Source organism: Streptomyces sp. NPDC029164 (assembly GCF_055563995.1).
Genome location: NZ_JBVHWW010000035.1, coordinates 1 through 55,507, shown reverse-complemented (window position 1 = coordinate 55,507; position 55,507 = coordinate 1). Strand labels below are relative to the sequence as shown.

The following is a 55,507-nucleotide window of genomic DNA, read 5'->3' as shown; positions in this document are numbered from 1 at the left end:
TCACTTCCCGAACAGTTCAAGGTAGGCGTGGCCCAGTACGGGGTACAGGGCCCCGACCATCAGCACGATCCAGATGCCCACGACGGTCCAGAGCATCTGCTTCTGGTAGCGGGGGCCCTTGGACCAGAAGTCCACGGCGATGACACGGAGACCGTTGAGCGCGTGGAACAGGATGGCGGCGACGAGGCCGTACTCCAGCAGCGCGACGATCGGAGTCTTGTAGGTAGCCACCACGTCGTCGTACGCCTCGGGGGAGACGCGGACGAGTGCGGTGTCGAGGACGTGTACGAACAGGAAGAAGAAAATGAGGACGCCGGTGACTCGATGAGCCACCCAGGACCACATTCCTTCCCGGCCGCGGTACAACGTTCCAGCCGGCACGGAAAACCCTCCGGAAGCGGGGCGGGGGCCAGCCGGCTTCTTTGTCGGTCGGGCCCGGCCGGGTACGGTCCTCCGGCCCCGGACATCGTAGCGACGCTTTGTCGGTTCCCTTGCGCGGGGGCCATCGGTGTGATCAAACAGGCACGTACGGACTATCCCACAGGGGCGAATAGCCCGATTTCCGTGGCAGTCGGCCCATCCGCCGAGGTCAGCCAGCGTGTCAGATCCCAGAGCCGGTCCTGGGCGACGCGGCGCAGCTCGTCCGCGGAGATCGAGCGCTCCTCGTCCACCTCGTGCGTCATCCTGCGGCGGATCGCGCCCAGCAGCTGGTCCGCCTGCTCCTCCGGCGGGTGGCCGGCGAGGCAGATCACGAAGGCGTGGCCGAACTTCCGTTCGTACTCCGCGTGCGCCGCGTCGAGGGCCAGCAGGGCGGCGTACGGTGCTCCGTGGCCCAGCTCCGCCGAGCACTCCGCGGCCAGCGCCTCGGTCAGGTCGGCCTGCGAAAGGTCGTACGAGGCCTCGTCCGCGGCGGCGAGCAGGGCGTCCGGGTCCGGGTAGGGGCGGTGGGTGGCCATCCGGTGCGCCCAGCGCCGGCTCCCGCAGCACTGCAGCAGGACGGCGTGGGCGGCCTCGGGGGACAGGGCGTTGAACCGCGCCAGTCCGGAGCCGTGGGAAGGATCGGGGCAGCCGCGGGCCTGTGCCGGAAGGTGGCTGGACAGCGGGGGGCTCCTCGGGGCGCGGCGCGGGTGTACCGCCACGCTAGCGACGGGAGGCAGGGTGTGTCGTACCCATCTGGGGATTTCACCCGGAAGTGAGCCGAAAGGATGACGTGAGCGCCACAGCCGGGCCCGGGAAGTCGTCCGGGAGGGGGAGGGCGACCGAGGCCGCCACCCCCCACAGGAGAGGCCCCGGCCGCCATCCGTCACGGGCTCGTGCGACAAGCCCGTATCCCTGTCAGCGCCCCGAGTGCGTTTTGTGTCACACCTCGCTCCGCACAGGGTTGGTTGCACGTTGTATCGCTCGTGGACGGGAGGTACTTGAAAGCCGTAACGTGCTGATTTGCGCCACAGGTACAGGACAGTGAACGGGTTGGGGACTTTGCTGGGGGACGACGCGGAGCTGACCGCCGCGGTGCTCGCGGCACAGGACGGCGACGAGAACGCGTTCCGTGCTGTGTACCGCGCCGTGCACCCACGCCTGCTCGGTTACGTACGCACGCTCGTCGGAGACGGCGACGCGGAGGACGTGACCTCCGAGGCCTGGCTGCAGATCGCCCGCGACCTCGACTCCTTCACCGGCGACGCCGACCGCTTCCGCGGCTGGGCCGCCCGCATCGCCCGCAACCGGGCCCTCGACCACATCCGCATGCGCGGCCGCCGTCCCGCCATAGGCGGCGACGACACCGAGCTGACCGCGTGGGCCGCCGACTGCGACACCGCGGGCGCGGCGATGGAGTCCCTCTCCACCGGCCGGACCATGGCGCTCATCGCCCGGCTCCCGCAGGACCAGGCCGAGGCCGTCGTCCTGCGGGTGGTGGTCGGGCTCGACGCCAAGAGCGCGGCCGAGACCCTCGGCAAGCGCCCCGGCGCCGTACGCACCGCGGCGCACCGGGGTCTGAAGAAGCTGGCCGAGCTGCTCGGCGAAGGGGGCGCGGACGGAGGCTTCGGGCCGGACCCGGACACCGGCGCGGAGCCGGGCGCGGCGGTCGGCCATAATGCCGGTGGCCAGCCGTGGGACGGCGGGGGCGGGAGGGATCTCGACGCCGTGCCCGCGCAACGTGGCCGAGGTGGGGGCTTCGTAGAACAAACCGGTGTGACGCATTCACGTTGGCGGACGCAGAAGGACATGTGATGGCCGACGAGCGCAACAGGTGGCTGGACCAGGCCGCGGCGGACAGACTGCTGCGCGGCGAACCGGCGGAACCTGTGGGGCGGGCCGGCGCCGAGCCGCGTGCCCGCATCGAGGCCGCGCGACTGCGCGCCGCGCTGGACGCCCTGGAAGCCCTGGGCGCGGGCGGCGAGCTGCCGCGCGCGGGCACGGAACTGCCCGGCGAGGCCGCGGCCGTGGCCGCCTTCCGCACGGCGCGTGCCGCGGGCCGCTCCGCGGACCCGTCGGACCGCACCGCGGCGGCCGGATCCGGCGAGCCCGTGGTCGATCTCGGCCGTCTCGTCCCCTCCTTCGCCCCCGCGCCCCGGCGCGCCCGGACGGTGAGTTTCGGCCTGGCGGCCGCTCTGGCGAGCGTCGCCGTCGGCGGCCTCGCCGCGGCGGCGGGCGCCGGGCTGCTGGACCGCGACCGGCACGACACGGCGGGCCCCGGACCGGCGATGTCCGTCAGCGCCGGTGAGAACGCGGAGCCGGGCATCGGCAGCGGAGCCCCGACGCTCACCCCGAAGCTGCTGCCCACCCCGCTGCCGAACGGCTCGAATTCGACGGTCACCCCGGGGCCCACGCAGTCCCCGGGCCCGGACGGACGCACGGTGCCCGGCACCGGCACCGGCGCGGACACCTCGTCGGGCCTCTCGGGCACCGGCGGCGCGGGCAAGGACCCCGAGAGCGGCCGGAGCACCGCGGGCGGCACGGGCGACAACGACCCGGACCGGGACACCTTCGGCAACGGGGACACCGGCAAGGACCGTGAGGGGCGCGAGCGGGAGACCCTGCTCAAGGCGCTGGACCTCTGCCAGGACTACCGGTCGGGACGTCTCGACGACGACCGTCGGGAGCGGCTGTCCCGTCTGGCCGACGGGCTCACCCGGATACCCGACTACTGCAAGTCGGTGCTGGACGGGGACTCCGGCGGCAAGCGCCGCGACACCCCGCTGGGGGACGGGACGCTCGAGGCCCCGACCCTGGCCCCGGCGCTTCCGCGGGGTTCGACGGGCCTGCGCACCGGTCTCTGACACGTGTGCTGACCCGCCTGTAACACTTTTCGAACCGGCGACGCAGTACATATCGAGCCGACTGGTCATCGGCCGCGCATGAGCCGGGGTTCCCCCCGTACCCCTGGGCTCTGCGCAACCGGCGCGGGCGGGGCACGTTCCCCCGGCCCTGCCCGCGCCCTTTACCCCGACCCCGGCGGCCGGCCCACGGCCTCCCAACGACAAGGCCTTCGACCGGATCCCGGTCGAAGGCCTTCTGTGTGGGCGTGTGGGGCCGCGCGCATCACCAGTAGACGACGACCTTGTCGCCCACGTTCACCTGGCCGAAGAGGGACGACAGCTTGCCCTTGTCGCGGACGTTCACGCAGCCGTGCGAGGCGCCGTTGTAGCCGCGGGCCGCGAAGTCGGCCGAGTAGTGCACGGCCTGGCCGCCGCTGAAGAACATCGAGTACGGCATGGCCGTGTGGTAGAGGGTGGACGTCCACTCCTTCTCCTTGCGGTCCACCTTGAAGACGCCCTCACGGGTCGGGGTGTTCTCCGAACCGAAGCGCACGTCCATGGTCGACATGACCTTGCCGTCGATCATCCAGGCGAGGGTGCGGCTCTCCTTGCTGATGCACATGACCCGGCCCTCCATGCAGCGCGGGTCCGGCGCGTCGACCTCGTTGACGGTCGGCGGGCGCAGCTCGTCGGCGGTGGGCTTCTTGCTGGCGCTCTGGATCTTCTTCCAGGTGGCCTCGTCGACCGAACCGGTGGCGGTCAGACCGTTCTTCGACTGGAAGGACTTGACCGCGGCCGTGGTCTTCGAGCCGTAGAAACCGGTGGGTGCCACCGACATCAGCTTGAGCTGCCGCAGGCGTGCCTGGAGCTCGCGCACCTGGTCGGTGTCGTCGCCGTTGGCCATGACCTGCTTCACCGTGGGCGAAGGAGAGGCGGACGGGGAGGCCGACGCGGAAGCCGACGGCGACGGCGAGGCCTCGCCGGGCTTGTTGTCGGTGGTCGGAGAGGCTTCGGGAGTGGCGCCCGCCGTGGGCGAGGACGGAGCCGAGGGAGTGGAGCCGGCGGACTCCGACTTCTGCGGCCCGCAGGCGGTCGCGGTGAGCGCGACGGCGGCGGCCACCCCGATCGTGCGGATTATCAATCTCTGGCGCTGCATTGCAGTCCCCCGGTTTCTACGTCGTGTATCTAGGTGATGCCTGGCGCGCGCGGAGAGTTGCACTGGGCCACGGGATGTTGCGCCATTGTGACCAGCAGCCGTCCGCGGCCTTACGAAGCGATGTGCGGGCAAGGTTTTATCAGCCTCGGGCCCGGTAGCTCTACGGAGGTCTTCGTCACATGGCACACACCGAGAGCGGAATCCCGATCGAACCCGTCTACGGGCCCGGCGACCTGACGGGGTGGGACCCCGCGGCCGCTCTGGGCGAACCAGGCGATTTCCCCTACACCAGGGGGATTTATCCGAACATGTACACCGGGCGTCCGTGGACGATGCGGCAGTACGCCGGTTTCGGCACGGCCGCCGAGTCCAACGCCCGCTACCGGCAGCTCATCGCGGGCGGCGGCACCGGACTGTCCGTCGCCTTCGACCTGCCGACCCAGATGGGGCACGACTCCGACGCCCCGCTCGCGCACGGCGAGGTCGGCAAGGTCGGCGTCGCCGTCGACTCGCTCGACGACATGCGGACGCTGTTCGACGGGATCCCGCTCGACCGCGTCTCCACCTCGATGACCATCAACGCGCCGGCCGCGCTGCTCCTGCTGCTCTACCAACTGGTCGCGGAGGAACAGGGCATTACGGGCGCGCGGCTGACGGGCACGGTCCAGAACGACGTCCTGAAGGAGTACATCGCGCGGGGCACGTACATCTTCCCGCCCGAGCCCTCGCTCCGGCTGACGGCCGACACCTTCCGATACTGCCGGGCCGAGATCCCCAAGTGGAACACCATCTCCATCTCCGGCTACCACATGGCCGAAGCGGGGGCCTCGCCCGCGCAGGAGGTGGCCTTCACCCTCGCCGACGGCATCGCCTACGTCCGTACGGCCCTGGCCGCCGGCATGGCGGTCGACGAGTTCGCGCCCCGGCTCTCCTTCTTCTTCGTCTCCCGCACCACCCTCCTGGAGGAGGTCGCGAAGTTCCGCGCGGCCCGGCGGATCTGGGCCCGCGTCATGCGAGAGGAGTTCGGGGCGCGGGATCCGAAGTCGCTGATGCTGCGCTTCCACACCCAGACGGCCGGGGTCCAGCTGACCGCGCAGCAGCCCGAACTGAACCTCGTACGGGTGGCCGTGCAGGCGCTGGCCGCCGTCCTCGGCGGCACCCAGTCCCTGCACACCAACTCCTTCGACGAGGCCATCGCGCTGCCGACCGAGAAGTCCGCCCGCCTGGCGCTGCGCACCCAGCAGGTCCTCGCGTACGAGACGGACGTGCCGCACACCGTGGACCCCTTCGCCGGGTCGTACGCCGTGGAGCGGATGACGGACGAGCTGGAGGCGGCCGCGCTCGCGCTGATGCGGCGCGTCGAGGACCAGGGCGGAGCGGTGGCCGCGATCGAGAACGGCTTCCAGAAGGGGGAGATCGAGCGCAACGCCTACCGCATCGCGCAGGAGACCGAGGGCGGGGAGCGGGTGGTGGTCGGCGTCAACCGTTTCGCGCTGGAACGGGAGGAGCCGTACGAGCCGCTGCGCGTGGACCCGGCCATCGAGGCGCGGCAGTGCGCGGCCCTGGCGCGGCTGCGGGCGGAGCGCGACGCGGCGGCGGTGACGGCGGCGCTCGGGGCCCTGCGGGAGGCGGCCGCGGGAACGGAGAACGTGCTGTACCCGATGAAGGAGGCGCTGCGGGCGCGGGCCACGGTGGGGGAGGTGTGCGGGGCGCTGAGGGAGGTGTGGGGGACGTACGAGCCGACGGATTCCACATGGTGACCGTGCGCGTGGAAAGAGGCCACTGGACTGTCAGGTGTGTCCTCATGCGACACTCCTGCACATGCTGGGTGTCACCGATCTGCCGACGTACCTCGCCGGCCTCGTACTGATCATTCTTCTGCCGGGTCCGAACTCGCTGTACGTGCTCTCCGTCGCCGCCCGGCGCGGGGTGCGCACCGGATACAAGGCCGCCGCCGGAGTGTTCACCGGCGACGCCGTGCTGATGCTGCTGACCGCCGTGGGCGCCGGGGCGCTGCTGCGGGCGAGCCCCGTCGTGTTCACCGTGGTGAAGTTCCTCGGCGCCGGGTACCTGGCCTGGCTGGCCGTGGGGATGATGCGCGGCGCCTGGGCGCTGTGGCGCACGCGCCGGGAGCGGGACGAGGCCCGGGCCGCCGCCCCCGCCGAGGCGGGCGAGGCCGAGCGGCCCTACCGGCGGGCGCTGCTGATCAGCCTCCTCAACCCGAAGGCCATCCTCTTCCTGATGTCCTTCTTCGTGCAGTTCGTGGACCCGTCCTACGCCTACCCGGCGCTGTCGTTCCTGGTCCTCGGCGGCCTGCTGCAGACCGGCAGCCTCGTGTACCTGACGCTGCTGATCTTCGGCGGTACCCGGCTCTCGGAGGCCTTCCGTCGGCGCAAGAGGCTGTCGGCCGGGGCCACCTCGGCGGCCGGCGTGCTCTTCCTCGGCTTCGCGGCCAAGCTCGCCGTCAGCTGAGGGCGCGGCGCACCCAGCCGAGCCGCCGCACGGCCCGGCGCACCGCGCGGCTGCGCGGCAGGAACGAGAGCTGCGCCGGGATGCCACCCGGCAGGCCCAGGGAGGTCAGCCGGCGCCGGGTGAAGTACCGCCACGTGCGCGTGTCCAGGTGCTGGGCCAGGTAGGCCTCGGCCGCCGGCCGCCGCGCGGCCAGGATCTGCGGCTGCATGGTGAACCCGACGGCGGTCAGCAGCGCCGCCGGCTCCGCCCGGACCTGCTCGGGGGTCGGGGGCGTCCAGGTGCGCACGGCCTCCGCGTCGGCGAGGTCCGGGAGCAGGGCGTCCACCAGGGCCAGCGGGACCCGGTTGCTGTTCGGGTACGGCGTCAGGCTGGCCAGGACCCCTTCCGTGCCGGTCCGGGCCACCGGGAGCCCGTACAGCGTGGCCGCGGTCAGCAGGCCGGTGGAGAAACAGCCGACGACCAGCGCCGGACGCAGCCGCTGGTAGAGGGTCTCGGCCAGCACCGGCGCGGCGATCACGGTCAGCCGGGCGCCGAGCCGCTCGGCCTCCTCCTCGGCCCGGCGGGAGTACGCGGCCGGGGCGCCGGGGTGCGGTTTGAACACCAGCTCGCGGTGGCCCAGGGCGTGCGCGCCCCGGACCATCGACACGTGGAGCTCCTCCTCCTCGGCCAGGGTCATCAGGTCGAGCGCCGAGAGGTACTGGCCCAGGAGCAGCGCCGGGGGCTCCGCCCCGGGCGTCTCGGCGGCGCCCGCGGTGGACCCTGCGGCCCCGGGGGCCCCGGCCGCTTCGGTAGCCTCGGCCGCGTCGGTGGCCTCGGCGAGCTCGGCGAGAACCTTGAGGAAGGACTCCGTCGGCACCAGCTCCTCCCGCGCCCCGAACTCCGTCAGCAGCAGCGGCCTCAGCCCCGGCACCAGGTCCAGGTGGAGCACCCGCCGCACCCGCATCCCGAGCTGCGGGTCGAGCCGGAAGCGGGTGGGTCCGTAGCTCATCAGCCCGTCGGCGTAGACGTCGACCGCCGCGCCCGGGAAGAGCCGGCACAGGGTCTGGGCCGGCGGCACCTGCAGGGACTCCACGACCAGTTCGACACGGTCCTCGCCGAGGCCCCACAGGGAGCGCAGCTGCCGCTCCCAGATCGGGACGTCCTCCGCGCGCGGGGCCCAGGTGCTCGGGTGCTGCGGCTCGATGACCCGGTTCCAGTCGAGCACCTCGTCGAAGCGGGTGCGCAGGGCGGCGAAGCCCGGCATGTCCGCGACCCCGGGGGTGACCTCGGCGGTGACGGCGTGGTTGCTGGTCAGCAGGATCCGGCGGCCGGCGGGCGGGAACGCGCCCGCGTCGATGCCCGCCGCGAGCGTGGCCGCGCCGTAGAGGGTGGAGGCCAGGAAGATCTGGGTGGGCATCAGGCGGCCGCTCCCGACGGGGTGCGGCGGCTGCCGCGCACGCGCCGCAGCAGGGTGGAGCGTTCGATGTCCATCGAGTCCAGGACCTGGTCCAATACCTCCTGGGGCATGCGGCCGAGCGCGGCCGCGCTCATCGAACGGAGTTTCTTGGCCACGGCCGGTTCGAACCTTTCGATGGATCCGAAATGGTGCGCGATAATCGCGCAATACGTTCGGACGGCTTTCGGGAGCAGTAGACCGGATTCCCGGTCCGCGGCGACATCCGCAAGCACTTGATCAAATGCCCGGATGAAATCGAGCTGCCGTTCGTCCCCGATCTGGGTCAGGGACGTGGAAACCCCGCGCCGGTAGAAGATCCCGGGCAGGCCCACCGCGGCGAAGGACTCCGCCTCCCGGTGCAGCCGCCAGATCCACGGCCGGTCCTCGGCCGTCCGCAGCCCGTCGGTGAAGTGCAGGGTCCCGCGCTCCAGCAGCCGTCGGTGGTACATGCCGGCCCAGGCGTACGGGTAGTCCACCGAGGTGGCCCGGTCGGCGGGCAGGATCGCGGTGCGCGGATCGGCGACGACCGACTGCGGGCCGTAGGGGACGCGCTGCACGCTCCGCGTCCTGCCCGTGCACCGCACATGGTCGGTGCGGACGAAATCGCAGTTCAGCGTCTCTATGGCGGCCAGTGTGCGGGCCAGGTGGCCGGGGGCCAGCCAGTCGTCCCCGTCCAGGAAGGTGAGGTACTCGCCGCTGGCCGCGTCCAGGCCGGTGTTCCGCGCGGTGGCCAGACCGCCGTTCCGCTCGTGTCTGAGGTGCACCGCCCCGGGCAGCTCGCGCGCCGCCCGCTCCAGCAGGCCGGGCGTCCCGTCCGTCGAGCAGTCGTCGACGAGCAGGAACTCGAAATCCTCCCGGGCGTTGAGTTCGAGACTCTTGAGGGCATCCGGTGCGTATGTCTGCACGTTGTAGAACGGCACGACAACAGAGAGCTTGGGCACCCGCGAGACATTAGGGCGCCGCCTGTCATTCACTGTGGCCCGGATGCGGATTCCACGTGAACGGCGCGGGGCGGGCGAGTTAACCCGTGCGCTTTCGCATTTCGTCGACGCGTTGTTAACCCGCTGTTGTGCGTTCGTTGGGCCGATCACCGAAATTGCGGAATAGCTTCTGCCGCGTGCCAGAACGCAAACGCGTCGCCGTACTCGCCGATTCCGATACGCGATGGAAATGGGGCGCACTCACCGCCCGCCGTCTCGTCCCCGACCACCAGCTCACCGGATACCTGCTGCGCGGCCGCGCCACACCCACCGCGCGCCAGCTCGGTGAGGTGGGGGTGCGGGCCGAGAGGCTGTCCGAGGTGACCTGCGCGGAGTTCCTCGCCGAGATCGAGCGGGAGCACTACGACGTGGTCGTCCTCGCCCTCGTCGGCGGAGCCGTCCAGGCCGTCCTGCACGGGGCCCGCGCCCTGTGGCCGAAGCCGGCGAAGCGGCCCGTCTTCGTCACCGGATACGTGGGCGTCGTGTACGAGAAGCTCGCCGACGGGCTGCTGCTGCGGCACGGGGCCGACCTCGTCCTCGCCAACTCCCGCCACGATGCGGAGCGTTTCCGCGCCGTGTACGAGGGGGTCGGCGCGGACGCCGGAGCCGTCACCGAGACCGCGCTGCCCTTCCTCGGCGGGGCGCCGTACGAGCCGGCCGGGAGCAGGGCCCACACCGTGGTCTTCGCCGTCCAGCCCTCCGTGCCCGACAGTCGCGCCGACCGCGCCTACCTGCTGGAACGGGCCGCCGCGCACGCACGGCTGCACCCCGACCGGGAAGTGCTGATCAAGCTGCGCAGCAAGCCCGGGGAGCACACCACGCACCTGGAGGAGCAGCCGTACCAGCGGCTCGCGGAGAAGATCCCCGGCGGCCTGCCCGCCAACTGCCGCCTGGTCTACGGGAACATGGGCGAGGTGCTGGACGGCACCGACCTGCTGGTCACCGTCTCCTCCACCGCCGCCCTGGAATCCCTGCACCGTTCCATCCCGACGGCGATCCTCACCGACCTCGGCATCCGCGAGGCCCTCGGCAACCACCACTTCCTGGGCTCCGGCTGCCTGGCCTCCTGGGACCAGCTCGACTCCGGGCTCCTCCCGGAAGGGGACCCGCTCTGGCTCGCCTCCCAGGGCGTACGCCCCCCGGAGCCGGGCACGACCACGCCGACCACGCCCGCGCCGACCACGTCCGCGCCGGGCACGTCCGCGCCGGGCACGTCCGCGCCGGGCACGTCCGCGCCGGGCACGTCCGCGCCGGGCACGTCCGCGCCGGGCACGTCCGCGCCGGGTGCAACCGCGCCGCGTTTCTCCGCCGAGCCCGCCGCAGGCGTACCGCACGATGCGTACGCCCTCGCCCGGGCGAAGGCCGCCGGGCTGGTGGCCGCGACCCGGTTGCCCGCCCTCGCGCCGTACTACACGCTCACCACCGCCCCCCGGTACCTGCCCGGGATCCTCGCCCGGCACCACCTCGCCCCCGACGGCACCCCGCTGCCCGGCGCGGTGCGCCCGACCGCGGGGGAGTCCCGGCTGCGCCGCCGGCTGCGCGCCCACCTGCGCGAGGCCGCCCGCGGCGCCTACCGGCACGGCGTGCAGCGCGTCGCCCCGGTGATCCGCAGGCTGGGGGAGCTGTGAGCCCCCGCGTCCTCGCCGTGATCCCGGCACGCGGCGGCTCCAAGGGAGTCCCGGGCAAGAACCTCGCCGAGGTCGCCGGCATCCCGCTCGTCGCCCGCGCCGTCCGCGCCTGCCGCTCCGCCCCGACCGTCACCGACGTGGTGGTCTCCACGGACTCCGACGCGATCGCCGCGGCCGCCCGCGCCGCCGGTGCCGACGTGATCGTCCGCCCGACCGCGATCTCCGGCGACACCGCGAGCAGCGAGGCCGCCCTCCTGCACGCGCTCGCCGCCTTCGAGGAACTGCACTCCGTCAGCGTGGACGTGGTCCTCCTCGTCCAGTGCACGAGCCCGTTCCTGACCACCTCCGACGTCGAGTCGGTGGCCGTGGCCGTCGCCTCCGGGGCGGCCGACTCGGCCCTGACGGTGGCCCCCTTCCACGGTTTCCTCTGGCGGTCCGGGGCCGACGGCTCCGGCGCCGGGGTCAACCACGACCAGGCGTACCGGCCCCGGCGCCAGGACCGGCCGCAGGACCTGCTGGAGACCGGCGCCGCCTACGCGATGGACGCCGACGGCTTCCGCGCCGCCCGCCACCGCTTCTTCGGCCGCACCCTGCCCGTCGCCACCGACCCCTCCCGGGTCCTGGAGATCGACGACCCGCACGACCTGGAACGCGCCCGCCTGCTCGCACCCCTGCTCGACCCGCACCCCGCACCGCATCCGCACCCCGAGCCACACCTCGACCCGCAGCCCACACCCCGCACACCCCGCACACCCCCGCACCGAAGGACGCCCCCTGCCATGACCTCCACCCCGGACCCCCGCCTCCGCACCTTCGGAGCGCGCACCGCGGGCCCCGGCCGCCCCGTCTACGTCGTCGGCGAGATCGGCATCAACCACAACGGCGACCTCGGCAACGCCTTCGCCCTCATCGACGCCGCCGCCGAAGCCGGCTGCGACGCCGTGAAGTTCCAGAAGCGCACCCCGGAGATCTGCACCCCGCGCGACCAGTGGGACATCGAACGCGACACCCCCTGGGGCCGGATGACCTACATCGACTACCGCCACAAGGTCGAGTTCGGCGAGGACGAGTACCGCGCCATCGACGAGCACTGCGCCAAGCGCGGCATCGACTGGTTCGCCTCCCCGTGGGACACCGAGGCCGTCGCCTTCCTGGAGAAGTTCGACGTCCCCGCCCACAAGGTGGCCTCCGCCTCCCTCACCGACGACGAGCTGCTGCGCGCCCTGCGCGCCACCGGCCGCACCGTCGTGCTGTCCACCGGGATGTCCACCCCGCAGCAGATCCGCCACGCGGTGGAGGTGCTCGGCAGCGCCAACATCCTTCTCTGTCACGCCACTTCCACCTACCCGGCCAAGGCCGAGGAGCTCAACCTGCGGGTCATCGACACCCTGCGGGACGAGTACCCCAACGTCCCGATCGGCTACTCCGGCCACGAGACGGGCCTGCAGACCACCCTCGCCGCCGTCGCCCTTGGCGCCACCTTCGTCGAGCGGCACATCACCCTCGACCGCGCGATGTGGGGCTCCGACCAGGCAGCCTCCGTCGAGCCCGGCGGCCTGACCCGCCTGGTCCGCGACATCCGCACCATCGAGACCGCCCTCGGCGACGGGGTCAAGCGGGTCTACGAGTCCGAGCTCGGCCCCATGAAGAAGCTCCGCCGCTTCCAGGGCGAGCCGGCAACCGTCTGATCCGGTCCTGCGCGTACGAGTTCCGCCCCCCGACAAGGAGTACGTGGTGACCCCCTCCGCCTCCACCCTGGCGTTCGTCGAGAGCCCGGTCCAACTCCTCAACGTGCTGGAGTGGGCGTACGCGCGCAGCGCCCCGGAGGGCCCAGGCCCGCAGCAGCCGCAGCTGGACGGGGTCCCGCGCCAGCGCGGACCCCGCTCCGGCGGGGCGGAACCCGGCCCGGACCGGGCCCGGGCGCAGGGGGACGGCGGGGCCGTACCGGCCGCCGCACCCGCTCCGGCGGGCACGGGGTCACCCCTGAGGATCGTCGTCCTGCCGCCCACCGACCCCATGTCCCGGGGCCAGCTGCGCCGGATGGCCGCGCTCGCGCGGGACGAGGGGTACGAGGTGTGCTGGCAGGAGGCGCGCGGCAGCCGGTTCGCGCCGCTGAAGGCGCTCGCCGCGCTGGCGCGCGACGTCCGCGCGGCGCGCACGGTCGTCATCGGCGACCCCTTCTCGCGCTACGTGCAGCTGCTGCTCACCCTCGTGCGCGCCGAAGAGCTCGTCGTGGTCGACGACGGCACCGCCACCATGGAGTTCGTCGCCCAGACCGCCCGCGGCGAACGCCTCGTACGCTGGCACCGGGTCGGCGGCGGGGGACTGCCCGGCCGGGTCCGCGAGCTGGCGTACGCACCCGTCTCCGCGACCGCGCGCCGCCGCTTCACCCCCGCCCGGGGCCGCGGCCACCGCGTCGAGGTGTTCAGCTCGATGCCCGTCACCGCCCACGGCTCCATGACCCTGCGGGTCAACGACTTCGCCTGGACCCGGGCCCGCTTCGGCCCGCCCCGCCTGACCAAGGGCACCGACCTCGTCGGCACCTCCCTGGTGGAGACCGGTGTGGTGGACCCGGCCCGCTACCTGGAGGCGGTGCGCGCCCTCACCCTGGAGCACGGCGCCACCCGCTACTTCGCGCACCGCCGCGAGTCCCCGGAGAAGCTGCGCGCGCTGAGCCAGGCGACCGGGCTGGAGATCGTGCGCCCGGACCTGCCGCTGGAGCTGATCGCGCGGCGCGGTCCCGTCGGCCGGACGATCGTCAGCTTTCCGTCCACCGTCGTCCACACACTGCCGTACGCCCTGACCGGTACCGGTGTGACCGTCGCCGTATGCGATGTGGACCCCGCCTGGCTCACCGGCTCCGCGTCCGCGCGCGCCCGCAGCTTCCTGGCCGGGGTCACCGACACCGCCCGTGATGTGCGCAGACTCCCCGCCCAGGCGGCTCCTACGGCCGGATGAGCGCGCGAGTTTACCCCCAGGGGGACCCTGTCATGCGCCAGAGGCCGTGTTTCTTTCCCCTAACGGCATGAACTTTTGTGGATCCCCGGCCAGTTGGCCCGTCCGTGCGCCTACCCTTCAACGGGTGAACCAGTTGATGTCCCGCGAGTCCCAGACCGCCCAGCCCGCCGCGTCCGACCGGCCCGAGCTGCCCGGCACACTTCCGGACCACCTGCGTACCGAACTGATCGCCTTCCGCCGGGACTTGCACATGCACCCGGAGCTCGGACACCAGGAATTCCGCACCACCGCGGCGATCAAGGCCCGGCTGGAGAAAGCCGGCCTGCGACCACGGGTGCTGAAGTCCGGCACGGGCCTGATCTGTGACGTCGGCACCTGGGACGGGGGCCGGCCGATGCTGGCCCTGCGCGCGGACATCGACGCCCTGCCCATCCCGGATGCCAAGACGCACGTCTCGTACCGCTCGACCTTCCCGGACCGCGCCCACGCCTGCGGCCACGACGTGCACACCGCCGTCGTCCTCGGCGCCGGTCTGGTGCTCGCCGAGCTCGACCGGCAGGGGCTGCTGCCCCGCCCCGTACGGCTGCTCTTCCAGCCCGCCGAGGAGGTGCTGCCGGGCGGGGCCACCGACGCCATCGACTCCGGGGTGCTCGACGGCGTGGGCCGGATCGTCGCCGTGCACTGCGACCCCCGGGTCGACGCGGGGCGGATCGGGCTGCGGGCCGGCCCCATCACCTCGGCCTGCGACCGGCTGGAGGTCACCCTCTCCGGCTCCGGCGGACACACCGCGCGGCCGCACCTGACCACCGACCTGGTGACGGCCGCCGCCCGGGTCGCCCTCGACACCCCGGCCCTGCTGGCCCGCCGGATGGACGCCCGCTCGGGGATGTCGGTCACCTGGGGCCGGATCGAGGCGGGGCACGCCTGCAACGTCATCCCGATGCACGCCGAGCTGTCCGGAACCGTTCGGTGCCTGGACCTGAACGCCTGGCACGAGGCGCCCGACATGCTCTACGCGGCGATCGACGAGATCGCGACGATGCACGGGGCCAAGTTCGAGATCAACCACGTGCGCGGGGTGCCGCCGGTGGTCAACGATCCGGTGATCACCGAACTGCTGCGCGAGGCGATGACGGCCCGCTGCGGTACCGAGTCGGTCGAGGACACCGAGCAGAGCCTGGGCGGGGAGGACTTCTCCTGGTACCTGGAGCATGTCCCGGGTGCCATGGCCCGCCTGGGGGTCCGCGCTCCGGGGGACACCGCCAAGCGTGATCTGCACCGCGGTGACTTCGACGTGGACGAGGACGCGATCGCGGTCGGCGTGGAGTTCTTCACGGCCGCCGCCCTGCTCGACGGGCGTCGCGCCGTCTCCGCCCGGTAACGGCGGGGGCGAAGCTCCTTACAACATCGACGTTTCTCCTGTCGGGCGTGTCCGGCCCTTGGTACACAAGGGCTGGGCGCGTGAGGAGTCACCAATCGGTCACTGTCCGGTTCACGACGATCCGATAACGACTCATGAACGGGCCTTTAACTGACATCTACGCGCGTTACGATCGCCGCGAAACCAGCGCCGGTCGTGGCGCTTCGGTCAGGTTTTGAAGGAGCCTCCCCTTGCGCCGGATCACCAGGATCGCCACCGTGGGCATCGCGTCCGCGGCGCTGGCCCTCTCGGCCACCGCCTGTGGCGGTAAGAAGTCCTCTGACACCTCCTCCTCTCCCTCGGAGTCGGGTCAGAAGTCCGCTGCCATCGCGTACGACATCGGTGGCCGCGGCGACCAGTCGTTCAACGACGCCGCCTACGCCGGCCTGAAGAAGGCCGAAACCGACCTCAAGATCAAGGGCGCCGAGGCGGAGCCCACCGACGGCGAGGGCGAGGCCGACAAGGTCCAGCGCCTCACCGAGCTTGCCCGCAAGGGCAACAACCCGGTCATCGGCGTCGGTTTCGCCTACGCCCCGGCCATCAAGAAGGTCGCGCCGAAGTTCCCGGACACCACGTTCGCGATCATCGACGACACCTCGGTGACCGGCGCGAACATCGCCAACCTCGTCTTCAACGAGGAGCAGGGCTCCTACCTGGCCGGCGTCGCCGCCGCCAAGGTGTCGAAGACCGGCACGGTCGGCTTCATCGGCGGTGTCGAGGTTCCGCTGATCAAGAAGTTCGAGGCGGGCTTCACCCAGGGCGTCAAGGACACCAACCCGAACGCCAAGGTGCTCTCGCAGTACCTGACCCAGCCGCCGAACTTCGACGGTTTCGCCAAGCCCGACCTCGGCAAGGCCGCCGCGCAGGGTCAGATCGACGCGGGCGCGGACGTCGTCTACGCCGCCGCCGGTCTCGCGGGTTCCGGTGCCATCGAGGCCGCTTCGGCCAAGGGCAAGTGGGCCATCGGCGTCGACTCCGACCAGTACAACCAGGCCGGTCTGGCGAAGTACAAGGACTCCATCCTGACCTCGGTCACGAAGGACGTCGAGGACTCCGTCTTCAACGTGATCAAGTCGGTCCAGGACGGCAAGCCGACCACCGGTGAGATCCGCTACGGCCTGGACAAGGACGGCGTCGGCCTGGCCGACTCCAACCCGAAGTACAAGGCGATGACCGACGTCACCGCCGCGGTGGAGAAGGCCAAGGCCGACATCATCGCCAAGAAGATCGAGGTCAAGACCGCCCCGTAAGGCCGTCTTCGACAGGTAGTCCTGGTCTCCGGGGTCCGGGAAGCGGTCTCGATCGCTCCCGGGCCCCGAGCCACGTTCTGTGATCACTATTCTGTGACCAAGTGGCCCCGTGGCCGCGAGTTTTCACTTCCGACAGTGCTACGCGCGTAGAAGCATCGTGGACGCGATACTTTCACTCCCCGCCCTGTCCCCCCCTGCCTTCCGCTCCTTCCGCGCCAAGGAGAGTGCGTCATCAACGCGTCCAGCCCGCCCCCCGCCGTAGAACTGCACGGCATCACCAAGCGCTTCCCCGGCGTCGTCGCCAACAAGGACATCGCGATCACCGTCCGCAAGGGCACGGTCCATGCCCTGATCGGCGAGAACGGCGCCGGCAAGTCGACCCTGATGAAGATCCTCTACGGCATGCAGAAGCCGGACGAGGGGACCATCGCCATCGACGGGGAGCAGGTCTCCTTCAGCACCCCCGGCGACGCCATCGCCCTCGGCATCGGCATGGTGCACCAGCACTTCATGCTCGCCGACAACCTCACCGTCCTGGAGAACGTGGTTCTCGGCGGCGAGAAGCTCTACGGCATCGGCGCCAAGGCCCGTAAGAAGATCAGGGAGATCTCGGACGCGTACGGCCTCGGCGTGCGCCCCGACGCCCTGGTCGAGGACCTCGGTGTCGCCGACCGCCAGCGCGTGGAGATCCTCAAGGTCCTCTACCGCGGCGCACAGATCCTCATCCTCGACGAGCCGACCGCAGTGCTCGTGCCGCAGGAGGTGGACGCCCTCTTCGACAACCTGCGCGAGCTCAAGGCCGAAGGCCTGACCGTCATCTTCATCTCGCACAAGCTGGGCGAGGTGCTGAAGGTCGCCGACGACATCACCGTCATCCGGCGCGGCACCACGGTCGGCACCGCCGACCCGAAGACCGCCACCACCAAGCAGCTCGCCGAGCTGATGGTCGGTGCGGAACTGCCCTCGCCGGAGACCCGCGAGTCGACCGTGACGGACGTCCCGATGCTGAAGGTGGCGGGCCTGTCCCTCGCCGCGAGCGACGCCGTCGTCGCCGAGCCGGAGGTCATGGCACCCGCGGTCCCCACGGACTCCGCGATCCTGGAGCACGTCGCGGTCGGCCGCCTCCTGCTGGACGACATCAGCTTCACCATCCACAAGGGCGAGATCCTCGGCATCGCCGGTGTCGAGGGCAACGGCCAGACCGAGCTGATCGAAGCCCTGATGGGCATGGCCTCCGCCGACGCGGGCGTGATCACGCTGGACGGCAAGGACATCACCAAGACCTCGGTGCGCAAGCGCCGCGAGGGCGGCATCGGCTACATCCCCGAGGACCGGCACCGGCACGGCCTGCTGCTGGAGTCCCCGCTGTGGGAGAACCGCATCCTCGGCCACGTCACCGAGGCGCCCAACTCCAGGAAGGGCATCCTCGACCCGAAGACGGCCCGCAAGGACACCGAGCGGATCGTGCGCGAGTACGACGTCCGCACGCCCGGCATCGAGGTCACCGCGGCCTCGCTCTCCGGCGGCAACCAGCAGAAGCTGATCGTCGGCCGCGAGATGAGCCACAACCCGAAGTTCCTCATCGCCGCCCACCCCACCCGCGGTGTGGACGTCGGTGCGCAGGCGCAGATCTGGGACGCGATCCGCGAGGCCCGCCGCGAGGGTCTGGCCGTCCTGCTCATCTCCGCGGACCTGGACGAGCTCATCGGCCTGTCCGACACCCTGCGGGTGATCTACCGCGGCCGCCTGGTCGCGGACGCCGACCCCGCGACCGTCACCCCGGAGGAGCTCGGCACCGCCATGACGGGCGCCGCCTCCGGGCACCTGGAAGCCACCGACAACCACTCCGCCGCTGCCGACGGTGACACGACGGAGGACGAGGCCCGATGAAGAAATTCGACAAGGACCGGCTGCTCCTCGGCTTTGCCGGGCCCGTGCTGGCCCTGGTCAGCGCCTTCCTGCTGACCATGATCGTGCTGGCGGCGACGGGCATCGACCCGATCGAGCCGCTGCGCCTCATGGTGGAGAACGCCGGCTACGAGGACGTCCAGGTCCTCATCGTGAACCAGGCCGGTACGTACTACCTGGCGGCCCTGGCCGTGGCCATCGGCTTCCGGATGAACCTCTTCAACATCGGCGTCGACGGCCAGTACCGCCTCGCGGCGATGCTCTCCGCCGTGGTCGGTGCGGCCGTGGCCCTGCCGGGCCCGCTGCACCTGCTGCTGATCGTCCTCGTGGCGATGCTCGTCGGTGCCTTCTGGTCCGGTATCGCCGGTGTCCTCAAGGCCAAGCGGGGGGTGAGCGAGGTCGTCTCCACGATCATGCTGAACGCCATCGCGACCAGCCTGATCGCCTGGCTGATGCTGACGAAGAACCTCGGCGTCCAGATCGCGGGCTCCAACGACCTGACGACCGGCGACATCGCCGAGTCGGGCTGGTTCCCGGCCGTGTCCCTCGGCGACGGCATGGAGCTCTACGGCTTCACCTTCGTGGCCTTCGCCCTCGGCATCGTCTACTGGTTCGCGCTCAACCGGACCCGCTTCGGCTTCGACCTGCGCGCCACCGGTGCCAGCGAGTCCGCCGCCCAGGCCTCCGGCGTCGACGCCAAGAAGATGATCATCACCTCGATGCTCATCTCCGGTGCGGTCGCGGGTCTCGCCGGCATGCCGCAGCTGCTGGGCGAGACGCACACCTACAACCTGGCCTTCCCGGTCGGCGTCGGCTTCACCGGCATCACCATCGCGCTGCTCGGCCGCAACAGCCCGGTCGGCATGCTCTTCGCCGCGTTCCTGATGGCCTTCATCGACAAGGCCTCGGCCTCGCTCGACCAGGCCGGGTACGCGAAGGAGATCGGCACGATCATGAAGGGCCTGATCGTGATCGCGGTCGTCGTCTCGTACGAACTCGTCGGCCGCTACGGCATCCGGCGCCAGCAGCAGAAGGTCGGCGAGGAGCTCGCCGCCGGGCACGCCATCAAGACCGACAAGGAGGTCGCGGCGTGAGCACCAGCACTGTCTCCGCGACGGCTGCCGCCCCGAAGAAGTCCGGCGGTCGCAAGAAGCTCACCCTGCCCTGGATCATGCTGATCATCGCGGGCGGCCTCGCGCTGGTCTCGCTGGTCCGCCTGATCAGCGGCGCGAACGACCTGACCTCCGTCGGCCAGGTCTCCGGCGCCCTCTCGCTCGCCGTGCCGATCGGCCTCGCCGGCCTCGGCGGCCTGTGGGCCGAGCGCGCGGGCGTCGTCAACATCGGCCTTGAGGGCATGATGATCCTCGGCACTTGGTTCGGTGCCTGGGCCGGCTACCAGTGGGGCCCGTGGACCGGCGTGATGGCCGGCATCATCGGCGGCGCCATCGGCGGCCTGCTGCACGCGATCATCACGATCACCTTCAACGTCAACCACATCGTCTCCGGTGTGGCCGTCAACATCCTGGCGCTGGGCTTCACCCAGTACCTGTCGAACTTCACGTTCGCGGACGCGCCGGGCGGCTCCTCCAAGCAGTCGCCGCAGGTCGAACCGATCTACAAGATCACCATTCCAGGGCTGTCCGACTGGATGTCCGATCTCCAGGCCAAGCACTGGTTCTTCGTCTCGGACCTCGCCGGCGTCATCGGCGGCCTGGTCACCGAGCTGTCGCTGCTGACCGTCGTCGCCCTGCTGCTGATCCCGGCCACCTGGTGGGTGCTGTGGCGGACCACCTTCGGCCTGCGGCTGCGCTCCTGCGGTGAGAACCCGATCGCCGCCGAGTCGCTGGGCGTCAACGTCTACAAGTACAAGTACATCGCCGTGATCGTCTCGGGCGGCCTGGCCGGCCTCGGCGGCGCGTTCCTGTCGATCGTCGCCAGCCCGATCTACCAGGAGGGCCAGACCGGCGGCCGCGGTTACATCGGTCTCGCCGCGATGATCTTCGGTAACTGGATGCCGGGTGGCATGGCGCTGGGCGCGGGCCTGTTCGGCTTCATCGACAGCCTCAAGCTGCGCGGTGGCGCCACGAACGTCCACGCGATGCTGCTGCTGATCGCGATCGTGCTCGTGCTCGTCTGCGCCTGGCAGCTCTACAAGAAGAAGTACCTGCAGGCCGGCATCTCGGCGGCCTTCGCCGCGCTGCTGTTCGTCTGGTACGCGATGACCGACTCGGTGCCGAGCCAGTTCGTGGACGCGGCCCCGTACGTGACCACGCTGCTGGTGCTCGCGCTGTCCGCGCAGCGCCTGCGGATGCCGAAGGCGGACGGCATGCCGTACCGCAAGGGCCAGGGCAAGTGACCCCGGCCCACGCCGTGGACTGGGAAGCCCTGCGGACGGCCGCCCGGGACGCGATGTCCCGGGCGTACGCCCCGTACTCGGGCTTCCCGGTCGGGGCCGCCGCCCTCGTCGACGACGGCCGCACCATCGTCGGCTGCAACGTGGAGAACGCGAGCTACGGACTCAGCCTGTGCGCCGAGTGCGGCCTGGTGTCCTCACTCCAGGCCACGGGCGGTGGCCGCCTCACGCACTTCACGTGCGTCGACGGCCGGGGCGAGATCCTCGTGCCGTGCGGCCGCTGCCGCCAGCTGCTCTTCGAATTCGGCGGACCGGACCTGCTGGTGGAGACCCCGAAGGGGATCCTTCCGCTGGCGGAGATGCTGCCCCAGGCCTTCGGGCCCGATCACCTGAGATAGCCGTGCCGACGGCCCTTCGCCCCTTCCGGGCGGAGGGCCGTCGTACTTCCGCAAACACCTCTCTCTATGCGCGTAGAAGGAAGCACCACATGGACGTCATCTCCGTCATCCGGACCAAGCGGGACCGCGGTGAGCTGAGCCCCGAGCAGATCGACTGGGTCATCGACGCGTACACGCGCGGTGTCGTCGCCGACGAGCAGATGTCGGCGCTGGCGATGGCCATCCTGCTGAACGGCATGAACCGCACCGAGATCGCCCGCTGGACCGCGGCGATGATCGCCTCCGGCGAGCGGATGAACTTCGACTCCCTCTCCCGCCCCACCGCCGACAAGCACTCCACCGGCGGCGTGGGCGACAAGATCACCCTGCCCCTGGCCCCGCTCGTCGCCGCCTGCGGCGCGGCCGTCCCGCAGCTCTCCGGCCGCGGTCTCGGCCACACCGGCGGCACCCTCGACAAGCTGGAGTCCATCCCCGGCTGGCGCGCGCTGCTGTCCAACGAGGAGATGCTGCACGTCCTCGACACCACGGGCGCCGTCATCTGCGCGGCCGGCGACGGCCTGGCCCCGGCGGACAAGAAGCTCTACGCGCTGCGCGACGTCACCGGCACTGTCGAGGCCATCCCGCTGATCGCCTCCTCGATCATGTCCAAGAAGATCGCCGAGGGCACCGGCTCGCTCGTCCTGGACGTGAAGGTCGGCACCGGCGCCTTCATGAAGAACCTCGCGGACGCGCAGGAGCTGGCCCACACGATGGTCGGCCTGGGCACGGACAGCGGCGTCAAGACCGTCGCCCTGCTCACCGACATGTCCACCCCGCTCGGTCTGACCGCCGGCAATGCCCTCGAAGTCCGCGAGTCGGTCGAGGTCCTGGCCGGCGGCGGCCCCGCCGACGTGGTCGAGCTGACCATCGCCCTGGCCAAGGAGATGCTGGAGGCGGCGGGCATCAAGGACGCCGACCCGGCGAAGGCCCTCGCCGACGGCTCCGCGATGGACCACTGGCGCCGGATGATCGCGGCCCAGGGCGGCGACCCGGACGCGACCCTGCCGGTGGCCCGTGAGCAGCACGTGGTCACCGCCCCGGCCTCGGGCGTCCTGACCCGCCTGGACGCGTACGGGGTCGGCGTCGCCGCCTGGCGCCTCGGCGCCGGCCGCGCCCGCAAGGAGGACCCGGTGCAGGCCGGCGCGGGCGTCGAGCTGCACGCGAAGCCGGGCGACACCGTCACCGCCGGCCAGCCGCTGATGACCCTGCACACGGACACCCCGGAGAAGTTCGCGTACGCCCTGTCCGCGCTGGAGGGCACGTACGACGTCTCCCCGGCCGGCACGGTCTTCTCCGCCACGCCGATCATCCTGGACCGCATCGCCTGACCTGTACTCACTCGTGCGGCTGAACGGGATCGGTGGACGCCCACCGGTCCCGTTCGTCATGCTGGGATCGGTGACGAACCGATTGAGGAGCACACCATGAGCGCACTCACCGTCCAGCAGGAGCCGGCAAACGGCGACGGCTGGGAGGGCCTCGTCCGTTTCTGGGAGGAGACGGACGCGCCGGAGGGCTGCAAGGTGGAGATCATCGAGGGGATCGTCACCGTGGCACCACCGCCCGTCAACCACCACAACTACATCGCTGAACTGGTTCAGGAACGCTTGTACGAGGCCAAGCCTGACGACTGCGGGGTGTACCAGACCCTCAATGTGGCCGTCCCGTCCCGTGAGGGGCTTTTCATTCCGGACGTGGCGGTCGTGCCCCGCGATGTGGTGCAGTGCGAGGGCAACTACGTTCCCGCGTCCGCTGCCGAACTCGTCGTCGAGGTCACCTCGAAGGCGAACGCCAACCACGACCGCGTCACAAAGCTCAAGGCCTATGCCGTCGCAGGCGTGCCCCTGTACCTGCTCATCGACGCGCACGTCTCCGGCGCCCCCACGATCCATCTGTACGGCGAGCCCCAGAACGGCATGTACCGGGTGTTGTGGGTGGGTAAGTTCGGCGAGACGGTCACCCTTCCCGCGCCCTTCGAACTCGCGCTCGACACCTCCGCCTTCCCCACCCCCTGATCTGGGAACCGCGGCCGGGCGTCCAGACTCCGCACTTTGCCGTCGCCCCCGATGAGTTCGGGCGGGCCGGGCAGTCATCCCCTTGTGGAGATCAGACGAATCGTGCTGCCCGTACCCGGCCCGACCCGGCGGGATGCCGCGCGGCTGTGCGCGCGCCTGGCCCGGTTGTACGAGGGCGGAGCGACGGCGGTGGAGTGCGATGTCGGGGCCGTCACCGCGCCGGACCTGGCCGCCGTGGAGGTGTTGGCCCGGTTGCGGCTGACCGCCCGAGGCCACGGCGGGGGTTTCACCGTGACCGGCGCCGGCCCGGCCCTACGCGCCCTGCTGGACCTCGTAGGACTCGTCGAGCTGCTCGGGGAGGCCGAAGAGCGGGAACCAGCGGGCGGTGTCCAGGAAGGCGTTGAGCCCGACGATCCTGCCGTCTGAGATCTCCAGCACCTGGAGCGCCCACGGGGTGTGGCCCTTCCCGTCGGCCGCCGGCCGGTACTGCCCGAAGGCGGGCAGGCCGTTCGCCGTCGTCGGGACCAGCCGCGAGCCCTTGCAGCCGATGCCCTGGTTCAGGTGCCAGGCCGCGATGTCCTCGTGGCCGCGCAGCCACAGGTCGAACGGCGGCATCGACAGTACCGCGTCCTCGTGCAGCAGCGTGGTGAGCCGCGTGATGTCGTACGCCTCGAAGGCGGACAGGTACCGCTCCAGCAGCTTCGCCTGGGCCGGGTCGAGCGGGTCCGCCGGATCGCTGTCGCGGATGCCCTGCGCGGCCAGGGTGGCCCGGGCCCGCTGCAGGGCGCTGTTCACGGAGGCCACCGTGGTCTCCAGCAGCCGGGCGACCTCGTCGGCCTTCCAGGCCAGCACCTCGCGCAGGATCAGCACCGCCCGCTGCTTCGCCGGCAGGTGCTGCAGCGCCGCGACGAAGGCCAGCCGTACGGACTCCTTGGCGAGGGCCATCTCGGCCGGATCGGCGGTCTGCGGCAGGACCCGGCCGTCCGGGACCGGCTCCAGCCAGGTCACCTCGGGCCGCTCGTTGAGCACGGCGGAGGCCTGGTGCTGCGGGGCGGTCAGGTCCATGGGGCGGGCCCGCTTGTTCCCCGCGTTCAGCAGGTCCAGGCAGACGTTGGTGGCGATCCGGTACAGCCACGACCGCAGCGAGGAGCGGCCCTCGAACTTCTCGTAGGACCGCCAGGCGCGGACGTACGTGTCCTGCACGGCGTCCTCGGCGTCGAAGGAGGAGCCGAGCATCCGGTAGCAGTAGCCGGTGAGCTCGACCCGGTACCGGTCCATCGCCGCGTCGAGGTCCGTACTGATGGCGAGGTCGCTCATGTCCGTTCATCCCCCTGCTGGTTCGGCTACTCCGAACCTATCGGAGGCCTCTGACAACGGCAGCCGGAAACGCTCGGCCGCCGCCGACGACACAGTTCTCTTGATGTCAAGTATCTTGACGTCAAGATTGAAGTGCGGCAGGCTTCCGCATGTATCTCGACGTCGAGATACATGGACGGCGGATGCGGGGGACCGGGATGCGGCGGGGCGGGGAGATCCGGAAGGCACGGCGGGGGGAGGCCGGGCTGCTGGCGCAGTTGCGCCGGCCGCCGGGCGGCCGGGACGCGCGGATCATGCTGCTCGCCCAGCTGCTGGACCGCGCGGGCACGGGCGTGTGGGCCGCGTCCTCCGTCCTCTACTTCACCTTCGTCGTCGGCCTCGACGCCGGACGGCTCGGCCTGCTGCTGGGCGCGGCCGGAGTGGCGGGCATCGCCGGCTCGCCGCTGGCCGGCCACCTCGCCGACCGATTCCCGCTCCGCGCCCTGCTGATCGGCTGCCACCTGATCCGCCTCGCGACCCTCTGCGCGCTGCTGGTCGTCACCGACTTCACGGTGCTGCTGCCCGTCTTCGCCGTCACGCACCTGGGGGACCGCGGGGCCAAGACGCTGGAGATGCTCTTCGCCACCCGGGTCGCGGGCGAGCGGCGCGCCACCTACCAGGCGCTGTCGCGCAGTTCGGCCAACGCCGGCTACGCCCTCGGCGCCGGCCTCGCCGCCATCGGCCTCGCCGTCGGCACCCGGGGTGCCTACCACGTGCTGATCCTGGCCAACGCGCTGTCGTTCCTCGTGGCCGCGCTCCTCGTGTGGCGCACCCGCGAGCCGCGCGGCCGCGGACTCGTGGCCGCGCCCGCCGGCGGCGCCGCGCCGGACAAGGCCGCCGACGCGACCGCGTCCGGGCCCGCGCCGAGCGCCTGGCGGGACCGCGGCTACCTGCGGTTCGTCCTGCTCGACATCCCGATGAACCTGGACGACTCGATCCTCGGCGTCGGCCTGCCCCTGTGGCTGGTGGGCCACACCACGGCGCCGCACGCCCTGATCCCCGCCTTCCTGGTCGTCAACACCGTGCTCGTCGTCGTCCTGCAACTGCGCGTCTCGGCGCGGTTCAAGGGCGCCCACGCCGCGACGCGCGCGGTCGCCCTGTACGGGGTGACGACGCTCGCGTGCTGCGTCCTGCCGGCCGCGGCGGCCGGCGGGGGGATGTGGACCGCCTCGGCGGCCCTGCTCGCCGCGGCGGTGCTGGCCACCGCGGCGGAGCTGATGCGCTCGGTGAGCTCCTGGGAGCTGGCGGTCTCCCTGGCGCCCCCGCAGGCGCGGGCCTCGTACCTCGGCGTGGCCGGCATGGCCCAGTCCGTCCAGAAGTCCGCCGGACCGCTGCTGCTCACCGGCGCGGTGATGACGGCGGGCCCCGCGGGATGGCTGGTCCTCGGGGTGGCCGTGGCGGGCCTGTCCCTCCTGCAACGGCGGTCCGGCCTGCGGCGGTTGGAGGAGCTGCGGGCGGCGGCCGAGCGCGCCGCGGCGGAGCCCGCCCCGGTGCGGTGAGGGCTCAGGTGCCGGGCTTGCGGCCGTACACGTAGACGTCCTCGCCCTTCCCCAGCAGGTTCCAGTACGCCTTGGCGTCGGCGAGCCGCATGTTCACGCAGCCACCCGAACCGGGCGGGTTCCACATGCTCTTGGTCGTCGAGTGGAAGGCGATGCCGCCGTCGAAGAACTGCGCGTACGGCATCGAGACGTTGTAGAGCGTCGACCAGTGGTCGACGCTGCGGTAATAGATCTTCTTCGGGCCGGTCCGGGTCTCCGTGCCGTCCTTGCCGGTACGGACCGGGACGGGCCCGTACTTCAGCGCCGCGCCGTCCTGGACCCAGCTCAGCTGCCGCGTCAGGTCGACGCAGGCGATCCGCCCCCGGTTCACCGGGCAGTCGCCCGCCCTGTTCGGGGTGCTCCCCGCCGCCCGCTGGGCCAGCATCGTGCTCATCGTCTGCCAGGTCAGCGGTCCGGCGTACCCCTGGGTCGGGGTGATCCCGTGGGCCGCCTGGAACGACCTGACCGCCGTGCAGTCCGCCGCGGACTGCTTCCCGTCGACGGGCCGTCCCAGGAACTGCTCCACCTGCCGCTGGTACGGCCCGGTCGTGAGATTGCAGGAGGCGGCCGCCCGCGCCGTCCCGCCTCCCGCGACCACCAGCGGCAGCGCCAGTGCCACCGCCCCGCCCAGTACCGCCGCCCGCCGCTTCACGCGCACGCGTGTCGTCAGCGTCCCCATCCGGTCCTCCCCAGTTCGCACAGCTTCCGTTCACCGTGTTGAATGCCCGGAAAACATGCGGGGGTTGCCCCGTGCGAGAGCGTAGATTTCGTCAGCGCGCGGCCATGGCCGACGCCGGCACGCGGCGCTGCGCGCGGGCCGCGTGCGACCCGTACAGGGTGATGGACACGACGCCCAGCACCGCCAGCAGCGCGATCCCGACCGTGGCCGCCCACCCGGCACCGTGATAGGCGAGGGCGCCCAGGGTGCCGCCGGCGCTGGAGCCGAGGTAGTACGCCGACTGGTAGAGCGCGGAGGCCTGCGCCCGGCCCGTCTTCGCCGTCCGGCTCACCGCGGCCGAGGCCACCGCGTGCCCGGCGAAGAAGCCCGCCGTGATCAGGACCAGCCCGACCAGGACCGCCGCCAGCGACTCGGCCAGCGACAGCAGCAGCCCCAGCGCCGTGGTCGTCACGGCCAGGTACAGCGCGCCGCGCCGCCCCGCACGCGCCACCAGCTTGCCGGCGGCGGCCGAGGAGACCGTACCCACCAGGTAGATCAGGAAGATCGACCCGATCACGCCCTGCCCGAGCGAGAACGGCTCGTCCACCAGGCGGTAGCCGATGACCGTGTAGACCGCCCCGAACACCGTCATGAACAGCGCGCCGATCCCGTACAGCCGCAGCAGCAGCGGATCCCGCAGGTGACCGACGACGGTACGGCCCACCGCGCGCGGGTTCAGCGACGCCGGGCGGAAGAACCGCGCCCGGGGCAGCAGCACCAGGAACGCCACCGCGCAGACCAGCGACATCAGCGCGACCGCTCCCAGCCCCGCCCGCCAGCCCCACAGCTGCGCCGCCCAGCCGGTGACGAGACGACCGCTCATCCCACCGATGGAGTTCCCGGCCACGAACAGACCGATCGCGCCCACCAGGGCCTTCGGCCTGACCTCCTCCGCCAGGTAGGCCATCGCGGAGGCCGGGATCCCGGCGATCGCCGCGCCCTGGACGGCGCGCAGCACCACCAGCCACTCCAGGCTCGGCGCGAACGGCACCAGCAGGCCCACGCCCACGGCCACCACCATCGACCAGGTCATCATCCGGGTGCGGCCGAACCGCTCCGACAGCGCGCTCAGCGGCAGGACGAACAGCGCGAGCGCGCCGGTGGCCGCGGACACCGTCCAGCTGGCCTGACCCGCGGTCACCCCGAAGCCGGCGGAGATCGCGGGCAACAGCGCCTGAGTGGAGTAGAGGAGGGCGAACGTCGCCAGACCGGCGGCGAAGAGCGCGAGGCTCATCCGGCGGTAGCCGGGGCGGCCGGGAGCACGGGGCTCGGGGGCGCGGAGCTCGGGAGCGCTGAGCTCGGGGGCGTCGGGCTGCGGAAACGACGGGGTGGAGGCACCCGGGATGACGGGTGCCCCGGTATGAACGGGAGGCATGGATCGAAGGTAGGCCGGTGTTTTTGATGCGTCCAATGCACAGAATCGCGATAATCGATCCACTCCTGCATCACCACAGCTCAGGGCGGCGTCTGTCTATGAACCGTTACGAAGAAGACATGGCAGTGACACGTCTGCTGGCCCCTCGCCTGGCTTACTTCGCCGCCGTCGCCCGGCACGAGCACGTCACCCGCGCCGCGCACGAACTGGGCGTACCGCAGTCCACCCTGTCGCGGGCCATGGTCCGCCTCGAACAGGACCTGGGCGTCACGCTGTTCGCCCGCAAGGGCCGCAACGTCGCCCTCACCACGGCGGGCCGCACCTTCCTGGCCTCCGCCGAACAGGCCCTCGACGGCATCGCCCGCGCCGCCGAATCCGTCCAGCAGGACGCCGACCCGGCCCTGGGCAAGGTCGCCTTCGGCTTCCTCCACACCCTCGGCTCCGAGACCGTACCCGGCCTGATCCGGGCCTTCCGGGCCGACCACCCGCGCGTGCGCTTCTCCCTCGTCCAGAACTACGGCGAGGCCATGCTGGAGAAGCTCCGGGCCGGCGAACTCGACCTCTGCCTCACCTCCCCCCTGCCCGACGCCCCCGACCTCGTCGCCCGACGCCTCGACGAACAGCGGCTGCGCCTGGTCGTCCCCGAGGACCACCGACTCGCCGTCCGCAAGCGCATCCGCCTCGCCGAGGCCGCGGAGGAAACCTTCGTCACCCTCGAACCCGGCTACGGCCTGCGCCGCATCACCGACGACCTGTGCGCCGAGGCCGGCTTCACCCCGCGCGTCGCCTTCGAGGGCGAGGAGGCCGAGACCCTGCGCGGCCTGGTCGCCGCCGGCCTCGGCGTGGCCCTCCTGCCGCCCCCCGCCGTGGCCCGCCCCGGAGTGGTCGAACTGACCGTCACCGCCCCGCGCGCCGTCCGCGAGATCGGCCTCGCCTGGCTGGACGGCCACCCCGACACCCCGCCCGTGGCCGAGTTCAAGCGCTTCCTGCTATCCCGCCGGGGCCGCCTGATCCCCGAACTGGAGCCGCCCGCCGCGTGACGGGCCCCGCCCGCGCCAACGAGGAGTTGGGCCTGCCCGGCACCCCCACCGCATCCTCGGCTGGGCCCGCCGGCTGAACACGCCGGCCCCCACCGCCTCCGGCGGCACCGACCCGGGCCTCACCGCCTCCGGCCACGCGCTGCCGGTGGCCCCGGACCCCCGGAGCGCCGAGGCCGTACGGGCCCTCGTACGCGCCGTGCTCGACCTCGCCCGCCACCGCGACGGCCCCTCGCACACCGGCGTCGTCCTCACTCCGTCCGGCCCCCGCCTCCTCGGGTCCCGCCCGCCCGGGCCCCGAGGAGTTCGCCGGGCTGCTCCGGCTCGCCCACGGCATCGACGTGCTCGGCCTCGCGCTCGCCGTGCCGGGCGTGGCCCGCGTACAGCTGGAGATCCCGCCGGGCGCTCTGGTCCGCCGCGCCCCGACGGGCGCGCGCCACCACGCGTACGTCCTCGCCGCCGCCCCGACGGCGGACGCGCCGGCCCGCACCCTCGACCGGGCCGCCGGCCTGCTCCGTGCCGCGGACCGGCGGGTCCGTCAGCCGGACGGCTTCGCGTAGTCGGCGAAGCCGGTCCAGTCCAGGGTCACGCAGGGCTCGTCGCCCAGGACCCAGGCGTTGTGTCCGGGGGGCACCCGCATGTAGTCCCCGGGGCCGAATTCGGTGCTCTCCCCGTCGTCCATGACGACCTTCATGCGGCCGCTCACCACGTACCCGGTGTGATCGGCCCGGCAGCTGTCCGTACCGGCCAGCGGCTTGACGTGCTCCGACCACTTCCAGCCGGGCTCGAAGACGGCCCGTCCGATGCCTGTGCCGCCCGTCTCGAGCAGGTCCAGCCTGCCCTTGCCGTCGACGAACGGCCGTGTCTCGTCCGCATTGTCGAAGTTCCTGGACACCAGGCCGGCCATCGTCATCGCCTCCGTCGGAGATGTGCCCGAGTCCTCGTTTCCACTCTACGCGCGGGCGCCCGCGCCGGCCCGGCACCCGCCGTCCCCTGCCACGGCGCCCGCGCGGGACGCCGCGCCGTCACCTGCGCAGCGACCTGCCGAAGCCGGAGGCGAGCGGCATCCGCAGGCCCAGCGGCGGCGGCGCCGCCAGCGCGTCCGTCACCGGCCGCGAGTAGCGTCCCGAGAACACCGCGCCCAGGACGAAGTCCACCGCCAGCGCCACCACTTCGGCCTGGTGCTCGCGCAGCCCGTGCCCGTCCGAATGCACCTCGAAGCGGCAGGTCGAACGATTCGCCTTCTTCGCCCGCGCCGCCAGCCGGAAGGAGGCCTCCGGGTCGCTGCGCGCGTCGTTGGTGCCGTGCACGATCAACACCTGCCGCCCCGACAGCTGTTTCACCGGTTCAGGGGAGTCCGGGGCGACCGCCTCGCCTAACAAAGGGGCCATCGCCAGCACCGAGTTGACGGCGCCGTGCCCCCCGGCGCGCAGCGCGGCCGCGCCCCCCGCGCCGTAGCCGGCCAGGCACACCGGCACGTCCCCGTACCGCCGCACCACCTCGTCCGCCGCCCACCCCGCCTGCTCCTCCCGCGGGGACTCCCCGCCGTGGATGACGGTGTGCGTGACCAGCCCCTCCGCCCCGCCCGCCCGGGCCAGCGCCCGCGCGAGCGGACGTACTGGACCGGGGGAGAATCTGGACGCTCCGGGAAGCAGGAGCACCACCCCGTTGACCGGGCTTTCCGTCGTACCCGAGCCGGCTCTCGCGCCGGCCGCCCGCCCCAGACGGGCCCCGCGCGCCGGCGGCGCATGCTGTGCCATGGCGGAACAGTCTCAGACCCCGAGGTGTACGCCATCCGTCCGCGCGGTCTCTGTTACATATCGACGGTCGCCGTCGGCACCCCGCTCTACGCGCGTAGGAGTTAGAGTGCGCAGATGACGAGCGAGACCCCCAACCTGCCGACCCCGGATCAGATCCGCCGCTCCCCGAAGGTGCTCCTGCACGATCACCTCGACGGTGGACTGCGCCCCGGGACCATCATCGAGCTGGCCCGCGAGGTCGGCTACGAGAACCTCCCCGAGACCGACGCCGACAAGCTCGGCATCTGGTTCCGCGAAGCCGCCGACTCCGGCTCCCTCCCGCGCTACCTGGAGACCTTCGCGCACACGTGCGCGGTCATGCAGACGAAGGCGGCCCTCTTCCGGGTCGCCGCCGAGTGCGCCGAGGACCTGGCCGAGGACGGCGTCGTGTACGCCGAGATCCGCTACGCCCCCGAGCAGCACCTGGAAGCCGGCCTGACCCTCGAAGAGGTCGTCGAGGCCGTGAACGACGGCTTCCGCGAGGGCGAGCGCCGCGCGAAGGCCAACGGCCACCGCATCCGCATCGGCGCCCTGCTGACCGCGATGCGCCACGCCGCCCGTGCGCTGGAGATCGCCGAGCTGGCCAACCGCTACCGCGACAACGGCGTCGTCGGCTTCGACATCGCCGGCGCCGAGGCCGGGTTCCCTCCCACCCGCCACCTCGACGCCTTCGAGTACCTCAAGCGCGAGAACAACCACTTCACCATCCACGCGGGCGAGGCCTTCGGGCTGCCGTCGATCTGGCAGGCCCTGCAGTGGTGCGGCGCCGACCGCCTCGGTCACGGCGTGAAGATCATCGACGACATCGAGGTCGCCGCCGACGGTTCCGTGACCCTGGGCCGCCTGGCCTCGTACGTCCGGGACAAGCGCATTCCCCTGGAGATGTGCCCGACCTCGAACCTGCAGACGGCCGCGGCCGCCTCGTACGCCGAGCACCCGATCGGCCTGCTGCGGAAGCTGCACTTCAGGCTCACGGTCAACACCGACAACCGGCTGATGAGCGGCACCAGCATGAGCCGCGAGTTCGAGCACCTGGTGGACACCTTCGGTTACACGCTGGACGACATGCAGTGGTTCACCGTCAATGCGATGAAGTCCGCGTTCATTCCTTTCGATGAACGACTGGCCATGATCAACGAGGTCATCAAGCCCGGCTACGCGGAGCTGAAGTCGGAGTGGCTGTTCCAGCAGACCGCTTCCACCAGCGGTTCTGTCTCGGCTTAGGCCACGGCATGACGTACTGAAAGCGCCCGGGAGAGGCAATTCCCGGGCGCTTTCTCGTATTTAATGATGTTTGCGGGCGGGTGTTTGGAGTGGCTAGTTTGCGGAGCCGCTCAATTCCCCGTCGCAAGGAATACCTCTCATGAAGCAGTCAGCTGCCAAGACCCTCGGTGTCGCCGCTCTCGGTGCCGCCTTCGCCGCCGTCGCCGCCGGTACCGCTTCCGCCGCAGTTCCCGCCGTCGGCCTCACCGACGCCCTGGGCACCGTCACCGGCGCCGCTCAGGGGCTCACGAGCCAGCAGCAGGTGAAGCCCGAGGGGGGTCAGCAGTCGAGCGACCCGGCCGCCGCGCTCGCCCCGGTGACCGGTCTGCTCGGCGGTCTGCCGACCAGCAACCTCGGCGGCTGATTCCGTACGGAATTCGTACGCGGGAACGCGTGGCGCACACCCCTTCGAGCGGGTGGGCGCCACGTCGTGCCGTGTGCCACGATCACCGCCAACTGCCCGCCGACGTAAGCGGTATGAGGTCTTTGGTCATGCGCAAGAAGGCACGAGCGACGATGGTCGCGCTGGTCCCCGCCCTGCTCGTCGCGGCCGTGGGGTGCAGCAGCGGAAGCCCCGCCACGGACAAGGACCGGGACCCCAAGGGCTCCGCCGGACAGGCCTCCGGCGCGCCCGGCGCCCCGGCGGCGTCCGCCGGGGCGACGGGATCACCGGGAGCCGCCAAGGTGAAGACCGGCGGCACCAAGCTGGACCGCTCCGCGCTGGAACAGGGCGACCTGCCCGGCTATCAGATCTCCGCCCAGGGCAAGAACCCCAACGCCCCGGACGGTCAGCCACAGGCCGACCGCAAGGCCTGCCAGCCGCTGGCCGACATCATGGGCGACAAGCCCGACCCGGCCGCGCGCCAGACCCTCAACCGCGGCATCGGCTCCCAGAAGCAGCTCGGGCTCGCCGTGTCCGCCTCCGTCAGCTCCTACGCCGAGAGCGACGCCAAGGCGCTGATCGCCCGGCTCAAGGCCGCCGTGGCCGCCTGCGGCAAGGGCTTCACCGCCACCGTCGAGAAGCAGACCGGCAGCTACCGCGAGGTGCGGGCCGTCGACTACCGCACGAGCGGCGACGAGAGCGTCAGCTGGACCACGACCGCCGCCGGTGAGGGCGTCTCGGCGCAGGTCCACCTGGTCGTCGCACGCGAGGGCGACACGATCGTGCGGCTGATGGCCCTCAACGTGGCGGGCGCCGACAAGAAGGGCCAGGTGCCGCAGGAAGTGACCGACAAGCAGATGGAAAAGGTCCGCAAGGCCGGCTGACCCGGCAGACCCGGCACGCCGCCCGGCGCCCCCCGATCGCGGCCGCCGGTCACCAGGCGGTGGAGGCGGACTTCTCGTTCGGCAGCAGCAGCCACAGCGCGATGTAGACGAGGAACTGCGGACCGGGCAGCAGGCACGACACGGCGAATATGGCGCGCATCGTGTTCGCGGAAATTCCGAAACGCCTGGCCAGTCCGGCGCAGACTCCACCGATCCAGCGGCCGTCACGGGGGCGGACAAGGGCGCTCATGGGGTTCTCCTTCGTCGGGATCGCGGTTCTGAAAGACCGGCACGGCCTCGCGATGACTCAATATTCCCGCTGGACCGCCGACAGAACGTCGGTCCAGGGGCCGAGCCCGACCCTGGAAATCTTCGGGGTGGTCCCCTGATAAACAGGGTGTGAACGGGTGTGTGAACGCCGCAGCCGGGCCCGCAGCGCCGGTACGACGGCCACGTGCGCGAGCAGCACACCCACGGTGTTCAGCAGCACCGAGTCCACGTCGACGACCTGGCCCGGCACGGCGGTCTGGAGCATCTCGATGCTCAGCGAGACCAGCGCGCCCGCGGCCGCGGTCCGGGCCGGCGAGGACCACGCGGACAGCGTCGACAGCGCGAGCCTTCCGTTGACCAGCGGCAGCAGCACCCCCAGCGGGGCCAGCAGGGCCAGACCCTCACCGATCCGCCGCGCGGCCTCCAGAGGCCCGTAGGCGAGGTCCGCCCGGATCCCCTCCAGGGGAGTCAGATTGGCGGCCGCGGCCCAGGGCACATCGAGCGGCCGAAGGGTCAGCCAGCCGACGACCAGGAGATGGGCGACGAGCAGGACCCCGGCCAGGAGTCGGAGACGGAGAGGGATCGCGGTGGCGGTGGCGGCGCTGCCGCCGGCCTCAAGACGCTGCACACCTGCGAGGACGCACCACCCGGTAGAGCCGGTTCCGCCCTGACGGGGGGTGTGGCCGGGAGCACCCGGGCCCCCCCCGGGCAGGTCAGCGGACGGCGATGAGGACGATCAGCGCCAGCGCGCCGACCACGGCGGGCGCGATGATCTCGTACGACCATCGCACGCGCACGCCGCCCTGGGCACCGGCCCGCTCGGCGCCGCGTTCGGCCATCCGCTGCAGCTCGTCCACGATCCGGTCCGCACCGGCCCGCATCGGCTCGGCCGGCATCCGGGGCTTCTCGCCGGGGCCGCGCTGCTCGCGGTCCCGGAGCCCCTCGTAGCGCAGCCGCTGCCGGTTCGCCTTCTTCCGCTCGCGCAGCGAGACGGGCACGGACCACAGCTGGTACTTCGATCCCTCGGCCAGCACCTCCGCCGAGTAGCCGGAGCGCACCGCGTCCACGGCCGCCCAGGGCAGCTCGATGATCCGGAAGGGGTTGCGCACGCGCATCCGGTCGTCGTTGGCGAACACGGCCGGGCGGATCGTGAACGCGACGATCAGCGGTACGGCGCACAGCGCCACCGCCAGCGCGATCCACGGGGTGTTCCCCGAGCCGCGCAGTACGGCGTCACCGCAGAGCCACGCCGTCAGCGCGAGCAGCAGGACCCCCGAGACGACGCCCATGGAGGAGCGGTAGACCCGGTCTTTGTAGACCGGCTCATCGGTCGGCTGCTGCTGGCTGCTCATGGGGTCGATTCTGCCCCACGCCATCTCAGCCCACGAGATCGGCGTACAGGATGATGTTGTCGGGGCGGTGGCCGTCGGTGATCTCGCCGCCGCAGGTGATGACGCGCAGCTCGGGGCGCGTGGTGTCCCCGTACACCTTGGCCGTCGGGAACGCCTTCTTGGCCACCTGCTCCAGCTCGCGGACGCGGAAGACGGCGGTGCTGCCGTCCGCCCGCGAGACCGTGATCTCCTCGCCGACGCGCACGCGCGCCACGTCCTTCAGCACGGCCGGGCCGCGCGCGGTGTCGAAGTGGCCGATCAGGACGGCCGGTCCGGTCTCGCCGGGGGTGACGCCCTTGGTGTACCAGCCGATCTTGTCGCCGTCGGCCACGGAGGGCACTTCCACGGTGCCGTCGGCGGCCAGACCCAGCCCCAGCAGCGGGGAGGCGTCCACGCCGGCCGCGGGGATCCGTACGCGTACGGGCCTGGAGGCGGGCAGCGGGGCGGCCGCCACCGGGGCCGGGGGAGCGGCGGTGGGCGAGACCGAGGGCGGGGCGGCGGAGGGGGTGGCGGACGCGGCGGTCGCTCCGGGCGCGGGTGCGGCGGCGGTGGCCGCGCCGCAGCCGGTCAGGGCGGCGGCGAGGAGGACGGCGGCGAGCAGCGGGCGGACGCGGTGGGCCATGGAGGACTCCGGAGACGGCTTTCGGCGGGCCACCGGAAGGGTGGCCCGCCGGAGGAGGGCAGGAGAGCGGGGGATGAGGGCGCGTCAGCCCCGGGTGGAGTGGCGGCGGCGCAGGACCACGCTGGCGCCCAGGGCGCCGAAGGCGGCGATCAGGGCGGCGCCGGCCGTCATGGTGGCGGTGTTCCCGGTGCCGGCGGTGTCCGCGGCGGCCTCGACCGGGAGCTCGGCGCCCGCGGCGACCGGGCCCTTCGGGACCACCGACGTCTGGCCCGCGGTCTGCGGCTTCACCGGAGCGGGGGTGGAGGGGGGCGCGGGGGTGCCGGGCTTCGTCACCGGCTTGTCCTCGGTGAACTTGTAGCTCGGCTTGCAGCCCTTGGGGAACGCGGGGAACGAGGCGCGGCCGACCGTGTCGTTGCCGCCCTGCGTCTTCCACTCGAAGACGGGCTTGGCGCCGCTCGGATTCACGATCCGGGCGATGATGCCCGCGGACTCGGGCAGCGAGGGGTGGGTGCGGTCCAGCCGGCCGAAGCCGCGGCCGCCGCCGGCCTCCAGGACCACCTTCGGGCCCAGCTCGGAGACGTACAGCTCGGCGGTCATGCCCGCGCCGATGTCCTGCCCGACCGGACCGACCCGGCAGTCCGTGCTCGCCTCGCCCGCGGGCAGCGGGTAGGACTTGGCGCTCCCGTCCGCGGCGGTGACGACGAGCACGGGCTTGGCGCCGGCGGCCTTGGTGAGTTCGAGGTCCAGGCCCTTGGCCTTGTCGTGGGGCTGGGTCCGGTCCAGCTTCGTCACCACGCGGACCATGTAGGTGTCGCCGGGCTTCCAGTCGGGGCCGACCTCGCGGATCCAGGCCTCGGGGCCCTCCTCCTTGTTGCGCAGCACCGCGACCAGGCCCTCGCCGATGTAGACGGGCTCGCCCTCGTAGCGGCTGTTGTCCGACGCCGAGACCGACTGCGAGGCCGTGGCGGGCGCGGCGAACGCGGCGCCGGCGGTCGGGACGAGCATCGCGCCGGCGAGGGCGACGGTGACTATCGAGGTGCGGAGGGCGGTACGCATAACGACTCCTGAAGCGTGGGTGAGGAGAGCGGAGGAGAGTCGCATGCCGCGTTGCGTCTGTTTCGGCTGGTTCACCGGGTCAGGTGTGGCGGGCTGCTGAAGAGAAATTTATGGATCTTGTTCGGGCGGACGATCCGCCTCCTGTCATGGCCGTGTAACGAGCAAAGCGCGTCGGAACGGAGATGTCGATTCCGTAGCGGATCCGCCGGAAACGGATGAGGGGGGTGACAGGTCGCTACGCGCGTAGATATGCTCATGTGGTGACCATGCCCACCACCCTCACCGCATTCGCTGACGTGACGACGTCCGACAGTGCGCTGCGCCGCTTCCTGCACGGGCTGCCCGGCGTCGACACTGTCGGCCTGGAGGCCCGCGCGGCCTCCCTCGGCACCCGTTCGATCAAGACGACGGCCAAGGCGTACGCCATCGACCTGGCCATCTCGATGATCGACCTGACGACGCTCGAAGGCGCGGACACCCCGGGCAAGGTCCGGGCGCTCTCCGCCAAGGCCGTCAATCCCGATCCGACCGACCGTACGACGCCCATGACCGCCGCGGTCTGCGTCTACCCCGACATGGTGGCCACCGCCAAGGCCGCGCTGAACGGAGCCGACGTCAAGGTCGCCTCCGTCGCCACCGCCTTCCCGGCCGGCCGCGCCGCGCTGCCCGTCAAGCTCGCGGACACCCGTGACGCCGTCGCCGCCGGCGCCGACGAGATCGACATGGTCATCGACCGTGGCGCCTTCCTCGCCGGCCGCTACCTGGAGACGTACGAGCTGATCAAGGCCATCAAGGAGGCCTGCGTCCGCCCCGACGGCACCGCGGCCCGCCTCAAGGTCATCTTCGAGACCGGCGAGCTGTCGACCTACGACAACATCCGCCGCGCCTCCTGGATCGGCATGCTCGCGGGCGCCGACTTCATCAAGACGTCGACGGGCAAGGTGGGCGTCAACGCCACCCCCGCGAACACCCTGCTCATGCTCGAAGCCGTCCGCGACTTCCGGGAGCAGACTGGAATCCAGATCGGCGTGAAGCCGGCCGGCGGCATCCGCACCACCAAGGACGCGATCAAGTTCCTGGTCCTGGTCAACGAGACCGTGGGCGAGGACTGGCTGAGCAACCACTGGTTCCGCTTCGGCGCCTCCAGCCTGCTCAACGACCTGTTGATGCAGCGCCAGAAGCTGAGCACCGGCCGTTACTCCGGTCCCGACTACGTGACGGTGGACTGATCACCATGGCATCTGTATTCGAGTACGCACCGGCTCCCGAGTCCCGCTCGGTCGTCGACATCGCCCCCTCCTACGGGCTCTTCATCGACGGCGAGTTCACCGACGCCGCCGACGGCAAGGTCTTCAAGACCGTCTCGCCGTCGTCCGAGGAGGTCCTCGCCGAGGTCGCCCAGGCCGGCGCCGCCGACGTCGACCGTGCCGTGAAGGCCGCCCGCAAGGCCTTCGAGAAGTGGTCCGCGCTGCCCGGCTCCGAGCGCGCCAAGTACCTCTTCCGCATCGCCCGGATCATCCAGGAGCGCAGCCGCGAGCTCGCCGTCCTGGAGACCCTGGACAACGGCAAGCCGATCAAGGAGACCCGCGACGCGGACCTCCCGCTGGTCGCCGCGCACTTCTTCTACTACGCGGGCTGGGCCGACAAGCTCGACCACGCGGGGTACGGCGCCAACCCGCGCCCGCTGGGCGTGGCCGGCCAGGTCATCCCGTGGAACTTCCCGCTGCTGATGCTCGCGTGGAAGATCGCCCCGGCGCTCGCCACCGGCAACACGGTCGTGCTGAAACCCGCGGAGACGACCCCCCTCTCGGCGCTGTTCTTCGCGGACATCTGCCGCCAGGCGGGCCTGCCCAAGGGCGTCGTGAACATCCTCACCGGGTACGGCGACGCGGGCGCGGCCCTCGTCGAGCACCCGGACGTCAACAAGGTCGCCTTCACCGGCTCGACCGCCGTGGGCAAGAAGATCGCCCGCCACGTCGCCGGCACCGACAAGAAGGTCACCCTGGAGCTGGGCGGCAAGGGCGCCAACATCGTCTTCGACGACGCCCCCATCGACCAGGCCGTCGAGGGCATCGTCAACGGCATCTTCTTCAACCAGGGACAGGTCTGCTGCGCGGGCTCGCGCCTGCTGGTCCAGGAGTCGATCCACGACGAGCTGCTGGACTCCCTCAAGCGCCGCCTCTCCACGCTGCGCCTGGGCGACCCGCTCGACAAGAACACCGACATCGGCGCGATCAACTCCGCCGAGCAGCTCGCCCGGATCACCGCGCTCGCGGAGACCGGCGAGGCCGAGGGCGCCGAGCGCTGGTCCCCGGCGTGCGAGCTGCCGTCCGCCGGCTACTGGTTCGCCCCGACGCTCTTCACGAACGTCACCCAGGCGCACACCGTCGCCCGCGACGAGATCTTCGGACCGGTGCTGTCCGTGCTGACCTTCCGCACGCCCGACGAGGCCGTCGCGAAGGCCAACAACAGCCAGTACGGCCTGTCCGCCGGCATCTGGACGGAGAAGGGCAGCCGCATCCTCGCGGTCGCGAACAAGCTCCGCGCGGGCGTCGTCTGGGCCAACACGTTCAACAAGTTCGACCCGACCTCGCCCTTCGGCGGCTACAAGGAGTCGGGCTTCGGCCGCGAGGGCGGCCGCCACGGCCTGGAGGGCTACCTCGATGTCTGAGTCGTCGTCGGCGCGTCTGAGCGTCTTCAAGACCTACAAGCTGTACGTCGGGGGCAAGTTCCCCCGCTCCGAGAGCGGCCGGGTGTACGAGGTGAGCGACTCCAAGGGCAACTGGCTGGCCAACGCTCCGCTGTCCTCGCGCAAGGACGCGCGTGACGCGGTCGTCGCGGCCCGCAAGGCCTTCGGCGGCTGGTCGGGCGCGACCGCGTACAACCGCGGCCAGATCCTCTACCGCGTCGCCGAGATGCTGGAGGGCCGCCGGGAGCAGTTCGTCCGCGAGGTCGGCGAGGCCGAGGGCCTGTCCAAGCCGAAGGCCGGCGCCGTCGTCGACGCGGCCATCGACCGCTGGGTCTGGTACGCGGGCTGGACCGACAAGATCGGCCAGATCGTGGGCGGGGCCAACCCGGTCGCGGGCCCGTTCTTCAACCTGTCCACCCCGGAGCCGACGGGCGTCGTCACCGTGATCGCCCCCCAGGACTCGTCCTTCCTGGGCCTGATCTCGGTGATCGCCCCGGTCATCGCGACGGGCAACACGGCGGTCGTGATCACCTCCGAGAAGTCCCCGCTGCCGGCCCTCTCCCTGGGCGAGGTGCTCGCCACCTCCGACCTGCCCGGCGGCGTCGTCAACATCCTGTCCGGCAAGGCCGCCGAGATGGGCCCGCACCTGGCGTCCCACCAGGACGTCAACGCGATCGACCTGGCGGGCGCGGACTCCGCGCTGGCCAAGGAGCTGGAGATCGCGGCCGCGGACAACCTCAAGCGCGTCCTGCGTCCACAGCCTGTGGACGACTGGAGCGCCGACCCGGGCACGTCGCGCATGACGGCGTTCCTGGAGACCAAGACGGTCTGGCACCCGACGGGGTCGCTGGGCTCGGGCGGCTCGTCCTACTAGGACCGGAGCCCGTACGAGACCGGCCCCGGCAGCGTTCCCCCGCGCTGCCGGGGCCTTCCCGTACCCGCTGTCCCTACTTCTTGGGGAGCACCGGCCCGAGCAGCGAGGAGACCGCGGCGGTGGGCAACTCGCCGACCGACGGCCCCTGGGTCAGCACGCCGGTGACCATGCCGGTGCCGACGGAGGGGAAGTCCGCGACCTTCGTGGCCACGCCGTTGTCCAGCGGGTCCACACCGGTGTGGGCGAGCGGGTTCACCTTGAGGTTCGCGATGGGATCGGTGACCCCGGCCAGAGCCGCCGGTACGTCGAGCTCACTGGCCTGGGCACCCCCCGCGGCCATCGCGAGCGCGGCGCCCGCCATCGAGACCGTCAGGCCCGCGGAACGGAGCCGGCTGCTTGCGGAGGAGGCTGCTGCGTGGCGTGCCATGGGATTCCCACCCTGTGCTCGTCTGTAGTGCGCCGTAGTCGTACGCGCACGCAGCGTAGTGGAGGTGTGATCCTCGATACCAACCGGTCACCGGAGGCATCCCCTGGGCGGGGGAATGGTTCACACTGGTGTCCCGTGAGCTCCTCCTCTCCTTTGCCTACGCGTGTCGTGCTGTTGACCGGGCCCTCGGGGTCCGGCAAGTCCTCGCTGGCGGCCCGTTCGGGTCTGCCCGTGCTGCGTCTGGACGACTTCTACAAGGAGGGTGACGACCCGACCCTCCCGCTGGTCGAGGGCAGTTCGGACATCGACTGGGACTCCCCGCTGTCGTGGGACGCGGACACCGCCGTCGCGGCGATCGAGGAGCTGTGCGCGGTGGGCCGCACCGACGTGCCCGTGTACGAGATCGCCACGTCCTCGCGGGCCGGGGTGGAGTCGCTGGACATCTCGCGGACGCCGCTGTTCATCGCGGAGGGCATCTTCGCCGCGGACATCGCCGCCCGGTGCCAGGAGCTGGGGCTGCTCGCGGACGCCATCTGCCTGCGCGGGCGGCCGTCCACCACCTTCCGCCGCCGACTGGCGCGCGATCTCCGTGAGGGCCGCAAGTCGGTCCTGCTCCTGCTGCGGCGCGGCCTGCGGCTGATGCGGGCGGAGCGGGGCATCGTGGAGCGCCACATCGCGCTGGGCGCGCACGCGTGCGGCCGCGACGAGGCCCTCGGCCGGCTCGCCGCGGCCGCCGCCGGTCGTCACCGCCACGCCCCCACCCCCGCTTAGCCCTGGCCGGGAGCCGAGCAGGTCGGGCGGGCGCCGGTTGGCTGCGCCGCTCGGGCCGGGCGCGTGGGGGCCGGTTGTGCCGGGGTCGGGCGCGCGCCGGGGCGTCTCCTCGGGCGCCGAACGTGTCGGGGGGTCGGAGCGTTTGGGCACCTTGCGTTCGGCGCCCTGCGGGGATCACCCCGGCACACACCCGGCCCCGGCCCAACCGGCCCACGTGCGAAAAGGCGGGATCAGGCGGACCCCCGGCCGCTTGATCCCGCCTTTTCCCCCCGCGGCCCCCGCCCCACCCCCGTAGGACGGGCCCCCTGGCCCGATGGTCTGTGTGCGCCGCGTTACGCGACGAGCTCCTCGAAGGACTCCGCCTCGTCACGGCCGAAGCTCAGCGCCTCGTCCTCCCGCAGGCGGCGCAGCGAGCGCCAGATGCTCGACTTCACCGTGCCGACGCTGATCCCGAGGATCTCCGCGATCTCCGGGTCCGTGCGGCCCTCGTAGTAGCGGAGCACCAGCATCGTGCGCTGCGGCTCCGGGATCCGGGTCAGTGCCTGCCACAGGACCGCGCGCAGCTCCGTACCGCGCATCGCGTCCGTGTCGGAGGCCGTCTCCGGCAGTTCCTCCGTCGGGTACTCGTTCAGCTTCCGCCGGCGCCACGCGCTGATGTGCAGGTTGGTCATCGTGCGGCGCAGGTAGCCGCCGACGGCCGCCTTGTCGCTGATCCGGTCCCAGGCGCGGTACGTGGAGAACAGCGCGCTCTGCAGCAGGTCCTCGGCCTCGTAGCGGTCGCCGGTGAGGTGGAAGGCCGTCGCGTACAGGGCGGTCCGCCGCTCCTGGACGTAGGCCGTGAACTCCGCCTCCGAGGTGGAGGACGGCGTGTGCTGGGCGGGAACCGCCTGGTACTGCTTTGCGTCAATGGCTACGACGTGGGCCGGCCGGGGACGGGCGACCGCCACCGTACGGACACCCGCCCGGCGGTTCACATCGTGCAGCCGCGTGACAACCGCGCTGGTGTTGGTGCTGTGCAGCGTGTTCATCTCGCGCCCCCCGTCGTGGAGTGTCTCTGCTTCGGTCCGTTGTGCGTTGGTAGAAGACTGCCCCGCCGACTTAACCGGGGTGTCCGTCGACTGTCACAGCCCTGTCACAGCGACTTCCGTACGATCCGCTCCCCCCGACGGTCGAACTCCCGACTGTCGATGGGACAGAATGAGCCCGTGCCCTTCCTGTTGCTGATCGAGGACGACGACGCCATCCGCACGGCCCTCGAGCTCTCCTTGTCTCGCCAGGGCCACCGTGTGGCCACCGCGGCGACGGGCGAGGACGGCCTGAAACTGCTGCGCGAGCAGCGGCCGGATCTGATCGTGCTGGACGTGATGCTGCCCGGGATCGACGGTTTCGAGGTGTGCCGCCGGATCCGTCGCACCGACCAGCTGCCGATCATCCTGCTCACCGCGCGCAGCGATGACATCGACGTGGTCGTCGGCCTGGAGTCCGGGGCCGACGACTACGTGGTCAAGCCCGTCCAGGGCCGGGTCCTCGACGCCCGGATCCGGGCCGTCCTGCGCCGCGGCGAGCGCGAGTCGAGCGACTCGGCGAGCTTCGGCTCCCTGGTCATCGACCGCGCGGCCATGACGGTCACCAAGAACGGCGAGGACCTCCAGCTCACCCCGACCGAGCTGCGGCTGCTGCTCGAACTGAGCCGCAGGCCCGGGCAGGCGCTGTCGCGCCAGCAGCTGCTGCGGCTGGTCTGGGAGCACGACTACCTCGGTGACTCGCGGCTCGTCGACGCCTGCGTCCAGCGGCTGCGCGCCAAGGTCGAGGACGTGCCGTCCTCGCCCACCCTGATCCGTACCGTCCGGGGTGTCGGCTACCGCCTGGACTCCCCGCAGTGATCCGCGCGTTCCTCGCGGGCCGGCGCTGGACCAGCCTGCGGCTGCGGCTCCTCATCGTCTTCGCGCTCGTCGCCCTGACGGCCGCGGTCTCCGCCTCCGGGATCGCGTACTGGCTCAACCGGGAGGCCGTGCTCACCCGCGTCCAGGACGCGGCGCTCGGCGACTTCCGGCAGGAGATGCAGAACCGTGCCGCCGCGCTGCCCGCCGACCCGACGCCGGAGGAACTGCAGCGCACCGCCGAGCTGATGGCGGGCAGCAGCCCCGGCTACAGCGTGCTGCTGGTGCACGAACGCAAGGACCACCAGGAGGTGTTCGGCGCGGCCGGTCCAGACTCCTTCGGGCTGCAGGACGTACCGAAGTCCCTGCAGAACGCCGTGAACGACGAGCAGAAGACGACCGCGGCGAACGACGCCGAGTACCACGTGTACTGGCAGCGGACGAAGCCGAACGGCAACCCGTACCTGGTCGGCGGCACCCGGATCGTGGGCGGCGGGCCGACTGGCTACATGTACAAGTCGCTCGCCCAGGAGCGCGATGACCTGAACGCGCTCGCCTGGTCGCTGACGATCGCCACCGGTCTGGCGCTGCTCGGCTCCGCCCTGCTGGCGCAGGCCGCGGCCCGTACGGTGCTGCGGCCCGTGCAGCGGCTGGGAGACGCGGCCCGGCGGCTCGGCGAGGGCGAGCTGGACCACCGCCTCGACGTGTCGGGCACGGACGAACTCGCCGACCTGTCGCACACCTTCAACAAGACGGCCGAGGCGCTGGAGAAGAAGGTCGCCGACATGAGCGCGCGGGAGGAGTCCAGCCGGCGCTTCGTCGCGGACATGTCCCACGAACTGCGCACTCCGCTGACCGCGCTGACGGCGGTGGCGGAGGTGCTGGAGGAAGAGGTCGACGACCTCGACCCGATGATCGCGCCGGCGGTGGCCCTGGTCGTCAGCGAGACGCGGCGGCTGAACGACCTGGTGGAGAACCTGATGGAGGTCACCCGCTTCGACGCGGGTACGGCCAGGCTGGTGCTGGACGACGTCAACGTCGCCGACCAGGTCACGGCCTGCATCGACGCGCGGGCCTGGCTCGACGCGGTCGACCTCGACGCCGAACGGGACATCGTGGCCCGCCTCGACCCGCGCCGCCTCGACGTCATCCTCGCCAACCTGATCGGCAACGCGCTCAAGCACGGCGGCTCGCCGGTGCGGGTGTCCGTGACGGTGGACGGGGAGTGGCTGGTCATCGCGGTCCGGGACAACGGCCCGGGCATCCCCGAAGAGGTCCTGCCGCACGTCTTCGACCGTTTCTACAAGGCGAGCGCGTCGCGGCCGAAGTCCGACGGGAGCGGGCTCGGCCTGTCGATCGCCGTGGAGAACGCGCACATCCACGGCGGCGACATCACCGCCGCCAACGCGGCGGGGGGCGGAGCCCTGTTCACGCTGCGGCTGCCGGTGGACGTGGGAAAGGTGATCTCGGGTGACCTGGATGCGTAGGGCCCTGCCGGTGGTGCCGGCCGTGGTGGTCCCGCTGGTGGCGGTCGCCCTGCTCGCGACGTCGGGCTGTGGGATCAGGGCCACGACCGTGCCGGTGGACGTGGGACCGGCGCCCTCCCGGGTGTCGTGCGACACCCCGCCGGCGCCCGCCGGGCAGAGCGGGGTGCAGGGCTTCCGGGCCACGGTGGAACTGGTCTGCGGATCGCAGCTGGTGGGCGTGGAGCGAGTGGTTCCGGTGCCCGAGAAGAAGCCCGTACGGGACCCCGTGGGCCTGGTCGCGCAGGCGCTGCTGGAGGCGCTGGAGCAGACGCCGAACGCGGACGAGCGGGACGCCGGCTTCACGACCGGGGTCCCGGAGGGGCTGGCCGTGTCCGCGCCGCGGTCGGGCGATCCGGCGGGCACGGTGCGGCTGAGCCGCAAGCCGGAGGATCTGCCGCCGGTGGCCCTGTCGCAGGTCGTGTGCACGCTGGCGGGCAACGAGGCGGTGTCGGCGGGCCCGGGGCCGGTGGTCCTGGGCGGGCCGGACGAGGACCCGCCGCGGGCGTGGGAGTGCACGGACGCGGTGCGCTCGCGCCCGGAATCGGTGCCGACCCTGGGCGAGATCGTCCGCCCTTCGGCTTCCCCCGGAGCCATGCCCCGCTGACCCCCGGGGCTGCGCCCCGGACCCCGCGCCTCGACCGCCGGCGGGGCTGAAGACCGGGGCTGCGCCCGGCCCCCGGAAACGGCGAAGGCCCGGTCCCGCCGGACGGGGCGGGACCGGGCCGGGCAGGGGGCCGGAGCCCCGGCCCCGTGCCCGACGGACGGAGTCCGGCGCAGCGGCGCGAAGCCGGCGAGGCCCCCTGGGGCCGAGGCGCGCGAGCGGCGCCGGATGGATCAGATGCCTGCCGCCGCCGCGAGGTCCTTCTTGATGGCGTCCAGGATCTCCTGGCCGCGGGTGCGGGCCGAGGCGAGGTCGGAGGCCTCGGGGACCGGGACGACCACCTCCAGGTAGCACTTCAGCTTGGGCTCCGTGCCCGACGGGCGGACGATCACCCGGGCCTTGTAGTCGCCCTCCAGGTAGTAGCGCAGGCCGTCCGTGGGCGGGAGCGTCTGCGTGCCCTGCGTCAGGTCCTCCGCCGAGACGACCCGCAGCCCCGCCAGGGACACCGGCGGCTCCGCGCGCAGCGCGGCCATCGCCGAGGCGATCACCGACAGGTCCGAGACGCGGACCGACAGCTGGTCGGTGGCGTGCAGCCCGTGGGCCATCGCCAGGTCGTCCAGCAGGTCGGTCAGGGTGCGGCCCTGCTCCTTGAGCTCCGAGGCCAGCTCCGCCACCAGCAGCGCGGCGGTGACGCCGTCCTTGTCGCGGACGCCCTCGGGGTCCACGCAGTAGCCGAGCGCCTCCTCGTAGCCGTACCGCAGGTCCTCGACGCGGGCGATCCACTTGAAGCCCGTCAGGGTCTCCTCGTAGCCGACGCCCGCGGCCTCCGCGATCCGGCCCAGGAGGGAGGACGAGACGATGGACTCCGCAAAGACGCCCTGCGCCCCCTTGTGGACCAGGTGGGCCGCCAGCAGCGCGCCCACCTCGTCGCCGCGCAGCATCCGCCAGCCGTCCGCGGTGGGGACCGCCACCGCGCAGCGGTCCGCGTCCGGGTCGTTGGCGATGACGATGTCCGGGTTGACCTCGGCCGCCTTGGCGAAGGCCAGGTCCATCGCGCCCGGCTCCTCCGGGTTGGGGAAGGCCACCGTCGGGAAGGCCGGGTCCGGCTCGGCCTGCTCGGCCACCAGCACCGGGGCGGGGAAGCCGGCCCGGGCGAAGGCCGCCAGGACGACGTCCTTGCCGACGCCGTGCATGGCCGTGTAGACGGTCCGTACGCCCCGGGCGGACCCGGGGGTCAGGACGGCGTCCGTACGGGCCAGGTAGGCCTCCAGGACCCCCTCGCCGAGCTCCTCCCAGCCGGACTCCGGGCGGGGGACCGAGGCGAGCGTGTCGACGCGGGCGATCTCCGCCGCGATCTCCGCGTCCGCCGGGGAGACGATCTGCGATCCGTCGCCGAGATAGACCTTGTAGCCGTTGTCCCGCGGAGGGTTGTGGCTCGCGGTCACCTCGACGCCGGCGACGGCGCCCAGGTGCCTTATGGCGTACGCGAGGACGGGCGTCGGCAGCGGGCGGGGCAGGACGGCCGCGCGCAGCCCGGCGCCGGTCATGACGGCCGCGGTGTCGCGGGCGAAGTCCGCCGACTTGTAGCGGGCGTCGTAGCCGACGACGACCAGGCCGCCGGCGTGGCCCTGGGCCGACAGGTAGGCCGCGAGGCCCGCCGCGGCCCGGATGACCACGCCGCGGTTCATCCGCATCGGGCCCGCGCCGATCTCACCGCGCAGTCCGGCGGTGCCGAACTGGAGGGTGCCGGCGAAGCGGTCCGCGAGCTCCGCGGTGTCGCCCGCGTCGATGAGCGCCGCGAGCTCGGCCGCCGTCTCCGGGTCCGGGTCCTCCGCCAGCCAGGCCTGGGCCCGGGTGATCAGGTCGTCCTGTTCCTGCACTGCTTCCGCCTTACCTCTCGTACGTCGATCAGATGCGGGCGAGGACCTGCGTCAGCAGCGTGCCCATGCGGGCTGCCGAGTCGCGGCCGGCCTGGAGGACCTCTTCGTGGTTCAGCGGCTCGCCGGACAGGCCCGCCGCCAGGTTGGTGACGAGGGAGATGCCCAGCACGTCGGCGCCGGCCTCGCGGGCCGCGATGGCCTCCAGCACGGTGGACATGCCGACCAGGTCCGCGCCCATGACGCGGATCATGTTGATCTCGGCCGGGGTCTCGTAGTGCGGGCCGGGGAACTGGACGTAGACGCCCTCTTCCAGGCTCGGGTCGATCTCCTTGCACATCGCGCGCAGCTCGGGCGAGTACAGGTTCGTCAGGTCGACGAAGTTCGCGCCGACGATCGGCGAGGTGGCCGTCAGGTTGAGGTGGTCACTGATCAGCACGGGCTGGCCGGGCTTCATGCCCTCGCGCAGACCGCCACAGCCGTTGGTGAGGACCACGGTCTTGCAGCCGGCGGCGACGGCGGTGCGCACGCCGTGGGCGACGGCGGCGACGCCGCGGCCCTCGTAGTAGTGGGTCCGGCCGAGGAAGAGCAGCGCGCGCTTGTCGCCGATCTTGTACGAGCGGATCTTGCCGCCGTGGCCCTCGACGGCGGGCGGCGGGAATCCGGGCAGCTCGGTGACGGGGAACTCGAATTCGGGGGCGCCGAGCGCCTCCGCGGCGGGGGCCCAGCCGGAGCCCATCACGAGCGCGACATCGTGGGAATCGACGCCGGTCAGCTCGCGCAGGCGGTCGGCTGCGGCGTCGGCGGCGGCGAAGGGGTCGGTAACAGATGCGTTCACGCAGACGAGCGTAGCCGCTCCTGGCCTACGCGCGTAGATGGCACAGCTCACGGTGTTCGGATCGTTGCCTTGTCGTTTCCGCCGAATCGTCCCCGCGCCTCGAACGCCGGCAGGGCCGGCGTGGCCCCGCAGGGGATCAGCAGGGGTCAGCAGGGGCGCTTGCGGAGTTCCATCACGTAGTCGTGCGGGGCGCCCGCGGACTCGGCGGCGTCGGCGAGCTCGCCGAGGTAGCGCGCCGAGGGCAGGCCGCCCTCGTAGCCGTTGAGCACGTAGCACCAGGCGGCCTCTTCGCCGTCCAGCGTGTGCACCCGGATCCGCATGCGGCGGTAGATGTCGAGCCCGACGCCCTCCCAGCGGTCCATCGAGTCCTCGTCGAGCGGCGCGATGTCGTACAGGGCGACGAAGACCTGGTGGCGCGGGGCCTCGACGATCGTGGCGAGAGCGCCCTCCCAGCCCATCTGCTCGCCGCCGAAGGTCAGCCGCCAGTCGTTGATCCAGCCCGTTCCGCGCAGCGGCGAATGGGGAGCGCGGCGCGTCATCAGCCGCGGGTCGAGGTTGCCGGCGTACGCGGCGTAGAGCGACATGAGGTCGAGGGTACGGGAGGGGTGGCCGTGACCGCGTGCCCGGATGGCGCACGGATGACGGGACCGGGCGCGAAGCACCTTGAACCGTGCGGGACAATGGGGCACGGAATGCATCCCCCGGGGAGACCCCCCGGAACACCGGCCGGGGCGGCAGCCGGCCGGGTAGACGTGAGGCGGACTTTTCGTGACCCGGATCGTGATCATCGGCGGCGGACCCGGCGGGTATGAGGCTGCGCTGGTAGGGGCCCAGCTCGGCGCGGAGGTGACCGTCGTGGACTGCGACGGCCTCGGCGGGGCCTCGGTCCTGACCGACTGCGTGCCCTCCAAGACTCTGATCGCGACCGCCGAGGTGATGACCACCTTCGATTCGTCGTACGAAGAGCTCGGCATCGTCGTCGCGGACGACACCCCGCACATCGAGCAGGCCGCGCGCGTCGTCGGCGTGGACCTCGGCAAGGTGAACCGGCGCGTCAAGCGCCTCGCGCTCGCCCAGTCGCACGACATCACCGCCTCCGTCACCCGGGCCGGCGCCCGCGTCGTACGGGGCCGCGGCAAGCTCGGCGGCCCGCAGGGCATCGACGGCACGCGCGACGTCATCGTCACCGCCGCCGACGGCACCGAGACGATCCTGACGGCCGACGCCGTGCTGATCGCGACCGGCGGCCACCCCCGCGAGATCCCGGACGCCATGCCCGACGGCGAGCGGATCCTGAACTGGACCCAGGTCTACGACCTCGACGAGCTCCCGGAGGAGCTCATCGTGGTCGGCTCCGGTGTGACCGGTGCCGAGTTCGCCGGCGCGTACCAGGCCCTCGGCTCCCGGGTGACCCTCGTGTCCTCCCGTGACCGCGTGCTGCCCGGCGAGGACCCGGACGCCGCCGCCGTCCTGGAGGACGTCTTCCGGCGCCGCGGCATGAACGTCGTCGGCCGCTCCCGCGCCGAGTCCGCCAAGCGGGTGGGCGACCGCGTCGAGGTGACCCTCTCCGACGGCCGCGTCCTGACCGGGACGCACTGCCTGATGGCCGTCGGCGCGATCCCCAACACCGGGAACATGAACCTGGAGGAGTCCGGCGTCCGGCTCAAGGACTCCGGGCACATCTGGACCGACAAGGTGTCGCGCACCTCCGCGCCCGGCGTGTACGCGGCGGGCGACGTCACCGGGATCTTCGCGCTCGCGTCGGTCGCGGCGATGCAGGGCCGCATCGCGATGTACCACTTCCTCGGTGACGCGGTGGCCCCGCTGAACCTCAAGACGGTCTCCTCGAACGTCTTCACCGACCCCGAGATCGCCACCGTCGGCTACACCCAGGCGGACGTGGACGCGGGCAAGATCGACGCCCGCGTGGTGAAGCTCCCGCTGCTGCGCAACCCGCGCGCGAAGATGCAGGGCATCCGGGACGGCTTCGTGAAGCTGTTCTGCCGTCCGGGCACCGGCATCGTCGTCGGCGGTGTGGTCGTCTCCCCGCGCGCGAGCGAGCTGATCCACCCCATTTCGATCGCCGTGGACAACAACCTGACGGTCGAGCAGATCGCAAACGCGTTCACCGTGTACCCCTCGCTGTCGGGCTCGATCGCAGAGGTGGCGCGCCAGCTGCACACGCGGAAGGCCGCCGGGGAGGCCTGATCGGCCCCAACCGCCCCATACCGCATGGGCGTTGGGGCGGTGCGCCGCCGCGTGGCCGGACGTTCACCCAGACATCGGGCCGCGTATACCACTAGTCACCCCGACATATGGACAACTTCGGTATTTCGGCGCAAGGAGCTGAAAGAAGACGGTCGTTGGGGTTACTGTCAGTTTCGTGTTCGCTGCAGAACGTCGCCAATTGATCCTCGAAATGGTGCGGGCCAACGGAGCGGTATCGCTCCGGGAGCTCGCCCGCGTCGTCCAGACCTCCGAAGTGACCGTACGGCGGGACGTGCGGGCACTGGAGGCAGAAGGACTCCTCGACCGCCGGCACGGCGGTGCGGTCTTGCCGGGCGGTTTCACGCGGGAGTCCGGCTTTCCGCAAAAGTCCCATCTCGCGACGGCGGAGAAGACCGCCATCGCCGATGTCGCGGCCTCCCTCGTGGAAGAGGGCGAGGCCGTCGTCGTCGGCGCGGGCACCACGACCCAGGAGCTGGCCCGCCGGCTCGCCCGGGTGCCGGGGCTGACCGTCGTCACGAACTCGCTGCTCGTCGCGCAGGCCCTGGCCCACGCGAACCGGGTGGAGGTGGTGATGACCGGCGGCACCCTGCGCGGGTCCAACTACGCCCTCGTCGGCAGCGGGGCCGAGCAGTCCCTCCAGGGGCTCCGCGTCTCCCGCGCCTTCCTCTCGGGCAGCGGCCTGACGGCCGAGCGCGGCCTGTCCACGTCCAACATGCTCAGTGCGAGCGTGGACCGGGCGCTCGTCCAGGCGGCCGCGGAGGTGGTCGTCCTCGCGGACCACACGAAGCTCGGCACGGACACCATGTTCCAGACCGTGCCGACGGACGTGATGACCCGCCTGGTCACGGACGAGCCGCCGCCGCATGACGACCGCGCCGCGACGGAACTCCAGGCACTCGCCGACCAGGGCGTCCAGATCACCGTGGCGGGCGCGGCTGCCGCCGGCGGCGGGGACGGGATGATGGGGCGGCGACCGCGCCGCGACTCGCCGCTGCCGGTGCAGCGGCGCGGCGGGCCGACCGCGCAGCTGCGGGCCGCGGGCATGCTGCCGGAGCCCCAGGCGGAGCGGGCCCGCGTGGCCGACATGCGCCGCCGCTAGAACGAGAAAACGCCGGCGGGGCTGGATGATCCAGCCCCGCCGGCGTTGTGAGGTTCCCGGACGTCAGTCCTTGATCTCGCAGATCGTCGCGCCCGAGGTGACCGACGCGCCGACCTCGGCCGTGAGGCCGACGATGGTGCCGGAGCGGTGCGCGTTGAGCGGCTGCTCCATCTTCATGGCTTCGAGTACGACGACCAGGTCGCCCTCGTTGACCTGCTGGCCCTCCTCGACCGCGACCTTGACGATCGTGCCCTGCATCGGCGAGGCCAGGGTGTCGCCGGAGGCGGCCGGGCCGGACTTCTTGGCCGCGCGGCGCTTCGGCTTGGCGCCGCCCGCGGCGGCCGTACGGGCCAGGGTCATGCCCAGGGACGACGGCAGCGAGACCTCGAGCCGCTTGCCACCGACCTCGACGACGACCGTCTCGCGGCCCGGCTCGTCCTCGGTGTCCTCCGCGGCCGGGGCGGTGAACGCCGGGATCTCGTTGACGAACTCCGTCTCGATCCAGCGGGTGAAGACCGTGAAGGGGCTGCCGTCGGTCGGGGCGAACGCCGGGTCGACGACGACGGCGCGGTGGAACGGGATGGCCGTGGCCATGCCCTCGACCTCGAACTCGGCCAGGGCGCGCGCCGCGCGCTGCAGGGCCTGCTCGCGGGTGGCGCCGGTGACGATCAGCTTGGCCAGGAGGGAGTCCCAGGCCGGGCCGATCACGGAGCCGGACTCGACGCCCGCGTCCAGGCGGACACCCGGGCCGGTGGGGGCGTTGAACTTGGTGACCGTGCCGGGGGCCGGGAGGAAGCCGCGGCCCGGGTCCTCGCCGTTGATGCGGAACTCGATGGAGTGACCGCGCAGGACCGGGTCGCCGTAGCCGAGCTCCTCGCCGTCGGCGATGCGGAACATCTCGCGGACCAGGTCGATGCCGGCGACCTCTTCGGTGACCGGGTGCTCGACCTGCAGGCGGGTGTTGACCTCCAGGAAGGAGATCAGGCCGTCGGCGGAGACGAGGAACTCGACGGTGCCGGCGCCGACGTAGCCGGCCTCCTTCAGGATGGCCTTGGAGGCGGCGTACAGCTCCGCGTTCTGAGCCTCGGTCAGGAACGGCGCGGGGGCCTCCTCCACCAGCTTCTGGTGGCGGCGCTGCAGGGAGCAGTCACGGGTCGAGACGACGACCACGTTGCCGTGGGAGTCGGCCAGGCACTGGGTCTCGACGTGGCGCGGCTTGTCGAGGTAGCGCTCGACGAAGCACTCGCCGCGGCCGAAGGCTGCGACGGCCTCACGGACGGCGGAGTCGTAGAGCTCCGGCACCTCTTCGAGGGTGCGGGCGACCTTCAGACCGCGACCGCCACCGCCGAAGGCGGCCTTGATGGCGATCGGCAGGCCGTGCTCCTTGGCGAACGCGACGACCTCGTCGGCCCCGGACACCGGGTCCGGCGTACCGGCGACCAGCGGCGCGCCGGCGCGCTGGGCGATGTGACGGGCGGCCACCTTGTCGCCGAGGTCACGGATGGCCTGCGGCGGCGGACCGATCCAGGTCAGGCCGGCGTCGATCACGGCCTGGGCGAAGTCGGCGTTCTCGGAGAGGAAGCCGTATCCGGGATGGATGGCGTCCGCACCGGAGTCGGCTGCGGCCTGGAGGACCTTGGAGATGTCCAGGTAGCTGGCGGCCGGGGTGTCACCGCCCAACGCGAAAGCTTCGTCGGCCGCGCGGACGTGCAGAGCGTCCCGGTCCGGATCGGCGTAGACGGCTACGCTCGCGATCCCGGCGTCCCGGCAGGCCCGAGCAACGCGGACAGCGATTTCGCCACGGTTGGCGATGAGCACCTTGCGCACGATGGCTCCCTCCTTGAAACAAGCTGAGTTTAGGGACAGCCCACACGGCCTTTCGACCCTTCCCCGGTGGTGACCTTGCCCACACAGAGTGTGATGCGCGGCTCGAACCACTCGAGAACCCTTGTGGCGCCCCAGGTCAGGGGGATCCCCGACTGCACAGTAACCCCGTCATGTATCCAAGGTCTCTGTCCCCCCGGTCAGCGGCCCCGGGTGATTCTTTGTCGAGTCCCTACGAACGGCCCACATTTTCTTTGCCGGCCGGCGCGGAGTTGTCCACTTGTTCGCCGATTGGTTGCCCGATCGGCGGTCCCGCCGTCCCACGGGGCGAACGGGGACAACACCGTACCCACAGGCGGCCCGGAGAGGGCGCGTTGACGGCCCGTCGACGGCCCGTCGAACCCGGGTGTGCGGATCCCTTGCCCACCGCTCTACCCGTTAGTAGCCTCCAGGCGTCGAACAGGCTTGTGACGTGTGGGGGGTGGGGACGTCGTGCTGCGCAGACTCGTGGCCGGACTGGCCGCGATCGTGCTTGTCGCGGAAGCGGCCGTGCTCGTGTTCGTCCACATCGTGCTGGGCCGGACCACGGCGAACCAGTCGATGTCCATCGCCGGCAGCGATCCGGACGTCATGTCCAAGGCGACCTACGCCATGGGGGCGGGCATGGGCGCCTTCCTCGTGCTGTGCGCCGTCCTCACCGCCGTCGCCGCGCTCGGCGACCGCCCCCCGGGCCGCTTCGCCCGCGTCGTCCTCATCACGGCCGCCGTCACCCACGGGGTGCTCGGCGTCCTCGCCATCGTCCTCGTGACCTGGACCGCCTTCGCGGTGACGACGATGATCCTGTGCCTGCTGGTGCTGACCCTCACGCTCTACGCCGCCCCGCGGGACGGCGCCGGCGCCGGCGAGGGCGACGTACCGCCCCCGCCCCCGACCGCGTACGGGGAGCTCAAGCCCACAGGTCCGTGATGGACACGTCCAGTTCGCCCAGCAGGGAGCGCAACAGCGGCAGCGACAGGCCGATCACATTGCCGTGATCCCCGTCGATGCCGTCGATGAACGGCGCCGACAGCCCGTCCAGGGTGAACGCCCCCGCCACGTGCAGCGGCTCGCCGCTGGCCACGTACGCCGCGACCTCCGCGTCCGTCGGCTCGCCGAACCGGACCGTCGTGGACGCCGTGGCCGAGACCTGACGGCCGTTCGCCGTGTCGATCACGCAGTGCCCGGTGCGCAGTACGCCCGCCCGTCCGCGCATCGACTTCCAGCGCGCGGTGGCCTCCTCGGCGTCGGCGGGCTTGCCGAGCGCCTCGCCGTCCAGCTCCAGCACGGAGTCGCAGCCGATCACCAGGGCGCCCGCGGCCTCGTCCAGGCCCGCCACGACCGCCGCCTTCGCCTCGGCCAGCGCCAGGGCCAGCGCGGCGGGCTCGTCGTGGTTCAGGGTGTCCTCGTCGAAGCCGCTGACGATCACGTGCGGGGCGAGCCCGGCCTGGCGCAGCAGGTTCAGCCGGGCGGGGGAGGCGGAGGCGAGGACGAGCTTGCGCGGGTTCGCGGGCTGGGGCGTGGCAGTCATGCCGGTCATCGTAGGCGCGCGGCCGACGTCCCGGAACACGCCCGGAAGACGCCGGAACACGCCGGAACACGCCGGGACCGGGTCCTAGAAATGGCCCGCGCCCACGCCCAGGACGTAGACCACGACGAGCATGGCGAGGGCGAGCACCACGCTCAGCCGCCGGATCATCGCCTGCGCGTCGCGCATTTCCTTGGGCGGCTCGTTCTTCGGGTCGGACCAGAGCATGCTCCGATCCTGGCCCCGGGAACCGGGGGGGGGGGGGGGGGGGGGGGGGGGGGGGGGGGGGGGGGGGGGGGGGGGGGGGGGGGGGGGGGGGGGGGGGGGGGGGGGGGGGGGGGGGGG

General features: G+C 71.9%; 55 protein-coding genes and 1 pseudogene. 33 read left to right on the top strand and 23 right to left on the bottom strand.

Annotated features, from left to right (window positions below; genetic code table 11):
* Together sdhC and ACZ4VT_RS29315 are read right to left on the bottom strand one after the other, a co-directional pair.
* Window positions 1-381, bottom strand: coding sequence for a succinate dehydrogenase, cytochrome b556 subunit (gene sdhC, locus ACZ4VT_RS29320; protein ID WP_078892868.1), 381 nt, complete (start codon window positions 379-381; stop codon window positions 1-3).
* A 152-nt stretch (window positions 382-533) separates the two neighbouring features.
* Window positions 534-1,139: a 2-oxo-4-hydroxy-4-carboxy-5-ureidoimidazoline decarboxylase gene (locus tag ACZ4VT_RS29315; protein ID WP_467954117.1), complete on the bottom strand. Its 606-nt coding sequence runs from the start codon at window positions 1,137-1,139 to the stop codon at window positions 534-536.
* Window positions 1,140-1,479: 340 nt separating this feature from the next.
* Here ACZ4VT_RS29315 and ACZ4VT_RS29310 point away from each other — a divergent pair, with 340 nt between their 5' ends.
* The gene (locus ACZ4VT_RS29310) at window positions 1,480-2,232 is read left to right on the top strand and encodes an RNA polymerase sigma factor (protein ID WP_467954181.1); all 753 of its coding nucleotides are present in this window, start codon (window positions 1,480-1,482) and stop codon (window positions 2,230-2,232) included.
* On the top strand, window positions 2,232-3,281 hold the full coding sequence (locus tag ACZ4VT_RS29305; protein WP_467954115.1) for a hypothetical protein: 1,050 nt from the start codon (window positions 2,232-2,234) through the stop codon (window positions 3,279-3,281). The genes ACZ4VT_RS29310 and ACZ4VT_RS29305 overlap by 1 nt, the downstream gene beginning before the upstream one ends.
* A gap of 262 nt (window positions 3,282-3,543) precedes the next feature.
* Here ACZ4VT_RS29305 and ACZ4VT_RS29300 read toward each other — a convergent pair whose 3' ends face one another.
* Window positions 3,544-4,416, bottom strand: a complete 873-nt coding sequence (locus ACZ4VT_RS29300) for a L,D-transpeptidase family protein (RefSeq protein ID WP_467954113.1) — start codon at window positions 4,414-4,416, stop codon at window positions 3,544-3,546.
* Between the two features lie 179 nt (window positions 4,417-4,595).
* Here ACZ4VT_RS29300 and ACZ4VT_RS29295 point away from each other — a divergent pair, with 179 nt between their 5' ends.
* Window positions 4,596-6,176, top strand: coding sequence for an acyl-CoA mutase large subunit family protein (locus ACZ4VT_RS29295; RefSeq protein WP_467954111.1), 1,581 nt, complete (start codon window positions 4,596-4,598; stop codon window positions 6,174-6,176).
* A 61-nt stretch (window positions 6,177-6,237) separates the two neighbouring features.
* Window positions 6,238-6,888, top strand: a complete 651-nt coding sequence (gene leuE / locus ACZ4VT_RS29290; protein ID WP_467954109.1) for a leucine efflux protein LeuE — start codon at window positions 6,238-6,240, stop codon at window positions 6,886-6,888.
* On the opposite strand, the gene ACZ4VT_RS29285 is transcribed toward leuE, so the two are convergent.
* Both ACZ4VT_RS29285 and ACZ4VT_RS29280 read right to left on the bottom strand, forming a co-directional pair.
* Window positions 6,881-8,284, bottom strand: coding sequence for a polysialyltransferase family glycosyltransferase (locus ACZ4VT_RS29285; protein WP_467954107.1), 1,404 nt, complete (start codon window positions 8,282-8,284; stop codon window positions 6,881-6,883). The two genes, leuE and ACZ4VT_RS29285, sit on opposite strands and share 8 nt — an antisense overlap.
* A complete protein-coding gene (locus ACZ4VT_RS29280) occupies window positions 8,284-9,264 on the bottom strand; it encodes a glycosyltransferase family 2 protein (RefSeq protein ID WP_467954105.1) in 981 nt (326 codons plus the stop codon). The genes ACZ4VT_RS29285 and ACZ4VT_RS29280 overlap by 1 nt, the downstream gene beginning before the upstream one ends.
* Window positions 9,265-9,440: 176 nt before the next feature.
* On the opposite strand from ACZ4VT_RS29280, the gene ACZ4VT_RS29275 reads away from it, so the two are divergent.
* From ACZ4VT_RS29275 to ACZ4VT_RS29215, 13 genes and pseudogenes are all read left to right on the top strand, one after another.
* Window positions 9,441-10,931, top strand: coding sequence for a DUF6716 putative glycosyltransferase (locus ACZ4VT_RS29275; RefSeq protein WP_467954103.1), 1,491 nt, complete (start codon window positions 9,441-9,443; stop codon window positions 10,929-10,931).
* A pseudogene (locus ACZ4VT_RS29270) lies at window positions 10,928-11,299 on the top strand (cytidylyltransferase domain-containing protein); the annotation flags it as partial. The gene ACZ4VT_RS29275 and the pseudogene ACZ4VT_RS29270, both read left to right, overlap by 4 nt.
* A gap of 411 nt (window positions 11,300-11,710) precedes the next feature.
* Entirely contained in the window at window positions 11,711-12,619 is a 909-nt protein-coding gene (locus tag ACZ4VT_RS29265) for an N-acetylneuraminate synthase family protein (RefSeq protein ID WP_467954179.1), read from the top strand.
* Between the two features lie 46 nt (window positions 12,620-12,665).
* The gene (locus tag ACZ4VT_RS29260; protein WP_467954101.1) at window positions 12,666-13,889 is read left to right on the top strand and encodes a hypothetical protein; all 1,224 of its coding nucleotides are present in this window, start codon (window positions 12,666-12,668) and stop codon (window positions 13,887-13,889) included.
* Window positions 13,890-14,025: 136 nt separating this feature from the next.
* Window positions 14,026-15,270: an amidohydrolase gene (locus ACZ4VT_RS29255; RefSeq protein ID WP_467954177.1), complete on the top strand. Its 1,245-nt coding sequence runs from the start codon at window positions 14,026-14,028 to the stop codon at window positions 15,268-15,270.
* A gap of 230 nt (window positions 15,271-15,500) precedes the next feature.
* A complete protein-coding gene (locus ACZ4VT_RS29250; protein ID WP_467954099.1) occupies window positions 15,501-16,559 on the top strand; it encodes a BMP family lipoprotein in 1,059 nt (352 codons plus the stop codon).
* Between the two features lie 231 nt (window positions 16,560-16,790).
* On the top strand, window positions 16,791-18,449 hold the full coding sequence (locus ACZ4VT_RS29245; protein WP_467954175.1) for an ABC transporter ATP-binding protein: 1,659 nt from the start codon (window positions 16,791-16,793) through the stop codon (window positions 18,447-18,449).
* Complete coding sequence (locus ACZ4VT_RS29240) at window positions 18,446-19,561, top strand: ABC transporter permease (RefSeq protein WP_467954097.1); 1,116 nt, start codon at window positions 18,446-18,448, stop codon at window positions 19,559-19,561. Before ACZ4VT_RS29245 ends, ACZ4VT_RS29240 begins: the two co-directional genes overlap by 4 nt.
* Entirely contained in the window at window positions 19,558-20,823 is a 1,266-nt protein-coding gene (locus tag ACZ4VT_RS29235) for an ABC transporter permease (RefSeq protein ID WP_362800456.1), read from the top strand. Before ACZ4VT_RS29240 ends, ACZ4VT_RS29235 begins: the two co-directional genes overlap by 4 nt.
* Entirely contained in the window at window positions 20,820-21,218 is a 399-nt protein-coding gene (locus ACZ4VT_RS29230; RefSeq protein ID WP_467954095.1) for a cytidine deaminase, read from the top strand. Before ACZ4VT_RS29235 ends, ACZ4VT_RS29230 begins: the two co-directional genes overlap by 4 nt.
* Window positions 21,219-21,307: 89 nt before the next feature.
* Window positions 21,308-22,585 (top strand): thymidine phosphorylase, encoded by a 1,278-nt coding sequence (locus ACZ4VT_RS29225; protein ID WP_467954093.1) that lies wholly within the window; start codon window positions 21,308-21,310, stop codon window positions 22,583-22,585.
* 96 nt (window positions 22,586-22,681) lie between these two features.
* Window positions 22,682-23,272, top strand: coding sequence for a Uma2 family endonuclease (locus tag ACZ4VT_RS29220; protein WP_467954091.1), 591 nt, complete (start codon window positions 22,682-22,684; stop codon window positions 23,270-23,272).
* Between the two features lie 51 nt (window positions 23,273-23,323).
* Window positions 23,324-23,698, top strand: coding sequence for an STAS domain-containing protein (locus ACZ4VT_RS29215; protein WP_467954089.1), 375 nt, complete (start codon window positions 23,324-23,326; stop codon window positions 23,696-23,698).
* Here the strand turns inward: ACZ4VT_RS29215 and ACZ4VT_RS29210 are convergent.
* On the bottom strand, window positions 23,585-24,589 hold the full coding sequence (locus ACZ4VT_RS29210) for a sigma-70 family RNA polymerase sigma factor (protein ID WP_467954087.1): 1,005 nt from the start codon (window positions 24,587-24,589) through the stop codon (window positions 23,585-23,587). The genes ACZ4VT_RS29215 and ACZ4VT_RS29210 overlap by 114 nt on opposite strands.
* A gap of 149 nt (window positions 24,590-24,738) precedes the next feature.
* Between ACZ4VT_RS29210 and ACZ4VT_RS29205 the strand changes: the two genes are divergently transcribed.
* Window positions 24,739-26,127 carry an MFS transporter gene (locus ACZ4VT_RS29205; RefSeq protein WP_467954086.1) on the top strand — a complete coding sequence of 463 codons (1,389 nt, stop codon included), beginning with the start codon at window positions 24,739-24,741 and terminating at the stop codon, window positions 26,125-26,127.
* Between the two features lie 4 nt (window positions 26,128-26,131).
* Here the strand turns inward: ACZ4VT_RS29205 and ACZ4VT_RS29200 are convergent, their stop codons facing one another.
* Both ACZ4VT_RS29200 and ACZ4VT_RS29195 read right to left on the bottom strand, forming a co-directional pair.
* Complete coding sequence (locus ACZ4VT_RS29200) at window positions 26,132-26,845, bottom strand: L,D-transpeptidase family protein (RefSeq protein WP_467954085.1); 714 nt, start codon at window positions 26,843-26,845, stop codon at window positions 26,132-26,134.
* Between the two features lie 91 nt (window positions 26,846-26,936).
* Window positions 26,937-28,259, bottom strand: a complete 1,323-nt coding sequence (locus tag ACZ4VT_RS29195; RefSeq protein WP_467954084.1) for an MFS transporter — start codon at window positions 28,257-28,259, stop codon at window positions 26,937-26,939.
* A 98-nt stretch (window positions 28,260-28,357) separates the two neighbouring features.
* On the opposite strand from ACZ4VT_RS29195, the gene ACZ4VT_RS29190 reads away from it, so the two are divergent.
* Window positions 28,358-29,299, top strand: coding sequence for a LysR family transcriptional regulator (locus tag ACZ4VT_RS29190; RefSeq protein ID WP_037805817.1), 942 nt, complete (start codon window positions 28,358-28,360; stop codon window positions 29,297-29,299).
* 338 nt (window positions 29,300-29,637) lie between these two features.
* Window positions 29,638-29,856 carry a hypothetical protein gene (locus ACZ4VT_RS29185; RefSeq protein ID WP_467954082.1) on the top strand — a complete coding sequence of 73 codons (219 nt, stop codon included), beginning with the start codon at window positions 29,638-29,640 and terminating at the stop codon, window positions 29,854-29,856.
* Here ACZ4VT_RS29185 and ACZ4VT_RS29180 read toward each other — a convergent pair.
* A complete protein-coding gene (locus tag ACZ4VT_RS29180; protein WP_467954173.1) occupies window positions 29,835-30,203 on the bottom strand; it encodes a cupin domain-containing protein in 369 nt (122 codons plus the stop codon). The two genes, ACZ4VT_RS29185 and ACZ4VT_RS29180, sit on opposite strands and share 22 nt — an antisense overlap.
* A 118-nt stretch (window positions 30,204-30,321) precedes the next feature.
* Entirely contained in the window at window positions 30,322-31,056 is a 735-nt protein-coding gene (locus ACZ4VT_RS29175) for an alpha/beta hydrolase (RefSeq protein ID WP_467954081.1), read from the bottom strand.
* A 114-nt stretch (window positions 31,057-31,170) separates the two neighbouring features.
* On the opposite strand from ACZ4VT_RS29175, the gene ACZ4VT_RS29170 reads away from it, so the two are divergent.
* The 3 genes from ACZ4VT_RS29170 (at window position 31,171) to ACZ4VT_RS29160 (ending at window position 33,624) form a co-directional block, all read left to right on the top strand.
* Window positions 31,171-32,319, top strand: a complete 1,149-nt coding sequence (locus tag ACZ4VT_RS29170; protein WP_319733131.1) for an adenosine deaminase — start codon at window positions 31,171-31,173, stop codon at window positions 32,317-32,319.
* A 139-nt stretch (window positions 32,320-32,458) separates the two neighbouring features.
* Window positions 32,459-32,722: a hypothetical protein gene (locus ACZ4VT_RS29165; protein WP_467954080.1), complete on the top strand. Its 264-nt coding sequence runs from the start codon at window positions 32,459-32,461 to the stop codon at window positions 32,720-32,722.
* A gap of 128 nt (window positions 32,723-32,850) precedes the next feature.
* On the top strand, window positions 32,851-33,624 hold the full coding sequence (locus ACZ4VT_RS29160; protein ID WP_467954079.1) for a hypothetical protein: 774 nt from the start codon (window positions 32,851-32,853) through the stop codon (window positions 33,622-33,624).
* 49 nt (window positions 33,625-33,673) lie between these two features.
* Here ACZ4VT_RS29160 and ACZ4VT_RS29155 read toward each other — a convergent pair whose 3' ends face one another.
* The 5 genes from ACZ4VT_RS29155 to ACZ4VT_RS29135 form a co-directional block, all read right to left on the bottom strand.
* Window positions 33,674-33,874, bottom strand: coding sequence for a PspC domain-containing protein (locus tag ACZ4VT_RS29155; protein ID WP_362800414.1), 201 nt, complete (start codon window positions 33,872-33,874; stop codon window positions 33,674-33,676).
* A gap of 57 nt (window positions 33,875-33,931) precedes the next feature.
* Window positions 33,932-34,522, bottom strand: a complete 591-nt coding sequence (locus tag ACZ4VT_RS29150; RefSeq protein ID WP_467954076.1) for a VanZ family protein — start codon at window positions 34,520-34,522, stop codon at window positions 33,932-33,934.
* Between the two features lie 85 nt (window positions 34,523-34,607).
* The gene (locus tag ACZ4VT_RS29145; protein WP_467954074.1) at window positions 34,608-35,246 is read right to left on the bottom strand and encodes a PH domain-containing protein; all 639 of its coding nucleotides are present in this window, start codon (window positions 35,244-35,246) and stop codon (window positions 34,608-34,610) included.
* Between the two features lie 25 nt (window positions 35,247-35,271).
* Window positions 35,272-35,907, bottom strand: a complete 636-nt coding sequence (locus ACZ4VT_RS29140) for a class F sortase (protein ID WP_467954073.1) — start codon at window positions 35,905-35,907, stop codon at window positions 35,272-35,274.
* Window positions 35,908-35,991: 84 nt separating this feature from the next.
* On the bottom strand, window positions 35,992-36,963 hold the full coding sequence (locus ACZ4VT_RS29135) for a hypothetical protein (protein ID WP_467954071.1): 972 nt from the start codon (window positions 36,961-36,963) through the stop codon (window positions 35,992-35,994).
* Between the two features lie 266 nt (window positions 36,964-37,229).
* On the opposite strand from ACZ4VT_RS29135, the gene deoC reads away from it, so the two are divergent.
* Genes deoC through ACZ4VT_RS29120 form a run of 3 tightly spaced genes read left to right on the top strand, consistent with a single transcriptional unit; the run spans window position 37,230 to window position 40,526 of the window.
* Window positions 37,230-38,192, top strand: a complete 963-nt coding sequence (gene deoC, locus ACZ4VT_RS29130) for a deoxyribose-phosphate aldolase (RefSeq protein ID WP_030714293.1) — start codon at window positions 37,230-37,232, stop codon at window positions 38,190-38,192.
* A 5-nt stretch (window positions 38,193-38,197) separates the two neighbouring features.
* Window positions 38,198-39,634: an aldehyde dehydrogenase family protein gene (locus tag ACZ4VT_RS29125; RefSeq protein ID WP_362800398.1), complete on the top strand. Its 1,437-nt coding sequence runs from the start codon at window positions 38,198-38,200 to the stop codon at window positions 39,632-39,634.
* On the top strand, window positions 39,627-40,526 hold the full coding sequence (locus tag ACZ4VT_RS29120) for an aldehyde dehydrogenase family protein (protein WP_467954069.1): 900 nt from the start codon (window positions 39,627-39,629) through the stop codon (window positions 40,524-40,526). The genes ACZ4VT_RS29125 and ACZ4VT_RS29120 overlap by 8 nt, the downstream gene beginning before the upstream one ends.
* A gap of 73 nt (window positions 40,527-40,599) precedes the next feature.
* Here the strand turns inward: ACZ4VT_RS29120 and ACZ4VT_RS29115 are convergent, their stop codons facing one another.
* Window positions 40,600-40,953 (bottom strand): hypothetical protein, encoded by a 354-nt coding sequence (locus tag ACZ4VT_RS29115; protein WP_467954067.1) that lies wholly within the window; start codon window positions 40,951-40,953, stop codon window positions 40,600-40,602.
* A 69-nt stretch (window positions 40,954-41,022) separates the two neighbouring features.
* On the opposite strand from ACZ4VT_RS29115, the gene ACZ4VT_RS29110 reads away from it, so the two are divergent.
* Window positions 41,023-41,724, top strand: coding sequence for a uridine kinase family protein (locus tag ACZ4VT_RS29110; RefSeq protein WP_467954171.1), 702 nt, complete (start codon window positions 41,023-41,025; stop codon window positions 41,722-41,724).
* A 332-nt stretch (window positions 41,725-42,056) separates the two neighbouring features.
* Here ACZ4VT_RS29110 and ACZ4VT_RS29105 read toward each other — a convergent pair whose 3' ends face one another.
* Window positions 42,057-42,752: a SigE family RNA polymerase sigma factor gene (locus tag ACZ4VT_RS29105; RefSeq protein WP_467954066.1), complete on the bottom strand. Its 696-nt coding sequence runs from the start codon at window positions 42,750-42,752 to the stop codon at window positions 42,057-42,059.
* Window positions 42,753-42,929: 177 nt separating this feature from the next.
* Between ACZ4VT_RS29105 and afsQ1 the strand changes: the two genes are divergently transcribed.
* From afsQ1 to ACZ4VT_RS29090, 3 genes are read left to right on the top strand one after another with little or no spacing between them, the layout of a single operon-like run.
* Window positions 42,930-43,607 (top strand): two-component system response regulator AfsQ1, encoded by a 678-nt coding sequence (gene afsQ1, locus ACZ4VT_RS29100; RefSeq protein ID WP_063754818.1) that lies wholly within the window; start codon window positions 42,930-42,932, stop codon window positions 43,605-43,607.
* A complete protein-coding gene (locus ACZ4VT_RS29095; protein ID WP_467954064.1) occupies window positions 43,604-45,091 on the top strand; it encodes an ATP-binding protein in 1,488 nt (495 codons plus the stop codon). The genes afsQ1 and ACZ4VT_RS29095 overlap by 4 nt, the downstream gene beginning before the upstream one ends.
* Window positions 45,084-45,734 (top strand): GerMN domain-containing protein, encoded by a 651-nt coding sequence (locus ACZ4VT_RS29090; protein WP_467954169.1) that lies wholly within the window; start codon window positions 45,084-45,086, stop codon window positions 45,732-45,734. The genes ACZ4VT_RS29095 and ACZ4VT_RS29090 overlap by 8 nt, the downstream gene beginning before the upstream one ends.
* A gap of 230 nt (window positions 45,735-45,964) precedes the next feature.
* Here the strand turns inward: ACZ4VT_RS29090 and ACZ4VT_RS29085 are convergent, their stop codons facing one another.
* The 3 genes from ACZ4VT_RS29085 to ACZ4VT_RS29075 all read right to left on the bottom strand — a co-directional run bounded on the left by ACZ4VT_RS29085 (window position 45,965) and on the right by ACZ4VT_RS29075 (window position 49,030).
* Window positions 45,965-47,611 (bottom strand): phospho-sugar mutase, encoded by a 1,647-nt coding sequence (locus ACZ4VT_RS29085; protein WP_467954062.1) that lies wholly within the window; start codon window positions 47,609-47,611, stop codon window positions 45,965-45,967.
* A 28-nt stretch (window positions 47,612-47,639) separates the two neighbouring features.
* Complete coding sequence (locus ACZ4VT_RS29080) at window positions 47,640-48,446, bottom strand: purine-nucleoside phosphorylase (protein ID WP_467954060.1); 807 nt, start codon at window positions 48,444-48,446, stop codon at window positions 47,640-47,642.
* Between the two features lie 146 nt (window positions 48,447-48,592).
* Window positions 48,593-49,030 (bottom strand): gamma-glutamylcyclotransferase family protein, encoded by a 438-nt coding sequence (locus tag ACZ4VT_RS29075; protein WP_030290800.1) that lies wholly within the window; start codon window positions 49,028-49,030, stop codon window positions 48,593-48,595.
* Between the two features lie 184 nt (window positions 49,031-49,214).
* Between ACZ4VT_RS29075 and ACZ4VT_RS29070 the strand changes: the two genes are divergently transcribed.
* Window positions 49,215-50,654: an NAD(P)H-quinone dehydrogenase gene (locus tag ACZ4VT_RS29070; protein WP_362800379.1), complete on the top strand. Its 1,440-nt coding sequence runs from the start codon at window positions 49,215-49,217 to the stop codon at window positions 50,652-50,654.
* Between the two features lie 175 nt (window positions 50,655-50,829).
* Window positions 50,830-51,774, top strand: a complete 945-nt coding sequence (locus tag ACZ4VT_RS29065) for a DeoR/GlpR family DNA-binding transcription regulator (protein WP_362800376.1) — start codon at window positions 50,830-50,832, stop codon at window positions 51,772-51,774.
* Window positions 51,775-51,837: 63 nt separating this feature from the next.
* On the opposite strand, the gene ACZ4VT_RS29060 is transcribed toward ACZ4VT_RS29065, so the two are convergent.
* Complete coding sequence (locus ACZ4VT_RS29060; protein WP_030387601.1) at window positions 51,838-53,601, bottom strand: acetyl/propionyl/methylcrotonyl-CoA carboxylase subunit alpha; 1,764 nt, start codon at window positions 53,599-53,601, stop codon at window positions 51,838-51,840.
* Between the two features lie 489 nt (window positions 53,602-54,090).
* Here ACZ4VT_RS29060 and ACZ4VT_RS29055 point away from each other — a divergent pair, with 489 nt between their 5' ends.
* On the top strand, window positions 54,091-54,564 hold the full coding sequence (locus tag ACZ4VT_RS29055; protein ID WP_467954057.1) for a hypothetical protein: 474 nt from the start codon (window positions 54,091-54,093) through the stop codon (window positions 54,562-54,564).
* On the opposite strand, the gene ACZ4VT_RS29050 is transcribed toward ACZ4VT_RS29055, so the two are convergent.
* Window positions 54,545-55,165, bottom strand: a complete 621-nt coding sequence (locus tag ACZ4VT_RS29050; RefSeq protein WP_467954055.1) for a nucleoside triphosphate pyrophosphatase — start codon at window positions 55,163-55,165, stop codon at window positions 54,545-54,547. The genes ACZ4VT_RS29055 and ACZ4VT_RS29050 overlap by 20 nt on opposite strands.
* 84 nt (window positions 55,166-55,249) lie before the next feature.
* Window positions 55,250-55,390, bottom strand: a complete 141-nt coding sequence (mmpB, locus tag ACZ4VT_RS29045) for a morphogenic membrane protein MmpB (RefSeq protein WP_388840173.1) — start codon at window positions 55,388-55,390, stop codon at window positions 55,250-55,252.
* Between the last annotated feature and the right edge of the window lie 117 nt (window positions 55,391-55,507).

What these genes read in the sequence shown, in the direction of transcription:
- ACZ4VT_RS29305 (WP_467954115.1), top strand. Translation starts at nt 2,232, where the DNA reads ATGGCCGACGAGCGCAACAGGTGGCTGGACCAGGCCGCGGCGGACAGA.
- ACZ4VT_RS29300 (WP_467954113.1), bottom strand. Translation starts at nt 4,416, where the DNA reads ATGCAGCGCCAGAGATTGATAATCCGCACGATCGGGGTGGCCGCCGCC.
- ACZ4VT_RS29295 (WP_467954111.1), top strand. Translation starts at nt 4,596, where the DNA reads ATGGCACACACCGAGAGCGGAATCCCGATCGAACCCGTCTACGGGCCC.
- leuE (WP_467954109.1), top strand. Translation starts at nt 6,238, where the DNA reads ATGCTGGGTGTCACCGATCTGCCGACGTACCTCGCCGGCCTCGTACTG.
- ACZ4VT_RS29285 (WP_467954107.1), bottom strand. Translation starts at nt 8,284, where the DNA reads ATGCCCACCCAGATCTTCCTGGCCTCCACCCTCTACGGCGCGGCCACG.
- ACZ4VT_RS29265 (WP_467954179.1), top strand. Translation starts at nt 11,711, where the DNA reads ATGACCTCCACCCCGGACCCCCGCCTCCGCACCTTCGGAGCGCGCACC.
- ACZ4VT_RS29255 (WP_467954177.1), top strand. Translation starts at nt 14,026, where the DNA reads ATGTCCCGCGAGTCCCAGACCGCCCAGCCCGCCGCGTCCGACCGGCCC.
- ACZ4VT_RS29240 (WP_467954097.1), top strand. Translation starts at nt 18,446, where the DNA reads ATGAAGAAATTCGACAAGGACCGGCTGCTCCTCGGCTTTGCCGGGCCC.
- ACZ4VT_RS29225 (WP_467954093.1), top strand. Translation starts at nt 21,308, where the DNA reads ATGGACGTCATCTCCGTCATCCGGACCAAGCGGGACCGCGGTGAGCTG.
- ACZ4VT_RS29220 (WP_467954091.1), top strand. Translation starts at nt 22,682, where the DNA reads ATGAGCGCACTCACCGTCCAGCAGGAGCCGGCAAACGGCGACGGCTGG.
- ACZ4VT_RS29215 (WP_467954089.1), top strand. Translation starts at nt 23,324, where the DNA reads ATGAGTTCGGGCGGGCCGGGCAGTCATCCCCTTGTGGAGATCAGACGA.
- ACZ4VT_RS29210 (WP_467954087.1), bottom strand. Translation starts at nt 24,589, where the DNA reads ATGAGCGACCTCGCCATCAGTACGGACCTCGACGCGGCGATGGACCGG.
- ACZ4VT_RS29205 (WP_467954086.1), top strand. Translation starts at nt 24,739, where the DNA reads ATGTATCTCGACGTCGAGATACATGGACGGCGGATGCGGGGGACCGGG.
- ACZ4VT_RS29200 (WP_467954085.1), bottom strand. Translation starts at nt 26,845, where the DNA reads ATGGGGACGCTGACGACACGCGTGCGCGTGAAGCGGCGGGCGGCGGTA.
- ACZ4VT_RS29195 (WP_467954084.1), bottom strand. Translation starts at nt 28,259, where the DNA reads ATGCCTCCCGTTCATACCGGGGCACCCGTCATCCCGGGTGCCTCCACC.
- ACZ4VT_RS29190 (WP_037805817.1), top strand. Translation starts at nt 28,358, where the DNA reads ATGAACCGTTACGAAGAAGACATGGCAGTGACACGTCTGCTGGCCCCT.
- ACZ4VT_RS29180 (WP_467954173.1), bottom strand. Translation starts at nt 30,203, where the DNA reads ATGGCCGGCCTGGTGTCCAGGAACTTCGACAATGCGGACGAGACACGG.
- ACZ4VT_RS29175 (WP_467954081.1), bottom strand. Translation starts at nt 31,056, where the DNA reads ATGGCACAGCATGCGCCGCCGGCGCGCGGGGCCCGTCTGGGGCGGGCG.
- ACZ4VT_RS29170 (WP_319733131.1), top strand. Translation starts at nt 31,171, where the DNA reads ATGACGAGCGAGACCCCCAACCTGCCGACCCCGGATCAGATCCGCCGC.
- ACZ4VT_RS29165 (WP_467954080.1), top strand. Translation starts at nt 32,459, where the DNA reads ATGAAGCAGTCAGCTGCCAAGACCCTCGGTGTCGCCGCTCTCGGTGCC.
- ACZ4VT_RS29160 (WP_467954079.1), top strand. Translation starts at nt 32,851, where the DNA reads ATGCGCAAGAAGGCACGAGCGACGATGGTCGCGCTGGTCCCCGCCCTG.
- ACZ4VT_RS29155 (WP_362800414.1), bottom strand. Translation starts at nt 33,874, where the DNA reads ATGAGCGCCCTTGTCCGCCCCCGTGACGGCCGCTGGATCGGTGGAGTC.
- ACZ4VT_RS29145 (WP_467954074.1), bottom strand. Translation starts at nt 35,246, where the DNA reads ATGAGCAGCCAGCAGCAGCCGACCGATGAGCCGGTCTACAAAGACCGG.
- ACZ4VT_RS29140 (WP_467954073.1), bottom strand. Translation starts at nt 35,907, where the DNA reads ATGGCCCACCGCGTCCGCCCGCTGCTCGCCGCCGTCCTCCTCGCCGCC.
- ACZ4VT_RS29135 (WP_467954071.1), bottom strand. Translation starts at nt 36,963, where the DNA reads ATGCGTACCGCCCTCCGCACCTCGATAGTCACCGTCGCCCTCGCCGGC.
- deoC (WP_030714293.1), top strand. Translation starts at nt 37,230, where the DNA reads ATGCCCACCACCCTCACCGCATTCGCTGACGTGACGACGTCCGACAGT.
- ACZ4VT_RS29125 (WP_362800398.1), top strand. Translation starts at nt 38,198, where the DNA reads ATGGCATCTGTATTCGAGTACGCACCGGCTCCCGAGTCCCGCTCGGTC.
- ACZ4VT_RS29120 (WP_467954069.1), top strand. Translation starts at nt 39,627, where the DNA reads ATGTCTGAGTCGTCGTCGGCGCGTCTGAGCGTCTTCAAGACCTACAAG.
- ACZ4VT_RS29115 (WP_467954067.1), bottom strand. Translation starts at nt 40,953, where the DNA reads ATGGCACGCCACGCAGCAGCCTCCTCCGCAAGCAGCCGGCTCCGTTCC.
- ACZ4VT_RS29105 (WP_467954066.1), bottom strand. Translation starts at nt 42,752, where the DNA reads ATGAACACGCTGCACAGCACCAACACCAGCGCGGTTGTCACGCGGCTG.
- ACZ4VT_RS29090 (WP_467954169.1), top strand. Translation starts at nt 45,084, where the DNA reads ATGCGTAGGGCCCTGCCGGTGGTGCCGGCCGTGGTGGTCCCGCTGGTG.
- ACZ4VT_RS29075 (WP_030290800.1), bottom strand. Translation starts at nt 49,030, where the DNA reads ATGTCGCTCTACGCCGCGTACGCCGGCAACCTCGACCCGCGGCTGATG.
- ACZ4VT_RS29050 (WP_467954055.1), bottom strand. Translation starts at nt 55,165, where the DNA reads ATGACTGCCACGCCCCAGCCCGCGAACCCGCGCAAGCTCGTCCTCGCC.
- mmpB (WP_388840173.1), bottom strand. Translation starts at nt 55,390, where the DNA reads ATGCTCTGGTCCGACCCGAAGAACGAGCCGCCCAAGGAAATGCGCGAC.